Here is a 57,671-nt window from a genome sequence, read left to right on the forward strand (position 1 = left end):
CGGGCCGGGTCCGCGGGCGGCAGGTCGCCGGGCTCCGCCGCCCAGCCCGGTTCCCAGGTCGCCACGACCGGGACGGCCCGCAGCGCCTCATGGTCCACTGTGGACGAAGTGATGATCGAGGCCGGGGCCGCCTTCCGGACGATCTGCCCGACGTGGGCGGCGGGCAGGCCCAGGTCGACGCCGACGTAGGCGGCGCCGGCCGTCACGATCCCCAGTACGGCCACGACCTCGGCGACGGACCGCTCGACCCCGAGCAGGACCCGGTCGCCGGGTCCGACACCGGCCTCGCGCAGCAGCCGCGCCTGCGCCGCGGCGGCCGAGGCGAGCTGGGCGTAGGTCAGCTCGACCTCTCCTTCGCGCACGGCGACCGCGTCGGGGAAGCGGGCCGCCGTCTCGCGGAACAGGGCGTCCACCGAGGTCTGGGGGTGGTCCGACGGCACGTCGTTGAGCGCGGCGAGGCGGGCCCGCGCGGCCGGGGTGAGGCAGCGGACCTCCTCGAGCGCGGCGCTTCCGTCTTCGGCCAGTTCCGCCGCGGCGGCGGCGAAACCGGCGCCGAAGCCGTCGATCTCCCGTTCGTTCCAGACCGCGGTCGCGTACTCGAAGTGCCCGGCCAGTGCCGGTTTCGAGCGCCCGACCAGCAGCGTCAGGTCGAACTGCGCGCCACCGCCGTGCCCTTCCTCGATCCGGACTTCGAGCCCGCCCGCGGTCAGCCGCTGCGGGACGAGCTGGTCGTGCATGCCGAAGCAGGCCTGGACCAGCGGGTGGCAGCCGACGGTGCGCTCGATGCCGAGCCGCGCGACGAGCTCCTCGAACGGCAGCTGCCCGTGGTCCATGCTGAGCGTCAGCGACCGGTGGACCGAACGCAGGTAGTCCGCCGCGGTCGCCGAGTCGTCGACGTCGATCCGCACCGGCACCAGGTTGCCCGCGACGCCCACCAGCTCCCGCAGCTCGGCGGTCGCCCGGCCGACCAGCGGGACGCCGACGAGCAGCCGGCGGGCACCGGTGGTGCGGCTCAGCGTGAGCGCGAACGCGCCCAGCAGCAGGGAAAACGTCGTGATCCCCAGCGCGCGGGCGCGGGCGGCGACCGCGGCGCTGACGGCCGGGCCGAGGTCGAGCGGGGTGCGGCGGCCCGCCGCGTCCTGCACGGGTGGGCGCGGCCGGTCGGCGGGCAGTTCGAGCACGGACGGGCACCCGGCGAGGTGCTCGGCCCAGAACCGGGCCTGCTCGTCCCAGAGCCCGCTCGCGCGCAGCTGTTCCTCGTGGCGGAGCAACGCGCTCAGGGAGGTGCCCGGCCCGAAACCGGTTTCGCCATCGTAGCGCCGGAAGATCTCGGTGAGCACCAGGCCGACCGACAGGCCGTCCAGCACCATGTGGTGGGCGATCAGCACCACGGCCTGCCGCCCGCCCGGGTGCGCGAGGTGCAGGAACCGCACCGCGGGCGCGGCCTGCAGGTCGAACGGCTTGCGCGCTTCGGCGGCGGCGACTTCCCTTGCGTAGGCGTCGAAGCCGGCCGGTTCGCCGTCGTGGGTGAAGCGGGTGAACGCCGGCTCGTGCTCGTCGAGGACGACGCGGACGGTCCCGCTGTCGGTCTCGGCGAAGACGGTCCGCAGCCCTTCGTGGCGGGCGACCGTGGCGGCGACCGCGGCTTCGAGAGCGCCGGCGTCGAGGGTGCCCCGCTCGACGAACGCGGTGAAGACCAGGTTGTACGGCGAACCCCCGGTGACGCTCTCGATGAGGAACATCCCCCGCTGGCTGTGCGAAAGCCCGTCGAGGACCGGACCGGCGGCCTCGGGCGCGGCGGCGGGCTCGGGCACGGCTTCCGCCTGCGCGAGCACCTCGGCCAGCGGGTCGCCGCCGAGCAGCGTCTTCAGCGGGATCTTCACGCGAAGCTGCTCCTGGGCCAGCGCCGCGAACCGCATGGCGCCGAGCGAGTCGCCGCCGAGCTCGATGAAGCTCCGCGTCCCGAAGGCGGCGGCGTCCGTGCCCAGCACGGACACCGCGAGGTCGTCAAGCGTCATGGTGGTGCCCTCCCAACGAGGAACGGTCGGCCGCGATCAGTTCCGGGTGCCGCTCCGGCTGCGTGCGGCACCGAGCAGCCGGTCTCGGGAACTGGCGCCGGCCGGGCCGGGACCGGCGTCCCCGGCCGGCGCGACGAGCAGCTCGGCGTGGCCGCGCACGGTGCCGGCGCGGAAGAGGTCGGTCGTCCGGAGTGGACGGCCCGCCACCTGGCTCATCCGCTCGACCAGGACGATCAGCAGCAGTGAGTCGCCGCCGGCGTCGAAGAAGCTCACGTCGTCGTCGACCTCGTCGAGCTTGAGCACTTCCTGCCAGAGGGAGCGCACGAGGCCGATGCGGCTCTCGGGCGTCGAAAGGTCCGCGGCAGCGGCTGGTTCGGTCACGATGTCCTCCAATGAGTGGGCCAGATCGGTGGCGCTGCGCCGGAGATCGGTGAAGAGCCCGGCGATCGCGTCGTGGTCGTACAGGGCTTCGATGTAGTCCACGGACAGTTCGAGCTTGCGGCGGCCGTCGGCCCCGGCCACCCGCACGAACAACCCGAGGTCGTACTTCATGTGCAGCGAAGGCAGCGGCGCCAGCCGGCCCACGAGGCCGGGCGCCAGCACCATTTCGGCGGGCATTTCCGTCATGTTGACCAGGACCGCGGACAGCGGCGGCCAGATCACGTCGCGGTTCGGGCGCAGCCCGGCGGTGATCGCGTCCAGCGGGACGTCGCCGTCGATGAAGGCCTCCATCGCGGCCAGCCGGCTCGCCCGCAGCAGCTCCCGCCAGGTGGTCGTGTCGTCGAGGCGCACGCGGAGGACGACCGTGTTCATGAACATGCCGATCGCGTCGGCCACCGCCGGGTCGTCCCGGCCGGGCCAGCCGAAGGCGAAGAGGAAGTCCCGCTGGCTGCTGATCCGCGCCAGGGTGCCGGTGAGCAGCGCGACCGCGGTCATGAACGGCGTGCAGCCTTCCTCGGCCGCCGCCTTCAGGAGCGCTTCGGTGAGGTCTTCGCCGAACTCCGCCGCCTGCGACGCGCCGGCCAGCGTGGTGTCGTCCGTGGTGCGGCGGAACGGGATCGCGACTTCCATCGGCACGCCCCGCAGCCGGTCGAGGATTTCCGGCAGCCGCTCGGCGACCTCCTCCGGACCCGCCATCGTGACGACTTCACTGGGGTGCGGCGGGGCGCTGAGCTCGGGCTCGGTCCCCGCCGCGCCGGCGCGGTAGACCTCGGCGATCTCGGCCATCAGCAGCGTGCGCGACCAGCCGTCGCAGACGATGTGGTGGACGCTGAACACGAGCAGCGTGCGGGCGGCGTCGACTCGGATCACCTCGGCGCGGACCGGCGGCTCGGTGGCGAGGTCGAACGGCTCGTAGCACAGCACTTCCAGCAGCCTGCCGAGCTCCTCCGCCGACCAGTCTTCGGCTTCCGCGTCGAGGAAACCGGCCTCGGCGGGCTCGCCGTCGGTGCGGTACTCGACCCGCTTGTGGTCGACGTCGAGCCGGAACCGCGAGCGCAGCGACGGGTGCCTGCCGAGGACGCGCTGGACGGACGCGACGAGCAGCTCGTGGTCGAGGGGGCCGGTGAATTCCACGACCGCCGGGATCATGCTGGTGCGCCGGAGCTGCTCGAAGCGGTCGAGCACCCACAGCCCCTTCTGGGCCGGGTTGGCCGGGTACCAGACCGGCGGTGTCGGGTCGTGTGCAGCCAAAGATCTTCCCCTAGCCTGGTCTGTGCTCAGTTGCGGATCCGCGCGGTGATCGGCACGTGCTTGTAGCCGGAGGCGAAGTTCGAGACGAGCCGCTCCGCGGGCCCGGCGAGCGCGAAATCGGTGTAGCGGCCGAACAGTTCCTCGAACAGGACGTTGATGGTGACGCGCGCCACACTGTGCCCGACGCAGTAGTGCGGCCCGATCCCGAAGGCGAGGTGCTTGTTCGGCTTGCGGTACAGGTCGAAGGTCTCGCTGCGGGTGAACACCTCTTCGTCGCGGTTGGCCGCACCCAGCCACGCGACCACCGCGTCGCCCGCGGCGATTTCGGTGCCGCGCACCTGCACGTCCCTGGTCGCGTACCGCAGGACGTGGTTGACCGGGGAAGCCCAGCGCAACGCCTCTTCGCACGCCGTGCCGTTGGCTTCGGGGTGGGCCGCCCACTCTTCGACGACCTTCGTGCCCGCGAACTCGGCGAGGACGAAGGTCGGTGCGTGCGGAGTGGTGACGTTCGCGCCGAGCAGCAGGCTGTAGCAGTTGGCCACGATCTCGGACGGGGACATCAGCCGTCCCTCGAACTCCGTGGAAATCAGCACGCTGAGCAGGTCGTCGCCCAGTGCGGTGCGCCGGAACCGCATCAGGTCCTGGAAGTAGCCGAACAGCTCGCGGTGGGCCTCTTTCAGCGTGGCCTCTTTACCGCCCTCGTCCTGGAATTCCGGGTCGTCGGCGGCGATGCACACCGTGGTGAGCCTGCTCAGCCACGGCCAGTCCGCTTCCGGCAGGTCCATCATGCTCCCGGTGACCGACATCGGGAGCGCCAGCATGGCCGTGCCGAAGTCGAACACGCCGCCGTCGCCCAGCGGTGCGAGCAGGTCGAGGATCTTGCCGCGGATGGCTTCGCGCTGCCGGTCGACGGCCCGGACGGCGAGTGCCTTCTTCAGCCGCGCCTGGCGCGTGGTGTGCCGCGGCGGATCGGTCACGGCGAGCTGCTGACCGCCCGCCGGGTCGTCGGTGCCCAGCAGGTCGAGCAGGGTGCCGCGCTCGGAGGTGAAGGTCGCCGTGTCCCGCAGGACGTGATCGGTGTCGGCGTACTTCACGATGGACCAGAATCCGCGGCTTTCGTCGACCTGGTGCCAGTCGAGCCCGTCCAGCGCCCGGAGTTCGCGCCACAAACCGTAGGCGTCGCCGTTGCTGTAGAGCGCCGGATCGATGAGATTCGCCGAGCTCAGATCAACCGGACACCCGGATGTGGTCGAGTAATCGACAGAAATAGCCCTGCTCCTTTTCTTGCACGGATGACCTACCTCGATTTCACCGTGCACGGCTCCGGCGATGCAGGCACCCGGTTCCACCCGGCGGGAACGTCCCCTGCCGAGAACGGAGCCGTGCTCGCGTCAAGGGGACCGGTGGCGAACGTGACTCATCCCACTCCGCCACCGTGAAAAACCCACGGCGCGCCGGGCGCACGAACCCCACCACGTTGAGCCGCGCAGGACGGGGTCCTGCCGGCCGTGACTACCCTCGCCTCGGATGCCAGAGGCGGCCACATGACTCGCGTTTGACGGGCGCCGGCACGAGAACTGCCGCCGACGTAGACCGTCCCCTTTTCGATTGAACCCACCCAGTCAGCTCGTCACGCCATGGATGACACCAGTGCCCGCATCGGCCGGTCAAGAGAATTTCACTCACTTGGCGTCTTTCAGGGCGGTAAATTACCCGAACGGCGGAGCCCGCTCGACGCCCGACGCGGAAAATTACAGAGCGTAGGGCCGAGACCGCCGAAGACTTAACGAAGACTTTGCGCGCCGACATTGCGCCGGGAGTCCACCTCGAATGTCGCAAAAGGACACGGCCGCCGAATCGGCGAACGCTTTCGCACCGCGCTAGACTGGCCGCGGCCCACCTCGCCGCGCCGAACCGGAATCCGGACGAACCGAATCGCCACCGGTTCCGGCAAACCCTTCAGCACCAGCGATTTCGAGGAGATTCGCCATGATCAGGGGGGATGGCTTCCCGACGACCACCGGCACCTTCGTGGTCGACTCCTTCTCGCTCTACTCGATCGTCGTGGGGCACGGTTCGGACGGTCCCGCCCTGCGACAGTCGGTGCGGGACGGGGGGATTCGCCTTGTCACGTCGGCGATCGCGCTCGCCGTCGCCTCGAGCATGCGCACCTGCTGGGACAGCGCGTGCGACCAGGAACACCCCGCGGTCGCGGACGAGCCGGTCCGCGAGTTCCACGACGGCGGGGCGATCGAGGTCGCCGAGCTGACCTCGGACGACGCGCTCTCGGCCGCGGAGCTCTACCTCGGCTGCCAGGAACGCCGGATCGGCGGGGCGGAGGTGCTGGCGGCCTGCCACTCCGTGCTGCTCGCCGGATCCCTGGCGGCGCCGCTGGTTTCGACGGTCCGGGCATCCTACTGCTACACCGCCATCACCGAAGCCGCGGCGGGGCGGCGTATCGTGCTGAACTGAACAGTGAAGGAAGCTCTGTGAAACCCGAGACGGCCGATCCCGGCCGGGCAGCACCCCCGTCGGCGTGGCTGAAGCCGCTGGCCCCGTCCGAGCCCGGGCTGACCCGCGTGCTCTGCTTCCCGCACTCGGGTGGCGCGGCCGGGGCGTTCCGGCCGCTGGCCGCCGAACTGCGCGGTGCGCTGCAGGTGCTGGGCGTGCAGTACCCGGGCCGTCAGGACCGCCACCACGAGCCGGTCCTGACCGACCTGCACGAGCTGGCCGACCGCATCGCGGAGAACCTGCCGCGTTCCCCGGAACCTTGTGTCTTCTTCGGCCACAGCATGGGCGCGATCCTCGCGTACGAAGTCGCCCAGCGACTCGGCGACGCCGGCCCGGCGGCACTGGTCGCCTCCGCCCGGCCCGCCCCGTCCGTCGTCGAGGTGACGACGAGCCACCTGCTGGACGACGAAGGGCTGGCGGCGCACGTGGTCCGGCTCGGCGGCACCGCGGCGGCGGTGCTCGAGCACCCGGAAATGCGCGCCCTGCTCCTGCCCCTCATCCGCGGCGACTACCGGGCCAGCGAGACCTACCGCCCGCGCGGGGACGGGCCGCTGCGCTGCCCGATCATCGCCGTGGGCGGCACCGAAGACCCGGTCACCTCGGCCGCCGACCTGCAGGCGTGGTCGGTCCACACGACCGGTCCGTTCCACCTGGAACGCCTGCCGGGGAACCACTTCTACCTCTCGAACCACTGGCCCGCGATCGCCGGCCTGCTGCACCGCGCGGCATCGCCGGGGACGACCCGCTTCCGCGGCCGCAGCAGCTTCGCCGCGCTCACCGGCATCGAGACACCGCGGCTGATCCTGCGCCCGCTGCGCGAGCAGGACCGGCAGGCGATGGTCGCCCTCCACACCGATCCGCGCACCAACCGGTTCCAGCCGGACCCGCCGGACGAGGCGCAGGCGAGCGAACTGGTCGACACGTGGCTCGCCCACTGGGCCGAACACGGCTTCGGGTACTGTGCCGTGCTCGATCGCCGGACCCGGCAGGTCATCGGGCTCACCGGAGTCCGCGTCCGGGACTTCCACGGCGAAGAGGTGCTCAACCTCGGCTACCGGTTCCACCCGGACGTCTGGGGCCACGGGTACGCGGTCGAGGCGGCGCGGGCCATCCTGGACTGGCGTGCTCGCGAACTGCCTTCGGTACCGGTCGTGGCCAGCGTGAACGTGGCGAACGAGCCGTCGATCGCCGTCGCGGAACGAATCGGCTTCACCGAGTACACCGAGGAGTTCTACGACGGTGCCCCGTCGCGGCACTACCGCCTCTGACTCCGGCGGTCACCGGCCGAAGACGTCCAGGCAGTGCAAGGCCAGTTCCAGGTGCGTCCGGCGCTCGAGCACCGGGTGCCCCAGCAGCTGTTCCGCCTGCTGGACCCGGTAGCGGACCGTGTTGCGGTGCAGGTTGAGCGCCTTGCCCGCGAGCTCCGCGCTCGCACCGTTGGCGAGGTAGACGCGCACCGTCCGCCGCAGCCGGGACGTCGCGTCGTCCGCGGCCGCGAGGCCGGCGAGCTCCCGCGCCACCATCACGCGCATGGCCTCCATGCCGCCGATTCCCCCGGCGAGACAAGCGAGTTCGACGTCGGCGTACCTGGTCAGCGGGGCGCCGGCACCCCCGGTGAGGGCCGCCGTCTGCGCCGCCTGCGCCTCGCGGTGGCTCCGGCGGAAGCCGTCGACGCCGGGCGCCGCACCGCCCACCGCCGCCCGGACGCCGGGCCGCGGGGTGACCGCGGCCAGGGCTTCCGGGTCCGGTGGCCCCGCGGTCGCCACCCAGCACCACAGCCCGCGGGCACCGCCGGCCACGCTCAGCGGGTGGGCGGTGCCCAGCGCCGCGCCGAAGGCCGCCGCCGAACCCTCCAGTGCCCGCACGACGTCCGCGGCCGGCGTGCCGTCCTCGGCCCAGAGGACGAACGCCGTGTGGTGCCGGCGCAGCGGGTGACCCAACAGGACGGAGGTCGCGTCGAGGTCGACGTCGTCGCCGCGCAGGATCGCGTGCACCGCCTCGGCGCGCTGGGCCAGCGCACCCCGTTGCCACTGCTCGCGCTCTTCGCTGTACGTGCCCACCAGGACCTCGACCGAACTGTCGATCCACCGGCCGACGCGGTCCCAGAAGCGCACCAGGACCGCCGAGCGCAGGTCGCCGTCGGCGATCTCGTCCTGCACGATCCCGGTCACGTAGGACCACACCGCGCGCTGCGCGACCCGGTAGGTCTTGAGCAGCACCGTCAGGCCGAGGCCGCGGCGGGCGATCGTCCGGGCGAGGTCGAACGCCTCCGGCGGCAGGCGCACCTCGAACGGATCACGGGTCACCGCGACGAGGAATTCGCGCCAGTGCGCGCTGGTGCTCGCGTGCAGGTCGCGCCGCAGGTCCTCGCCGGCGGCGTAGTCGGCGACCTCGGTGGTGATCTCCCGGTCGGTCATTTCGATCAGCCGGCTCAGCTCGGCGGGCACCAGTGCCTGCTCCGCGTAGCCGGCGATCCACCGGGCCGCTTCCGATCGCATCGATCTCACCTCGCGTTTTGTACCGCTGCACAACGGAACGGGCAAGTTTTGGACCGGCTGCCCTGCCGGTGGCGCACTCCTGCGCCGAGGGTGGAGGGCACCCAGTCCGCGCTCGATCGGGAGGTCCGCGATGTCCGCGCGGAAGTCTTACGACTACGTGATCGTCGGAGCCGGCAGCGCCGGCTGCGTCCTCGCCGCGCGGTTGACCGACGACCCGTCGGTCAGCGTGCTGCTGCTCGAGGCCGGGCCGCCGGACCAGGCCGACGAGATCAAGATCCCGGCCGCCTTCGCCAACCTGTTCAAGACCCGGTGGGACTGGAACTACGAGACGGTGCCCCAGAAACACCTGGGCGACCGGCGGGCGTTCTGGCCGCGGATGAAGGCCTTCGGCGGCTGTTCGTCGATGAACGCGATGATCTACGTCCGCGGCAACCGTGCCGACTACGACAGCTGGCGGCGCGACTTCGGCGCGGTCGGCTGGGGCTACGACGACGTGCTCCCCTACTTCGTGCGCGCCGAAACCAACACCCACCACGGCGCGCCCTTCCACGGCACCGACGGGCCGCTGCACGTCGAGAACTGCCGCTACACCCACGAGCTCACCGAAGCCTGGATCGCCGCCGCGGTCGCCGCGGGCCTGCCGGCCAACGACGACGTCAACGGCGTCGAGCAGCACGGCGCCGGCCGCTACCAGGTCACCTGCCGGCGCGGCAAGCGCTGGTCCACCGCGGACGGTTACCTGCGGCCGGCCATGAAACGGCCGAACCTGACCGTCCTTCCGGGTGCGCTCGCCACCCGGGTTCTGCTGGCGGGCCACCGCGCCGTCGGGGTGGAGTACACCGCCGCGGGAGTCACCGAAAGCGCGTTCGCCGACGCCGAAGTCGTGCTCTCGGGCGGGGCGATCAACTCGCCGCAACTGCTGATGCTCTCCGGTATCGGCCCGGCCGCGCACCTGCGCGAAGTCGGCGTGCCGGTCGTGGCGGACCTGCCCGGCGTCGGCGAAAACCTGCACGACCACCCGGCGACGCCGATTCTCTGGCGGACCAAGGGAACCACCGACATCGCCGTCGACCACGTCAGTCCGGCCCGGCTGCTCCAGTGGCAGCTGCGCGGCTCCGGTCCGCTGACGTCCAACATCGGCGAGGCCGGCGGCTTCATCTCGACCCGCGGCGGGACCGGCGCCCCGGACATCCAGTTCCACGTGGCCCCCACCGGCTTCTACGACAACGGCCTGCGGGAACCGGCCGGCCGCATGTTCACCGCCGCCGCGACCCTGGTGGACGTGGCCAGCCGCGGCCGGCTGCGGCTGCGCTCGGCCGATCCGCGCTGGAAGCCCGCCATCGACCCGGCCTACTTCACCGAACCGGTGGACACCGACGCCATGATCGCCGGCCTGCGCAAGCTGGTCGAGATCTCGCGGGAGTCGCCGCTGGCGGGCTACCTCGACGGTGCGCACTTGCCCTCCACAGTGGACGGTCTCGGCGAAGAGGAGTGGCGCGAGCACATCGGGGCCTGGACCCAGACCCTGTACCACCCGGTCGGCACCTGCGCGATGGGCACCGGCGAAACCTCGGTGGTCGACCCGGAACTGCGCGTGCACGGCGTCGAAAACCTGCGGGTGGTGGACGCCTCGGTGATGCCGAGGGTGGTCCGCGGCAACACCAACGCCCCCACGGTGATGATCGGTGAGAAGGCCGCGGACCTCATCCGGAACCGCAAGCCGGTGTCCTTTCCCGCGGTCTCGGAGGCGACCCGATGACGACGACCGAATCGCCGGTGCCCACCCGGTTCGCGGTGCACGCCCCCCGCACCGGGGACCGGGTGGGCACCCACCCCGTCCGCAGCGAGGCGGAAGTCCGCGAAGCCGTCGCCCGTGCCCGCGTGGCGGCGTCGTGGTGGTCCGGTCTTTCCTTCGCCCAGCGCGCCGACCGGCTGGACCGCTTCCGCGGGATCCTCGCCCGGCGGGCCGCGCAGCTGGCCGGCGTCATCCACGACGAAACCGGCAAGCCGCATTCCGACGCGCAGCTCGAGGTCGCGCTGGTGCTCCCCCACCTGGCGTGGGCGGCGAAGCAGGCGCCGAAGGTGCTCGGCCCCCGCCGCGCGAAAACCGGCCTGCTGAACGCCAACCAGGCCGCCGCGGTGGAGTACCGGCCGCTCGGGGTGGTCGGTGTGATCGGCCCCTGGAACTACCCCGTGTTCACCCCGCTCGGCTCGATCGTCTACGCGCTGGCCGCGGGCAACGCCGTCGTCTTCAAGCCCAGCGAGCTGACGCCGGGTACGGGCGCCTGGCTGGCCGAGGCGTTCGGCCAGGTCGTCGGCGAGCACCCCGTGCTGCAGCTGGTCACCGGCGACGGGACCACCGGCGCCGCGCTGTGCGGGTCCGGGGTGGACAAGATCGCCTTCACCGGCTCGGCCGCCACGGCGAAGAAGGTGATGGCCGCCTGCGCGCCGACGCTGACCCCGCTGGTCGCCGAATGCGGCGGAAAGGACGCGCTGATCGTCGACGCCGACGCCGACCTCGACGCCGCAGCCGACGCCGCGGCGTGGGCGGGACTGGCGAACGCCGGGCAGTCCTGCATCGGCACCGAACGCGTGTACGTCCACGAGCGCGTCTACGAAGCCTTCCTCGCCAAGCTCACGGCCATCGCCGGGAAGGTCCGGGCCGGCCGCGACGACGCGGCCCAGCTCGGCCCGATCGCCTTGGCGGCCCAGGTGGACGTCATCCGCGAGCACATCGCGGGCGGCCTCGCCGCCGGCGGCCGGGCCGTTCTCGGCGGTACCGGCGCGATCGAGGGCAACGTCGTCCAGCCGACCATCCTGGTCGACGTGCCGGAGGACAACCCCGCGGTCACCGAAGAGACGTTCGGGCCCACCCTGACCGTGACCAAGGTCCGTGACATGGCCGAAGCCGTCACGCGCGCGAACGCGACCACCTACGGGCTCGGCGCCGCCGTTTTCGGCGCCCACGCCGGAAAGCTGGCCCGCCGCCTGCGCTGCGGGATGGTCGCGGTCAACGCGGTGTTCAGCCACCCGCAGATCCCGTCGCTGCCCTTCGGCGGTGTCGGCGGCTCGGGGTTCGGCCGCATCCACGGCCCGGACGGCCTGCGGGAGTTCACCTACGCCCAGGCGGTGACGCGGCAGCGGTTCCCCGCCCCGCTCGCGTTGACGACGTTCGGGCGCACGGCCAAGACCGACGCCCTGGTCGCGAAGGTCATGACGCTGCTGCACGGCCGCAAGTAGCGGCCCACCGGCGGGTGCCCCGCGCCGGTCTCCACCGGTGCGGGGCGTCCGGATCGGTGCGGGCACGCACGAAGCCGCGCCCTGCCGTCCGGACGGCAGGGCGCGGGCGGGCGGGCACCGCTCAGGCGCGCGAGTTCGCGTGGTGGGCGGCAATGCCCCGCACCAGGTTCTCCGCGGTCTTGCGCGCAGCGGCCCCGATCAGCGGCAGCAGGGTCCGTTCCATCGCCTTGCCGGCGATCCCGCCGGGCAGCTGGAACTCCACGCGGAAGGCCACCCGGCTGCGGTGCTCGTCGATCGGGGTGAGGTCGAACGTGGTGGCCGAGTCCATTCCGGACACCGACCGGTAGGCGAGGCGGGCGTTCTCCTCCCACTCCACGGTCTTGATCGTCGACTTGAGGGTCGACGGGCCGATCTTCATCGCCGAGGCGAAGACCGACCCGAGCCCGCGGTCGAGGGAGCCGACCGGTTCGAAGCTCGTCATGCCGTGCCAGTAGCCGAGCACGTTCCGGTAGTCGGCCAGGTAGGCGAACGCGACGTCCACCGGGGCGGCGCACTCCTCGGTGAAACTGACTTCGGTCATGCCGGGTTCCTTTTCTCCGGGGGGCATAAGCGGAAGGGGCAGGATTCGAACCTGCGTGGGCTTTCACCCGACCGAGCCGGAGCCCGGCCCCCGTAGGCCACTTCGGGTACCCTTCCCTGCCGCGGGATCAGACGATGTTCGTCACCCGCAGCACACTCCACATCGACGGCAGGGAAATTCCGCCGTCGAAGGCGAAGTACTCCGGCAGCACCGCCGCCGGGTTCCACTTCAGCTTGTACTCCAGCTGGGTCTTCGCCGGGTAGATCTTGTCCCCGTGCTCGGCCAGCAGCCGGATGATCCGCTCCGCGGTCCGGCTCGCGGTCGGCAGCCGGTAGCTGTCGTCCAGGCTGGTGAACGGCGTGAAGCCGAAGTGCAGCCAGGCCGCGTCCGTTTCGCGGAAGTGGTCGATGGCGTGGGAGTTCAGCGCTTCCATCACCCCCGGCGGGCACTCGGGCAGCCGCCGGCTCAGGTCGTGCAGCCAGCCCGGTCGCGACCCGAACACCGGCGCGTAGGAGATGTAGCCGATCGGCCGGCCGGCGATCCGGCCGACGAACAGCTTGCGCAACGGCTGCCACTCGCCGCCGATCTCGCCGATCAGGAAGGCCAGTTCCTTGGTGTGCTTGCCTTTCTCCTGCAGCCACTGGCGGTCGATGGACTCGATGTCACCGGCGACCGAGCCGGCGTCGGCCTCCTCGATCTCGAGCCCGGCCCGCAGCGCGCGGGAGATCTTGTTCCGCAGCCGGACGAACTTCTTGCCGCGCAGGCTGTAGCTCGCCAGCTCGACCGCGTAGGACGCACCGACCTGGTTGACCGTCAGCCCGAGCTCGGCCAGCAGCTCCGCGTCGGACCGCTGCAGCTGCACGCCGATGACCTTGCGGCCGTGGGCGTGCGCGCTGTCCAGGAACCGGGACTGGAGCTCCTTCCTGCTCCCGGCCCCGGTGAAGGGGCCGCCGAACTGGATCCAGCGCCGGCCGTGCGGCCGGTAGCAGACGAAACCTTCGATGCCGTCGGCGTGGAAGTACTCGTTGCCTTCGTTGAGAGCGAGGAACGCGCTCGGGTTGTCCGCGTACAGCTGGAGAGCTGCGAGTGTCCCACCCGGCGGCCGCAGAGTTTCCGGCACTTTCACGTTCCGCCTCCCTGCTCGGTGACTTGCCGGGAATGACGATAGAGGACGCCTCTGACGTGACGGCAATGTCGCGCAGCGGCAGACGTCAGTCACGTTTCAGGACCGTTATCAATACTTCGGGGAGAGCACGGGCGGGAACCCACCCGCCGCCACCGGAACGAGATCCTGGGGGTCCAGGTTGACGAACGCCGAAGCGCACCAGCTGCCCTCATTGGGCAGCTTCGTCCGCGGGAAGGACGTCGAAAGTGGCCAATGGGTGTACGCACTCTCCGCGCGCGCCGTTCTGGACGACTCTTTCGCCAGCCTGACGCTCAAGCGCAACCTCGAGGCCGGGCGTGCCTCGCCGGCCGACGTGGCGCCGGGCGTGGTCGTCGGGCGCGTCGCGGTCGCCGAGCGGGAAACCGTCCACGACGCGCTGGCCGCCGCGGCCGAGGCCACGAAGATCTGGCGCTCGGCCCCGCTTTCGGTCCGCGTCGACGACTGGACCGGGCTCCTGCGCGCGGCCATCCGGGACAACGAGCACGAGCTGCTCGACATGCTGACGCTGGAGGGGCACCCCCTCGCGCTCGCCCGGTGGGAACTGTCCGGGATGCTCGAGCTGACCCGTCCCGAGGCCGCGGAGTTCCTGAAGTCCCAGCTGTGGCAGGAATTCCCGATGGGCGAACGGCGCAACATCGTCCGGCGGCAGGCCGACGGCGTGGTCTGCGTCAACCCGCCGGCGAACGCCCCGCTGGTGAGCGCCCTGCTGGGGATGACGAGCATCGCCGGCGGCAACGCGGTCGTCGTGCGGGCGCCGCGGACCGCGCCCTTCGGGGTCACCTACGTGCTGCGCAAGGTGATCGCGCCGATCCTGGACGAGCTCGGCGCGCCACCGGGCCTGCTCAACGTCGTGTGCGGCCATCCCGGCCCGGTGCTCGACACCTGGATCGAAAGCCCGCTCGTCAACGACATCATGTACTTCGGTGACGTGCCGCCCGGGCTGAAGGTCGAGCGGCGCTGCGTCGAGGCGGGCAAGAAGCCGATCCTGGAACTGGCCGGCAACGACATCGTCCTGGTCTGGCGCGACGCGGACCTCGACGGCGCCGCCGACGCGCTGATCGAGGGTTTCTACGGTTCCGGCCAGCTGTGCATGGTGCCGAACCAGGCCGTCGTGCACCCGGCCGTCGCCGGCGCGCTGATCGCCAAGGTCGTCGAGAAGGCCGCCGCGCTGCGGCCCGGCTACCCGGACGAGGAAGGCGTGCTGCTGTCGCCGGTGCTGCGGCACGACCGGTTCAACCGCTACCTCGCCGACGCCGTCCGCAAGGGCGCCACGCTGGTCGCCGGCGGGCACGGCATGCAGATCGACGGCACCCGCGACGACAACGGGTTCTTCCTCGAGCCCACCGTCCTGCGCGTGGACGGGCTGGAGCAGGCGCGCGAGCTGGAAGCGGTGCGCAACGAGACGTTCTTCCCGCTGATGCCGATCATCGTGCCCCGCGTGGCGGACGACGAAACGCTGTTCGACGACTTCGTCGAATTCGTCAACACCAGCCCGTACGGCCTGCGCAACTCGCTGTGGGCGCACGACGAATCGGTGGTCGACCGGTTCGTTTCGCAGACCGTCAAGGGCGGCCTGCTCAAGGTCAACGACTCGCACATCGCCTTCACCGCGCCGCTGCCCTCGCACGGCGGCACCGGGCTGACCGGTGGCGCGTTCGGCGAAGCCAACTACCCCGTGCTCCGCACCACCCACGTGCAGGGCGTTTCCGTCATCGCGGGAAAGGTCCCGCACCCGGCCAAGGAAGAGCGGCACGATGCGAACTCTCGATGAAGCTCGTGAAGTCTGCGAGACCCACCTTCCCGGCCTCCTGGGCAAGCTGGCGGACATCCCGCCGGCGGATCTGGAGAAGCCGGGCAACCCGGGCCTGAAGCTGTTCAAGGCCGCCGGCGGCCCGGCACTGGTGATCCCGAAGAACTACGAAGGCCTCGGTGTCTCGCCGCTGGAAGCGATCCAGGTGACGCGGGCGATCGGCGCGGCCTCACCCTCGCTGGCCGTCGCCTCGACGATGCACCACTTCTCCGTCGCGACCATCTTCACCCTGGCCGACAGCCTGCGCTCCAGCGGTCTCGAATGGGCGCTGCTGGAGGGCATCGCCTCGCAGAACCTGCTGGTGTCCTCCGGTTTCGCCGAGGGCAACCCCGGCCAGGGCATCCTGTCGCCGACCGTCGGCGGCGTCCGCAAGGACGGCGGCATCGTGGTCAACGGCTCCAAGAAGCCGTGCAGCATGTCCGCCTCGATGGACCTGCTTTCCGCCAGCGTTTCGGTGCCCAAGGAGGGCGGTGGCACCGAAAACGTGGCCATGCTGATCCCGGCCGACACCCCGGGCGTGACCGTCCACCCGTTCTGGCGCAGCAACGTGCTCGGCGGCGCGGAGAGCGACGAGGTCCGGCTGACCGACGTGTTCGTCGACGAGCGGCTGCTCGTGCCGACCGAGTTCGGCGCCCGCGGCGAGGTCGACGAGCTGCAGACCGTCGGGTTCATGTGGTTCGAGATGCTGATCACCGCCTCCTACCTCGGCATGGCCTCCGCGCTGGTGGACCGGGCGTTCGACGGCAAGAAGGTCGCGCTCGAGGTGAAGGCCGACCTCGGCGTGCGGCTGGAGACGGCGACCCTGCTGCTGGAGGGCATCGCCCGCCAGCTGATCGCCAAGGAGAGCGACAACGCGGCGCTGACCAAGGCCATGGTCGCCCGGTACGGCGCGCAGGAAGCCATCACCGACGCCGCCGCCAAGGCCGTGGAAGCGCTGGGCGGCATGGCTTTCATCAGCTCGCCGGAGGTCGCCTACCTGATCGCCGCGTGCCAGTGCGTCAACTTCCACCCGCCGTCGCGCACCGCCACCCGCCGCGCGCTGGCGGAGAACTTCACCGGCGACGTGCTGAGGATCGCGTGACCCCGGCGACCGAGGCCGTCGACCGCGAGCACGTTTCGCAGGTCTACCGCCGGAACCTGAGCACGGGCCGCGCGCGGCTGGCCGAAGTCCTCGGCGGGCACGTCGAGGTCGAGTCGACCGGCGCGTGGCTCACCATCAGCGACGGCAGGAAGATCTTCAACGCCGGCGGCTACGGCGTGCTGATCCACGGCGCGCGGCACCCCATCGTCGTGGAGGAGGTCGAGCGGCAGCTGCGCACGCACCCCGTGGGCACCCGGATCTTCCTGGAGCCCGCCGCGGCGAGGGCGGCCGAGCAGCTGATGTCGACGACGCCGCCGGGGCTGCAGCGCGTGCACTTTTCCTGCTCCGGCGCGGAAGCGATCGAAGCGGCGATCAAGCTCGCCCGGCTCAACGGGAAGCGGCACCTGATCTCGATGACCGGCGGCTACCACGGGAAGACGTTCGGCGCGCTGTCGGTCACCGCGAAGCCCGCCTTCCAGGACCCCTTCCGGCCGCTGTTGCCGGACGTGACGCACGTGCCCTTCGGCGACGCCGCCGCGCTCGCCGCGGTGCTGGAGCAGCACCCCGGCGAGGCGTGCGTGATCGTCGAGCCGGTGCAGGGCGAAGGCGGGGTCAACATCCCGCAGCGCGGCTACCTGGGTGCGGTCCGCGCGGTGTGCTCGGAGTACGAGGCGCTGCTGGTGCTCGACGAGGTGCAGACCGGCCTCGGCAGGCTCGGCGCCTGGTGGGGCGCCGACGCGGAGGGCGTGCGGCCCGACATCCTGCTGTCGGGCAAGGCGCTCGGCGGCGGGGTCGTCCCGGTCGCCGCGACCATCGCGACTTCGGACGTCTTCGCCGTCCTGGACCGCGACCCGGTCCTGCACACGTCGACGTTCTCCGCCGCGCCGCTGGGGATGGCGGCCGTGTGCGGGTCGATCCGGGCCCTGCGGGAAGACGACCTGGTGGCGCGGGCGGCCCGGCTCGGCGCCCGGCTGGTACCCGAGTTCGCGCGGATCGTCACCGAGCGGCTCGCGCACCACGGGTGCGAGGTCCGCGGGGCCGGCCTGTTGATCGGGGTCGAGTTCGCGGACCCGGCGATGGCGGCGGACCTGTTGCTGGCGCTGGTCGCCAACGACGTCATCGCGAACCTCTCCCTCAACTCCGACCACGTCGTGCGGTTCACCCCCCCGGCGACGCTGACGGAGTCCGATGTGGAGTTCCTTGTCGATCGATTCGAGCGCGCGGTCCGAGAGGTCGCGGAGCGGAATCCGGAGCCCGAGGTAGGACATGCGTAGCCTGGAACTGAAACTGCGGTCGTTCACCGCCGACGCCGACGAGGCGTACCGGCGGATCAGCGAATTCGAGCGGTACGCCGACCTGGTGGAGGAGGTCCGCTCGGTCACCGTGCACGCCGACGAGCGGGCCGGTGCCCTGATGAGCGACTGGGAGATCTTCTTCCGCAACGGCCTCCTGCGCTGGACGGAGGTCGACTACTTCCAGCCCGACCAGCGCCGGATCGTCTTCGAGCAGACCACCGGCGACTTCGAGGTCTTCCGCGGTTCGTGGCAGGTCTCGCCGGTGCCCGGCGGCTGCGAGGTGAACTTCGAGGCGAACTTCGACTTCGGCATCCCCAGCCTGGCCGGGGTGCTCGAGCCGATCGCCACCAAGGTGCTCAAAGAGGGCATCGCGCTGATCGTGCACCAGCTGCTCGGCAACGCGTCCGTGGTCGGCGACCCACCGGTCGCCGCGGCCGTGGCCGCCCGCCTGGCCGGCCGCCGGGCCGGCACCGCACTGACCGCCTGAGCCCGGGAGAAACCGATGGACCACATCAACCGTTTCGAGAGCAGGACGACCCTGCTGCTCCTGCGCGCGGAGTACGGCGTCGCGCTCGTGCTGTGCGTGGTGCTGTTCCTCATGCACATCGGCGAAGTGCGCTGGCTGCCCGCGGTGCTGCTGTTCGTCTACATCGACGTCATCGGCTACCTGCCGGGTGCGTACGCGTTCCACCGCTCCAAGAGCAAGGACATCTCGAAGGTCTACTACGTGCTCTACAACACCATGCACAGCATGGTCACCCAGGCGGCGGTGCTCGGCGTGTGGATCGCGCTCTGGGGGTTCGAGTGGGCGCTGCTCGCGGTGCCGATCCACCTGTGCGGTGACCGCGCGATCTTCGGCAACTTCATGAAGTCCTTCCGGGTGCCCTTCGAGCCGGTGCCGATCCCCGCCTTCACCGAGTTCGACCGGAACGTGGTCGAGCGGGACCGTCCGAAGCAGCCCGCGCCGGAACGGATCTGACAAGGGGAGTCATGGAGAACGTCGTGTCACTGAGCAGCGCGCGCCCGATCATCGTCGGGGCGGGCCCCGGCGGTCTCGCGGTGGCCTGGACGCTGAAGGAGGCCGGGCTCGACCCGCTGCTCCTCGACCGCGAACAGGTTCCCTACGCCACCTGGCGGAGCTACTACCCCTCGTTGCGGATGAACTCGTGGCGCCGGCTGAGCGCGCTGCCGGGGATGCGGCTGTCCGCGGAGTTCGGGCCCTGGCCGATGCGCAACGACTTCCTGGCCTACCTGAAGAAGTACGTCGAGGAGCTCGACCCGGACATCCGGTTCGGCACCGAGGTCCACCGCCTCGACCGCGACGGCGGCCAGTGGGTGGTGCGGACCTCGATCGGCGATCTGCCCGCCCGGCACGTGGTGATCGCCACCGGCCTGCACCGCACGACGTTCATCCCGGACTGGCCCGGCCTTGAAGACTTCCAGGGCGAGTTCTGCCACGCCCGCACCTACACCGTGCCGGACCCGCTCGTCGGCAAGGACGTCCTGGTCGTCGGCTGCGGGCCGACCGGCATCGACATCGCGGTCGCGGCGGCCGCGGCCGGCGCGTCGCGCGTCCGGATGTCGATCCGGCACAACCCACTGCTGTTCAAGCTCAGCCCGGTCACCTCCCTGCTGAGCCAGGCGGTCAAGCACACGAAGATGCCGCCCTGGCTGGTCAACCGGGTCAGCCTGCTGATGCACCGGCTGCAGTGGGGCGACCTGACGCCCTACGGGCTGGCGCCGCCCGCCGAGGGCACGATGGCCGGTATCGCCCGGGTCGGGCACACCTACGGGTCGATCGACCGCGGCCTGGTCGCCGCGGTCCGCGACGGCTCGATCGAGATCGTGCCGGGCGTGACCGGCTTCGACCGCAAGGCCGTGCTGCTCGAAGGCGACACGAGCATCAAGCCGGACGTGGTCATTTCGGCCACCGGGCAGCGCCCGGGCCTGGAAGGCATGCTCGGGCACCTCGACGTGCTGGCCCGCCCCGGCGGACGACCGATCGTGCACGGCGGGGAGACCGCCCGGCACGCACCCGGCCTGTACTTCCAGGGCTTCCGGGTGCCGTCCGGGCAGATCCCGGACATGGCGGTGGACGCCCGCGCGATCGCCAGGGCGGTCACCGGACAGCCGCGGTTCGGCAGGCGAGCGCGGTGACCGGCACCGGCACCCCCTGGAGCGGCACCGGCGATCCCGGGACCCGTCCGCGGCTGCGCGGGTTCCGCCGGTGCGACGTGGCGATCGCCGGCGCCGGCCTGACCGGGCTGTCGGCGGCCGTCGAACTGGCCGGGCTCGCCCCCGACCTGCGGATCGTCGTGCTCGAAGCCGACCACGTCGGGGCCGGGGCGAGCGGCCGCGGCACCGGGCTGCTCGGCCCGCGGGTGGGGCCGGCGCTCGTGACCGCCCGGCGGAGGTTCGGCGACGACCTCGCCCGGGCCGTCCACCGGTGGTCGGTGGACGCCGTGCGGTCGGTGCTCGACCTGGTCGAACGGCACCGGATCTCGTGCGACCTCACGCCGGGCAGCCAGCTGATCGTCGCCGCGGACGAGGCGGCGGCGCAGGCCCAGCAGCGGGAAGCGGCCGCCGCCGACGCGCTCGGGCTGCCGGTCCGCTTCGTCGCGCAAGCGGACCTGCCCGGCTTCGCGCGCGAGCGGTACCTGAGCGGTTTGCGGTACGAGCCCGCCGCGACGCTCGACCCGGCCGCGCTCACCGCGCAGCTCGCCCGGATCGCCGAGCAGCGGGGGGTCACGATCTTCGAGCGCAGCGCGGTCCGCGACGTCCGGCCGGGCCTGCTGTCCACCGTGCGCACCGACGACGGCGAGGTGCTCGCCGACCACGTCGTGGTGGCGGTCAACGCCTTCGGCACCGTGCCTCGCGCCCTGCCCGGCGTCGTCGGCGTGCGGGTCCAGGCCGGCGTCACCGGCAAACTGGGCCAGGAGCAGCTGGACGCGCTCGACGGGCTGCGGACCGAGCCGGTGATCGAGTCCGGCGAGCTGGCACCGTACTTCCGGCTCACCTCCGACGCCCGGGTCGTGGTCGGCGGCGGCGCCGTGCGGCGCGGTGCCTTCGGCTCGCTCGCGCAGGAACCCGGTCGGCTGCGCGCCGCGGTGCGCGCGCTGTCGCCCGCGCTCGCCGACGTGGACCTGGAGACGACCTGGTCCGGGCCGATCGGGATGACCCGCGACGGGCTCCCCCTCCTCGGGCAGCACCCCGGCGACCCGCGGCTGTACTACGCCGGCGGCTGCAACGGCCACGGGCTCGCGGTGGCCGTCGCCAACGGCGGCCACCTGGCCCGCTGGATCGCCACGGGCGAGAAGGACCCGTGGTCGTTCGCGCTGCCGTGGGTGCGCCCGAAGGCACCGTGGATTCCCCGGGGGCGGCTTGCGGACCGGGTGCTCGACGGCTACCTGACCCGGCTCACCGCGGGCCTGCCCCAGCACGACCGACCTACGGAAAGGCTGTCATGACCGCCGTCGGAGAGACCGGAACTCAGCAGCGGCCCTCGCCCGCGCGGGACGGGCTGCCGCCGGGCCCGGAGATTTCGCCCCTGCGCCAGACGTTCCACTACTGGCGCGAACGCCAGCACTACCTGCCGCGGATGTTCGAGCGGTTCGGCGACGTGGTCACCCTGCAGCTCAAACCGCAGGGCGCCTTCGTCATCCTGCGCGACCCCGCCCACATCAAGGAGGTGTTCCGGGGTGCGCCCGAGGTCTTCCACGGCGGTGAGGGCAACTGGAACCTGCTGCCGATCGTCGGCCGGAACTCCCTGCTGACGCTGGACGCGCCGGACCACAAGCCCGAGCGCAAGCGGATGATGCCGCCGTTCCACCACGAGCGGATCAACGGCCTGGTCGCGACCATGCGGCAGATCGCCGAGGACGAGGCGCGCCGCTGGCCGGTCGGCAAGCCGTTCCGGTTCCTCGACCGGTCCTACGCGCTGACGCTGGAGATCATCGTCAAGGCGGTGCTCGGCGTGGACGACCCCCGGCGCGCCGCCGCGCTGAGCGACGCGCTGCACCGGGTGGCCGACATCAGCCTTTCCGGGATCCTCGTGCTGATCCGGCCGGCCCTCGGCCGGGTCTGGCCGTGGCGCGCCGTGGTGCGCAACCTCGAGCACGCCGACAAGCTCATCTACGAAGAGATCGCGATGCGCCGCCGCGACCCCGGGCGCGCCGAGCGCACGGACGTGCTCTCGATGCTGCTGGAAGACCCGGACGCCGACGACCGGGACGTGCGCGACGAGGTCATGACGCTGCTGATGGCCGGGCACGAGACCACCGCGGTCGGGCTGGCCTGGCTGTTCGAACGGCTGGTGCGCCACCCCGAGGTGCACGCCCGGCTCCGCCGCGGCCTGGACGAGCCCAAGGATCCCTACCGCACCGCCGTGTTCAAGGAGGCGCTGCGGGTCCGGCCGGTGATCCACAACGTCGCGCGACGGCTCAAGGAGCCGGTCGAGGTCGCCGGCTACCGGCTGCCCGCCGGGGCCACCGTCGTCCCCGCGATCGGCGCGGTGATGGCGGACCCGCGGTGGTGGGGCGAGGACGCGGCCGAATTCAAGCCGGAACGCTGGCTCGAGGGCACTCCCCCGGCGCAGGCGTGGCTGCCCTTCGGCGGCGGCGTGCGCCGGTGCATCGGCGCGGTGTTCGCCCAGGTCGAGATCGAGACCGTGGTGGCGGCGATCCTGCGCACCGTGGCCATCGAGGCGGTCGACCTCGCCGATGAAGGCAACCGGATGCACCACATCACGATGATCCCGAAGGAAGGCACGCGCATCCGCGTCGTGCGCCGGCTCGGGTGACCGACTCCGTCAAGAGAGGCCAGCACATGAACCCACTGCGTGTAGCCGCGATCGTCAACCCCACCGCGGGCGGCGACGGCCGGGCCGCGGTGGCCGCACTCGAAGCGGCCGGCACCGCGGCGGTGGAGATCGTCGAAACCACGGCCGCGGGCGACGCCGCGGACCTCGCGTTCAAGCTGGCCGCCGGCGAGGCGCCACCCGACATCATCACCGGGGTCGGCGGTGACGGCACGATCTGCGAGGTCGTCACCGGCCTGCACCGGGCCCGCGAATCGGGCGTCACCGCGGTCCCGCCGCTGCTGGTGGCGCCCGCGGGCACCGGGAACTCCACCTACCGCGGGCTGTGGGACGACGCGCCGTGGGAGAGCACCGCGCGGACCGCGCTGCGCGGCGAGGCCGTGGTGCGGCAGCTGGACCTGGCCAGGATCGAGCAGAACGACCAGCTCGTCGTGCTCGGCTCGGGCAGCGGCCTGTTCGGCGAAAGCCTGCTGGCCCGGATGGGCCGGCCGGAAACCGGCCGCGAACTGCTGATCGCCGCTTCGCTGGCCGCGATGGAACAGTACGTGCCTTACCCCGGCCGGGTATCCGTCGACGGCGAGGTCATCTACGAAGGCGGGATCGTCGAAACCATCGCCGGCGGCTTCCCCTTCCGCGGTGGCGTGCTGCACCTGGTGCCGGAGTCGATCGTGGACGACGGGCTGCTCGACATCACCGTCATCCCGGCCTCGGTGGACCTGATGGAATTCGGCCAGGCCGCGGTGGGCCGCACGCTCTACGCCCTGCCCGGGGTCTGCTGGGGCCGCGGCGCGCACGTCACCGTCGAGCGGCTCGACGGGCAGCCGGTGCTCTACGAGCACGACGGCGAGGTCATGCCGCGCACCGGGCCCGCCTACGACCTCACGGTGCTGCCCGCGGCGCTCGACGTGCTCACCCCGGCCGAAGCGCCGACGTGGTTCGGTGCGCGGTGATCTCGCTGTCCGGCATGGACACGATCCGGCCTGCCGGGCCGGAACTCACCGCCACGGCCTGCCGCGACTACTACCGCAAGCTGACCGCCGGGGTCGCCGTGATCACCGCGTGCGGCCCGTCGGGCTGGTCCGGCACCACGGTCAGCACCGTGACGAGCGTTTCGATGTCGCCGCCCATCCTGCTGTGCTGCGTCGCCCGCGGCTCGCGGACGCTGACCGCGATCCGGCACGCCCGCTGCTTCGCGGTGCACCTGCTGGCCGACGACCAGCCCGATCTCGCCGACCGGTTCGCCAGGCCGCCGAGTGACAGCTCGCGGTTCGTCGAACTGGACTACGAGGTGCGGCTGGTGCACGGCCGCCCGGTGATCGCGGGCGCGCTCGCGGTCGGCTGGTGCGACCTGCACTCCCTCACCGAGGTCGGCGACCACCACGTGGTCTACGGGCAGCTTTCGGCCGTCCGCGTCGGCCACGGCAGGCCGCTCGCCTGGCACGATCGCTCCTACCGCGCGCTGACCCCTCCGGGAGCGGCGCAGTGACGGCCACCGCCCGGCAGGTCACGAGCATGTCCGCGACGCTGGCCGCCTGGGCGAAGAACCTGACCTGGGCGGACATCCCGGAGACCACCCGTGCCGCCGCCCGCAGCCAGCTGATCTCGAACCTCGCGGCGGTGCGGGCCTCGCTGCGGCTCCCGGTCGGCCGCGCCGTCACCGCCGCGTTCGGCGCGCCCGTGCAGGACGACCCGAAGCAGTCGGCCTACGTCCTGGCGGCGCTGGCCACCGCGCTGGACTTCGACGAAGTGGCCTACTCCGGCCACGTCTCGGCCGGCGCGGCGAACGTCTCGATCGCGGAAGCGCTCGCGGCCGGGCTCGGCGGGGAGGCCTTGCTGACCGGGATGGTCGCGGCCAACGAATGCGCGGCCCGGATCACCGCGGCGACGATCCTCAGCCCGTTCTTCCGCGGCCAGACCAACACCCACACGCACCTCGCGAGCGCGGCGGTCGCGCGGCTGCACGCGCGCCGCGCGGGCCTTCCCGAATGGACCGCGGCGCTCGGCCTCGCGCTCGGCATCCTGGCGGTGCCCCTGCACCACGGCGTGGTGACGAGCGACCTCAAGGCCCTCACCGCCGCCGCGCCGGTCCGGCTGGCCCTCGACGCGTGCGACGCCGCCGCGCACGGGCTGCACGGATCCGAAACGATCATCGAGGCACCGGAAGGACTGCTCTCGCACCTGTCGGTGGTGCCGGTGCCGGAAACGGTCACCCTCGGTCTCGGCCGGCGCTGGCACACGGACACGTTGACCTACAAGCGGTTTCCGGGCAGCGCGTACCTGCACGCGGCCTTCGACTGCGCCGAACGGCTGCACCGGCGGCTCGGCGCGGACGGCGCCGCCCGCGTCGACCGGATCGTCGTCCGCGCCTCACTGCTCACCTTCCAGCTGGAGCGGAAGGTCGCGCCGTTCCTGAACGGGACCGGCACCTCGCCCGCGGCCGCGACGCTCTCCGTGGCCTACGGCGTGGCCACGCTGCTGCTGCGCGGCACGTTCGGCCCGGAAGACCTCACCCCGGCGGCGCTGGCCGACGAACGACGGTGGGCGCTGGCCGCCAAGGTGCGCGTCGAGCACGACTGGTCGATCTCGGTGCGGATGGCGCAGGCGACCTCGCCGCTCGGGGAAGCCTTGCGCCAAGCCGGCGACCGGGCGCTGAAGCTGCCCGAGCTGGTGGCCTGGGCCGGCGACGACGCGGCGGAAGTCCTGGCCTCGCTGGGAGCGCCGCAGGAGACGTTCGAAGAGGCCACGATGGCGATCGGCGCACAGCTCGACGTCGAGCTGGCCGGCGGGACGACGGTGACCGAGGAGTGCGCGGCGCCGATCGGTTCGGCGGGCGCCGGAACCCGCCGGGACCATCCGGCGATCGTGCGGCGGAAGTTCCTCGCCACCGGTGGCCCGGCCGGCGTTCTGGCCGAACTCGAGCAGGTGGACCTGCTCGACCCGGCCCGGACCGCCGCCGCACTTTCGCGAGCGGTCACCGACTCGCTCGGGGAATGAGCGGAGCGTCCTCGTCGAGCTGGGCGATGAGCTGCCCCAGCTTGACGCGGGTGGTGATGGCGAGCTTCTTGAAGATGCCGCGCAGGTGGAAGTTGACCGTGTGCGGGGAAATCCCGAGTTCCTTGGCGACCTGCCGGTTGGTCATGCCGCGGCCGACCAGCCGGGCGATCTCGTCCTCCCGTTCGCTGAGCGAGGACAACCCGATGTCGGGCTGCCGTTCGGACGGCGACCGCACCGGATGCCCTCTGGCGGTGCGCCTGCGGCGCCGCTGGGTGGTTCCCACGTCGAGCACGGACGGCAGGATCGGCGTCTCGCCCTGGAACGCCGTCCGCGCGTGCCCCGCCGCCTTGCCGAGCAGGGGGACGCCCGGGTTGTTCGCGGCCAGCCGCTCGATCGCCTCCAGCGACCGCGCGGCGAGTTCGAGGTCCCCGGCCCGCCGCGCCACCGAGACCAGCCACGCCGGCCTGGTCAGGTCTTCGATGAAGCACCCCGATCCGGTGGCCAGCAGATCCCACTTGGCCCGGATCTGCTCGGCGGCCGCGGCGGGGCCGGAGCCGGCCGCGACCAGCGCTATTTCGGTGACCGCGGCCCGGGCGATCGAGTCGGGCAGGACGTAGCCGGTGGTGCTGGCCTTGAACTCGTCCAGCGCCTGGACCGCCCGGTCGCATTCCCCGCGGCCCAGGTGTGCCATCGCCGACACCGACAGGGCCAGCTTCACCCCGACCGCGCTCGCCCTTTCCGCGGCCACGGCCAGCGATCGCCCGGCCACCTCGAGCGCCTGGTCGAATTGCCCGTCCTGCAGGTGCAGAAGCGACCGCAGCGACGGCACGACGGATTCGAAGGCGTGCAGGCCGAAATTGTCGACCAGGCTCTGGATGATCGCGATCACCTCGACGGCCTGGTGTGATACGTGCATGTCCGAGAGCTTTTTCGCGAGCAAGGTGCGCGCGAAGAGATTCCAGACAACGTTGTCCTGATCAGCGCACTGAACGGCATTTTGATTCATCAGCAATCCGTCGAACAGGCTACCGGAATGCCATTTCGTATTCGACTCGATACAGAGGGAAGCGATTTTCGGCGCGCCGGCACCGAGATCCACATCGCCGGCGGCGGATGTTTTCCACCGATCCGACCCCTGGTCGATCATGGCGACCAGGAACATCCGGAAGGCGATCAGGTCGCCGTACGCGGACAGCGAAGGATCCAGATCGTCCAGGGCCTTGTTGATCGAAACCAGTGCCGACTCCAGATCGCCCCGGATGAGGTAGAGGCCCGCATCCGTGAACTGCCGGATCGATTCAGGGTCGACCATGTCGGCCCGTACGGCCGCGATCAAGTACAGAACGTCACTGACCGAGGCCGGAACGAGGACGCGCGGAGCAGGCCGGGCGTTGGCGGACCAATCACCCTGGCCGTCTGCTGCCACAGTCACTAAACAACCCCCCCAGGTCATGGATAGTTAGTTGCAATCCAGTAAAGCACACCGAGCGGGGGCGAACACGACAACTGCGCGGCGGTCCGAGCGGCGCCGACACCGAAGTAACGCCGCTTCCGGTTTGCCGCACCACTTCCGGCCACCCGCGGGTCAGGCCCCCATCCTCCGGCCCGCCGTCGACAATCGGTCGACAGTCCGTCGACAGCCCGGCCGGGATCCGCGGTTCCCGGCCCGGGTGCACCACCGCGGCGCCGGCCCGCCGGGCCGCGATCCCCCGGAAACGCTTCCCCCGCAACGGAAAGCCACGACGTGAGGCGCGCCGCGGGCGATGCCGCCCCGAATCCCGGTTCGCCCGGCAAGGGCTCACTCCACGCGGTTCCCCGGTGCGGATCCGGACGCGCCGCGGCGATCGTCCCACAGCTCGGCGGGGCCGCCGCGCTCGCTCCACGCGGTCGCGATCGGGTCCGGACGCCCCGCGGCGGGCGTCCCACGGGTTGGACAGAACGACGCGCTCACTCCACGCGCGCGAGCCCGGCGGTGTCGAGGATCCCGCGCAGGAAGCCGCCGATGTCGGCCAGCGACGCGGCCGCCGCGCGGACCAGGCCGGCCTGCACCTGAGCCGCGTGCCACAGCTGGGGGCACTCCACGTACCGCAGCGCCACTCCGGCCCGCCGGAGCGCGACGGCGAGGTCGAGGCACTGGTCGTAGAGCATTTCGCGCAGCCCGGTGTGCAGGTAGGTCGGCGGCAGCCCGGCCAGCTCCCCCAGCTGCGGGGCGAACAGCGGGTCGGCCGGGTCGCCGTCGCCGCGGTAGGCGTCCGCGCACGCGAACCCCCACGGCCGGTTGACCACCAGGTCCCGCGGCAGCGAAGCCCGTTTGGCGGGGTTCGCCCACGGCGAAATCAGCACGAGCGCGGCCGGCTGCTCGCCGCCGCGCCGGGCCAAGGCCTGCGCGGCGGCCAAGGCGATCCCCCCGCCCGCCGAGTCGCCGGCCAGCGCGATCGACCCGGCCGGGTACCCGGCTTTCCGCAGCGCGTCGAACGCGACGACGGTGTCGTTCACCGGCGCCGGGAAGCGGTGTTCGGGGGCGAGCCGGTAGTCGAGCAGGTAGACCGGGCGGCCCGCCTCGCGCGCCAGGTGCGCGGCCAGCGAGCGGTGGGTCGCGATCGAGCCGACGGTGTAGCCGCCACCGTGCAGGTAGAGCACCGCCCCCGGCCCGGTGGCGGGCCCCACGCCGACCAGTTCGGCCCGCCGGGCGCCGAGCTCGAGCCGGCGCACGGACGTCCCGGCGGGCAGCGGCTGGGTGAAGGCCGCGGCGTTGAGCAGCACGCGCTGGAGCCGCCACGGCAGCCGGCGCCGGAAGGTCAGGCGGAAGTACGGGTGCAGCAGGACGCGGGCGAGCGGCACCGGGATCGACAGCGTCACGCCGCGCTCCCGCGGCGGGGCGAGACGGCCAGGAACCGCGAGTACCACACCCAGAACCGCTGCGAGCCGGTCGGCGTGATCCGGGCCAGCAGGTCGAACACCTTGGCCTCCACGCCGATCAGGATGCGGGCGCGTCGCCTGCGGACGCCCTCGACGATGGTCTCGGCGGCCATTTCCGGGCTGTGCAGGGCCATCCGGCGGTCGAAGACGCTCGCGACCGACGCCGGGTCCAGGTCGCCGACGACGATCGCGTTGCGCGCGACCGACGTCTTGATGCCGCCGGGGTGCACGCAGCTGACCTGCACCGGGTGCCGGGCGGCGAGCATTTCCTGGCGCAGCGACTCGGTGAACCCGCGCACGGCGAACTTCGAAGCGGAGTAGGCGCTTTGCGCCGGCAGGGTGATCAAGCCGAACAGGCTGGACACGGTGATCACGTGCCCGTCGCCCGATTCGATCAGGTACGGCAGAAAGGCCTTGGTGGCGTTGACCGCGCCCCAGAAGTTGACGTCGAGCACGCGCTCGACGTCCTTGAACGCCTCTCGCTCGACCTCGCCGTAGCAGGCGATCCCGGCGTTGTTGTAGAGCTGGTGGACGACGCCGAAGTGCGCCCGGACCGCCGCCGCGTAGGCCAGCACCGCCTCCCGTTCCGTCACGTCGAGGTGGTCGGTGCGGACCTCGGCGCCGCGCGCCTCGCAGCGGACCGCGGTGGCCGCCAGGCCGTCCGGGTCGACGTCGGACAGCGCGAGCCGGGCACCGCGGGCGGCGAGGTTCACCGCGAGCGCACGCCCGATGCCCGACCCGGCGCCGGTGATGACCGCGACCTTGTCTCCGAATCCGGTGGTCATGCCGCTTCCTCCCGCGAGACGACGTAGGCGTCGAGGTCGAACTTCCGGGTCAGCCGGGCGAACTCGAACGTGAACCCCGGCCACAGCGTGCTGTTGCGGCCGTGCTTGTCCAGGTACCAGCTGGCGCACCCGCCGCTGGTCCAGACGCTGCGGGACATCCGGTCCTGCAGCATCCGCGCGTACGCCTCCTGCACCGGCTTGCGGACCTCCAGCGAGCGGATCCGGCGCCGCTGCATGGTCGCCAGCGCGTCGGCCAGGTAGTTCACCTGGGCCTCGATCATGAAGATCATCGATCCGTGCCCCACGCCGGTGCTGGGCCCGACCATGAAGAACATGTTGGGGAAGTTCGCGATCGTGGTGCCCTTGTAGCACTCGCGGCCGATCCGGTCGAACACGTCGCCGAGGCTGCGGCCGTCGCGCCCGAAGATCCGCCGGTGCGCGGGTGAGTCGGCGATCTGGAAACCGGTCGCCAGCACGATCACGTCCACCTCGTGCACCTCGCCGTCCGCGGTGACCAGCGCGTTGGCCTTGACCTCCTGGATGCCTTCGGTCACCAGCGTCACGTGGTCCCGCGACAGCGCCCGGTAGTAGTCGTTGGAGATCAGGATCCGCTTGCAGCCCAGGCGGTACCGCGGGGTCAGCCGGCGGCGCAGCTTCCGGTCGCGGACCTCCAGCCACAGCTTGGCCCGCGCGGCCAGCTCCAGCGGCCGCATCAGCAGCGGGTTCTTCACCAGCCCCAGCACCTGCGCCTCGCGGGCCCAGTAGATGGCCGTGCGCATCAGGCGCTGGTAGAACGGCACGTACCGGCAGGCGAAGCGCTCGAACGCGGTGTAGCGGCGGTCCATCCGCGGCAGGATCCACGGCGGGGTGCGCTGGTAGACCTCGAGCTCGCCGACCCGGTCGGCGATGCCGGGCACGATCTGGATGGCCGACGCGCCGGACCCGATCACCGCGACCCGCTTGCCGCTCAGGTCGGTTTCGTGGTCCCAGCGGGCCGAGTGGAAGATCGTGCCGTCGAACTGGCCGATGCCGGGGATGTCGGGCAGCGCCGGCTCGCAGAGCGCACCGAAGGCGGCGATCACGACGTCGGCGGTGAAGGCCCCCTTCGTGGTTTCCAGCTCCCAGCGCGCGGCCTCTTCGTTCCAGCGCGAGCTCAGCACTTCGCAGCCGAAGACGTGGTTGTCCGCCAGGCGGAACTTGCGCACGACACCGGCGATGTAGTCCTGGATCTCCGACTGCCGGGAGAAGGACCGGGTCCACTGCGGGTTCGGCGCGAACGAGTAGGAGTAGAGGTGCGAGGGCACGTCGCAGGCGGCGCCGGGGTAGGTGTTGTCCCGCCACGTCCCGCCGACCCGGTCGCCCCGCTCCAGGACCAGGAAGTCGTACCCCTCGCGGCGCAGGCGGACCGCCGCGGCGACCCCGGCGAGGCCGCCGCCGATCACGATCACGTGCCGGTTCTCGTGTGTAGCAGTCAAGGGATCAGATCTCCCATCGCACCCGTCCCGGACGTTCGTCGAGGTGATCGTCGCAAAGGGGTCTGACGGGCCCCTGACCTGAGCCCGCGGCGAGGGCAGGAGGGGTTTCAGGAACGTCGCGGATGATGAGGCCACGCAGCCCGCCCCGTGCGAACAGATTGGGAGACACCCGTGGGATCCACAGTGACCGAAGCGCCGGACGTCCTCATCATCGGCAGCGGGATGGCCGGCCTCGGCATGGCGGTCAAGCTGCTCCAGGCGGGCCAGCGCGACTTCGTCGTGCTCGAGAAGGCCGACGGCGTCGGCGGCACCTGGCGGGACAACAGCTACCCCGGCTGCGCCTGCGACGTCGCCAGCGTGATGTATTCCTACTCCTTCGCGCCCAACCGCCGCTGGAGCCGGATGTACGCCGGGCAGCCGGAGATCCTCGACTACATCCGGCGCGTGGTGAAGGACCACGACCTCGAGCCCTACATCCGGTTCAACACCGAAGCGGTTTCCTACGAGTTCGACGAGGCAGCCGACCGCTGGACCGTGCGCACCCGCGCGGGCGAGGAGTTCCGGCCCCGGATCGTGGTCATGGCGCACGGCGCGCTGCACCTGCCGAACATCCCCGACTTCCCCGGTGCGGAGAAGTTCTCCGGGCCGGTGTTCCACTCCGCGCGCTGGGACCACTCGGTGGACCTCAAGGGCAAGCGGGTCGCCGTGATCGGCACCGGGGCCAGCGCCGCGCAGTTCATCCCGGAGATCACCGGCACCGCCGCGCACGTCACCGTCTTCCAGCGCAACGCGCACTGGGTGCTGCCCAAGGCCGACCGGCCGTTCAGCGACTCCGAGCACCGGCTGTTCAAGGTGGCGCCGTTCGTGCAGCGGCTCTACCGGCTGCTCGCCTACTGGACCCACGAGCTGCCGGTGCTGGCTTTCCTGCACCCCCGCTTCGTCAAGATCCTCGAAGTGGCCGCGCGGCGCATGCTGGAGAAGCAGGTGGCCGACCCCGAGCTGCGCGCGAAGCTGACGCCGTCCTACCAGATCGGCTGCAAGCGGATCCTGCTGTCGAACGACTACTACCCGGCCATGCAGAAGCCCAACGTCGACCTGGTCACCAGCGGCGTCGCCGAGTTCACCGCCACCGGGATCCGGTCGGCCGACGGCGAGCTGCACGAGGCGGACGTGGTCATCCTCGGCACCGGTTTCTCGACCGACAACCGCTGCGCCAAGGAGCACATCGTCGGCCGCGACGGCGGCACCATCCAGGAGGCCTGGCGCGAGGGCATGACCGCCTACCTCGGCATGAGCGTCAGCGGCTTCCCCAACATGTTCATGATCATGGGCCCGAACTCCGGCGGTGGCGCGCAGTCGATCCTGTTCGTCATCGAGGCGCAGCTGCACTACATCGTCGAGTGCCTGCGGATGATGAAGGCGCACCGGGCGACCCGGCTCGAAGTCCGCGCCGACGTCCAGCGCCGCTTCAACACGTGGCTGCACTCCAAGCTGGGCAAGTCGGTGTGGAACACCGGCGGCTGCCACAGCTGGTTCCTCGACCACACCGGCCAGAACCGGCAGTCGTGGCCGGGCACCGGGACGAGCTACTGGCGGGCCACCCGCCGCCCGGACCCGGAGGCCTACACACTCGGCCGCACGAGCACGCCGGTGGCCTCCTGACGCCGACGCCCACGCCGCCCGCCTCCGGTCCGCTGCACCGGAGGCGGCTTTGTGCTGCCGCTTTCCCGGCTGCCGGGCAAGGGTTCGTGGTCGCCGGGTTCGGCATGACCCGCGCCCCCGGTCGCCGTTCCGGGCACCGCCGCCGGCGGGCCGCCTGAAAACCGTTGTCCTGCAACGGAAACAGAGTTACCGATCAGGTCGAGGCCCCCTGGCCGTCCACGCCGACACCGCTCCGGCCACCCACAGCGGCACCCACCGCCACCGCGACTCGACGAACCCACCGGGCCCCGAGTTGCAGTAAACATACGGTCGAATGTACTCTCTTCGGTACGCGGGCTCACCCGCACCGGAACCTTCTCCCGCGGATGAGCACGTTTCCGGCCGGGCCCGCGGGCCCGGCACCGACGAGAAGGGAATTGGCCTTCGTGACGAACGCCAGGGAACAGTCAGTCGCGATACCGCCGGAGGCCGCGCCGCCCGCGATCCCGTGGCCCGCCGTGTCGACCGTGATGGTCGGCATGTTCATGGCGATCCTCGACTCCTACATCGCGATCGTGGCCGGGCCCGCGATCCAGAGCGACCTCCACACCACGGCAGGCGAACTGCAGTGGGTGCTGGCCGGCTACCAGCTCAGCTACGCCGTGTTCATGATCACGGCGGGGCGCATCGCGGACCTCTACGGGCGCAAGCGCATCTTCATGCTCGGCGTCGTGATCTTCACCCTGTCCTCGATCGCCTGCGCGATCGCGACCAGCGCGGGCATGCTCGTCGTCGCCCGCATCGTGCAGGGTTTCGGTGCCGCCATGGTGGTCCCGCAGGTCTTCGGGATGATCACGCTGCTGGTTCCGCCGGAGGGCAGGCACCGCGCCTTCGGCATCCTCGGCGCCGTGATCGGTCTCGGCACCATCGGCGGCCAGCTCATCGGCGGCCTGCTGATCGGGGCGAACCTCTTCGGCTCCGACTGGCGCGCGGTGTTCTGGGTCAACGTGCCGATCGGGATCGTGACGTTGCTGCTGGCGGCCAAGTTCGTGCCCGAATCGCGCGCCGAGGGGGCGCGCCGGCTGGACATCCCGGGCGTCGCGGCGCTGAGCGCCGCGCTGTTCCTGCTCACCTTCCCGCTCATCCAGGGGCGCGAGAAGGGCTGGCCGTGGTGGACGTGGGCCTGTTTCGCGGCCAGCCTGGTGATGTTCGCCGTGTTCGTCTCGATCGAACGCCGCGTGGACCGGGCAGGCGGCGACCCGCTGATGAAGCTGGCGCTGTTCCGGCAGCGCTCGTTCTCGCTGGGCCTGGTGCTGGTCATCTGCGTGTACGCGCTGCTGACCTCGTACTACCTCGCATTGTCGGTGTCGATGCAGGACGGCCTCGGCCTGTCGGCCCTCGGTTCCGGCCTGGTGTACGCCCCGGCCGCGGCGATGTTCTTCGTGTTCGGCCTGGTCGCGGGCAAGCTCGTGCCCAAGTACGGCAGGCGCGTGCTCGAGGTCGGCGCGATCATCCTGGCCATCGGGTACCTCTCGACCGCGGTCGTGCTGCTGAGCGGCGCGACGATGACCCCGGGGCTGGTGATCCCGACCCTGATGCTGCAGAGCGTCGGTGGCGGCCTGCTCATCACGCCGCTGCTCAACTCGGTGCTCGCCCGGATCGAACCCGAGGCGGTCGGCATGGCCTCCGGCGCGCTTTCCACCGCGCAGCAGGTCGGCGCCGCGCTCGGTGTCGCCGTGATCGGTGTGGTGTTCTTCACCTCGTTCCGGCCGGACGTCGACGGCCCGGTGCCGGCCGCGAGCCACGGCTTCGCCATGGCTTCGATCGCGGTGTGCGCGGTTGCGGCCGTGGTGGCGATGCTGGTGTTCCTGCTGCCGAAGACGGCCAAGGCGCGCTGATTCACCCGTTCGGGACGATGAGCTGTTCGACGATGCGGCGGGCCCGGCCCGCCGCATCGTCGTCGCCCAGGCGCAGCGCGGTGTTGGTCGCGCAGAGCACGGCGTCGATCTGGAACGCGACGAGCTCGACGTCCAGCTCGCGGATCTCCTTGGCGGCCACCGCGTGCCGCAGCTCGCCGGCGATGACGCCCACCCACTCCTGCTTCTGGTACTTCAGCGCGTCGCGGATCGGGCCGGTCCTGCTGTCGTAGTCGGCGAGGTTCGCCACCCAGAAGCAGCCGCCGGCGAAGAGCGGCTTCTCGGCGTAGCCGATCCAGTTCTCGATCAGCGCGCGCAGCCGAGCGACGCCGTGGGTGACCGGCTTCGCCGGGGCCAGGACGGCGCCGGCGAACAGCTCCCGCGCGTAGTCGACCACGCTCAGCTGCAGGGCCTCCTTGGTCCGGAACAGGGTCTGGACGCCGGCCTTGCTGATCCCGGTCGCGGTCGCGAGGCGGCCGAAACTGGCTCCCTCCAGCCCTTCGAGCGAGGCGATGTCGACAGCCTCGCGAAGCACGATCTGGCGGGTCCTGGCCCCGCGGAGGAGCCGCTTGTCGGTGACCTCGCCCCGGCCCGGCGGCGGGAGCACGGTGGCGCCGACGTGCCTCGTCCGGGCGCGCTCGGGTCCGGTTTCCATACGGCCGATCATACTCCGGTATCCGGACATTTTCGCCCCCCTACCGGACCGTCGAGCAGAGCTACCTGCACCGGAGCACCCCGGTCACCACCCCGCCCAGTCGGCGCGGCGACCACGCAGAGCACGCGGGGCATTGCTTTTTGAAATTAACCAGATCAAACTTGTCACCGTCAGCAACACACTTCATCGATTGCCGTCATCCGATTGCCTGAATAATCAGGTAGCCTTCCGGCAAATCAATCACGCGCCGCCACCCCACTCAGTGGTTGCCACCTACTTGAATGTGCGGTTGCGATCACTGAAACCCATTGATTAGCCTACAGCCACAGATGTCACAAGTTGCCTTTCCGGGGGTCTGAGCAGCCGGACTGAAGATCGGTAGCCTCATTGCTCCTGATCGCACCACATCAGTCACCGCATCAGAAGGAAACGAGGACGATGAATCTAGCAGACGTAGGCATCCTCGGCCCACTGCGGCCCAGGTTCGGGAATGTGGAGGTACCGCTGAGCGGAGTAAAGCTCCGCAGCATTCTGGCCATCCTCGCCGTCCGGGCCAACGACGAAGTGCGCCGGGACGAACTGATCGAGGAACTGGATCTGGCCAGGACAACGGGCGACACGATCAACGCCCTGCACGCCCACGTGGCCCGGCTCCGCCGGTGGCTGCTGAGCCACGGAAGCGCACCGGACATGCTGGAAACGGTCAATTCCGGCTATCGCCTCAATTTACCGCGCAGCGCCGTCGACGCACATCGGTTCGTCGACCTGGTCGAACGCGCACTGAATCTGGCTCCCGGCACTCCGACGGTGGTCGCGGCCATTTTGCAGGACGCCCTTTCCCTCTGGCGAGGAGAGGCATTGCTCGACACCCTCGACGGGCCACTCGTCGCGACCGCGGCCGACCAGCTCCATCAATGGCGGTCCGCCGCACGGGAAACATTGATCGACGCCTGGATCGCGCTGGACCAAAACCAGAAGGTGATATTGAACGCACTGAAGTTCATCGCCGACGATCCGCTGAACGAATCGATCAGAGCCCGGCACATCATCGCGCTCCGCAGAATGGGGCGCTACGCCGAAGCGGCCGAGGCCTACCAGCGAGCCGAACGCGTGCTCCACGACGAACTGGGCGTCCGGCCCGGACATGAGCTCCGCTTCGCGATCACCGGGTCCGACGAACGGACCCCCGAACCCGCGTCCGACCGGTACCAGCTCGTCCGCCCGCGGTGAACACGCCGCCCGGGGTCACCCCCGGGCGGCACGTCTCACGCGTGCGTCAAGCTGCCGAGCAGGTAGGCCAGCTGTTTCACGATCTCCGTCGCCATCACCGCCTGGCCCGACGTGGAGAAGTGGATCCGGTCCTCGCTGAGCAGGTTGGCCCGGGCGTTGACGGGGTGGTCCCACATGTCGACCAGTGCGGCGCCGTATTCGGCGGCCAGCTTGCGGGTGATGGCGTTCATCGCGCGGACGCGTTCGTCCCAGTCCGGGAAGACCGGGACCACGTAGGCCTTGCCGAGCGTGAAGGACAGCAGCTGGGCGCCGGTCTGCTCGGCGATGCCGTAGAGCCGCCGCAGGTTCCGCTCGATGTCGGCGAAGTCGGGACTCCGCCGCACGATGTCGTTGGCCCCGCAGGGCAGGTGCAGCAGATCGGGCCCGAACGCGAGCATCGGCTCGATCTGCTTGTCGAGCACCTCGGTGGTCTTGGCCCCGATCACCGCGACGTTGAGGTATCTCAGGTCGGGCCGCACCGAGCGCAGGATGTTCGCGACCCGGTCGGCCCAGCCGAGGTCGACGTAGCCGGGACTGGCATCCCCGGTCCCCGCCGACAGGCTGTCCCCGATCACCGCGAACCGCGACCACGGCGCGTCGAAGAGCAGCGCCGCCGCCCCGCCGTCGGACAGGCAGAAGGGATCCGACTCTTCGGTCATGGGGTCCGGTGTACTCACAGTGAAAGAATACGTGCGGACGTATGCAGAGCGCAAGTGCGCACTCCCCCGGCCACCCCTCAAGGGGAGGCGAAGTCCGCGCAGTCACCAGCCCCGAGCACGCCTGCGCTGACGGTCAGCGACACGATCCGGTACACCGTCTTGCCCGTCCCGTCCCGGTGCGCGACGGCGGTGATCCGCTTGACCGGGACGGCCACCGAGACCGGCCGCGCGGCTCGCGCCACGAGCGTCGCCGGTTCCGCCGCCGTGCCGAGGAGCACCGCGGCCACCACGGTCGTGATGAACCCTTTCCCGCCGTTCATGCCGCCCCTGCATCAGCTCACCTCCACCGCCGGACCGGCGGCCGCCACACTGCACCACGGGGCGCGCGGCCGAGGGGCGGATCCTGGACAAAGCTGGACGCCGTGGTCGGGCTACCGGCGCCGGGAGCCCAACGACTCGAGGACGGCGTCGACGCGCTCGACACCGAGCCGGCAAGCCGCTTGCTCGTGCATGGACCGCGCTCGTCCGGCCGAGCTGCGTGCGGCCGCGAGGTCGCCGCGTTCGAGGTCGACGACCGCCGCGGCGAGCAGGCTGTCGGCCAGGATCAGGCGGTGCCCGGTCTCTTCGCTGACGGCTCGCGCGCGGCCGGCGGCGTCGGAGGCCTCGTCGAGCGCCCTCCGGTGCCGGTGGACCGCGGACAGGGCGACCAGCGCGTCACCGCAGCCACGCGGGTGGTTCGCTTCGGTGGACAGCCCGAGCGCCGATTCGAGCTCGGTGCGGGCCGCTTCGACCCGGCCGAGTTCGAGCAGGACCGTGCCGATGACGTGGTGCGCGCCGGCCTGCGTCCGGAGCATGGCCAGCCGGGTCGCCTTGGCCAAGGCCTCCCGGGCGACCGCCAGGGCACGATCGGGTTCGCCCGAATCGCGCAGCGCTCCCGCCAGGTTGGCGAGCACGCTCGCCTCGTCCGCGTGCTCGCCGGTCGACCGGCACAGCTCGAGACCGGCGCGGTAGTGCTCGATGGCGCGCTGCAGGTCGCCGAGCGCTTGACTGGACCGGCCCGCGTGGCTTTCCGCGAGCTGCAGGCCGGCGCGGTAGCCCTGCCTGGTGGCCGTCTCGATCGCCTGCGTGTGCAGGGCGTAGGCACCGCGGAGGTCGCCCAGTTCCCAGCACACGTCGCCCAGCACGACGAGGTTCGGAACGGAGGCGGTCCGCCCGGCCTGCACCTCGAGCTCGAGGGCCTGCCGGTAGTACCCCGCCGCGTCCCGGAGCCGGCCCATCGAGATCGACGTGCGTCCCAGGTCGCTGAGCACGCGCCTCCGCAGATCCGGCGCGTTCAGCTCGTCGGCGAGCTTCGCCGCCTCGTCGAGGTGGCGGAGCGCCTGCGCGTGCTCCGCTCTGCTCCAATACGCGCCGCTGAGCACCCGCAGGCACAGCACCTGGCCGGCCGCGTTCCCGCCGGCCCGCGCCGCGACGAGGCAAGCCTCGCCGACCGGGATCCACTCCGCGGAGCGGCGGCGCTCGAACTCCAGGTGCAGGGCGAGGCACAGCTGGGTCGCCAGCGCGTCGTGGCCCGCCTCCGCCGCCTGCCGGGTCAGCGCCGTCAAGGTGGTGAATTCACCGTCGAACCAGGTGCGGGCCTCTTCCGCGGTCGAGAACGGTGATTCGCCGGGGCGCACGCTCGCGTACTCGTCCCGGTACGGCCGCGGGTGCCGCAGCTGCGCCGCTTCGGTGGCGAATCCGGCGTAGTGCCCGATCAGCCGCTCAAGGACCTGGTGCCGCGTGCTTTCGTCGTCGTCTTCCAGGCAGCGGGCCCGGGCCCAGGAGCGCAGGAGCGCGTGCTGGTCGTAGCGCGCCGACGGCCGTTCGACGACGAGGTGCATGTCGAGCAAGGTGTGCACGACCGGCACCAGGGATTCCGGCTTCAGCCCCGTCGCGCAGGCGAGTGCGGAAAACGCGATCCCGCCGGCCGGGAACAGGCCGAAGAGCCGGAACACCCGCTGCGCCACGGGGTCCAGCGCCCGGTACGAGAGCGAGATGGCCGTCCGCACCGCGGTCCCCCGGTCGACGGTCGCGTCGAGAACCGCCAGCGGGCCGCTCGCACGAAGCTCGCCGACCATCGTGGCGAGCGGCGTGCCGGGCCGGACCCGGACGATCGCCGCAGCGATCCGCAGCGCGAGCGGCAGCCGCCCGCAGACTTCGGCCAGCTCGACGGCCGCCGCTCGATCGGCATCGATCCGATCCGGGCCGGCGGTGCGCCGGACCAGCGCAACGGCGTCGTCCGCCTCGAGCGGCCCGAGCTCGCGCGACTCGGCACCTTCGCGGGCGACCAGCCCGACCAGCCGGGTGCGGCTGGTGATCAGGACGGCACAGCCCGGGGTACCGGGCAGCAACGGACGGACCTGACCGGCGCTGCCGGCGTCGTCGAGCACGATCAGCAGCCGCCGCCCGGCGACCGTGGACCGGAAGCACGCCGCGAGCTCGCCGGCTTCCCTCGGCAGCTCGCGTTCGCGCGTTCCCAAGGCGCGCAGGAACGACGTGAGGACGTCCACCGGATCGGCCGGGCGGACATCGGCGAACCCGCGCAGGTCGGCGAACAACTGGCCGTCGGGGAAGGCCGGCGCGGCCCGGTGCGCCCAGTGGACCGCCACCGCCGTCTTGCCGGCCCCCGGCATCCCGGTGAGCAACGCGACCCGGCTTTCCGGCGAGCCGGTCAGCAGCCGATCGAGCGCGGCGAGGTCCGGCTCACGTCCCACGAAGCCGCCGATGTCGAGGGGCAGTTGGCGGGGAACCGGCGGGCCTGCGGCCGCCTGTTTCCCCGCGTGCAGGTGGGCGGCCACCCGGAACCAGGCGTCGTTCCAGCCGCCCCACTGCGCCCGCGGAACGCCCAGCGCGATCACCATCCGGTCGAACACGTCGGACGGGGGGTGGATCTTGCCCGAGACGTACGCGTGCACCGTCGAGCGGGGCACGTCGACCAGGCGAGCGAGGTCGCTCAGGCTGACCCGGGCCTTCCCCGTGCCCCGCGCCGCCAGCCGGCGCAACAGGTCCAGCTCGCGCACGAACCCGGCCACGTCGGTGATCCGGCCGGGATCCGGCCCGGCCACTACGATCCGCGGGTCACGGCCGGCGGGGGCGCCGGATGCGGCCCATAGCCGTCGGCGAGGTAGGTGTCCAGCCGCCGTCGGCGCTCGGCGATCTGGTGTTCCTGCCGCAGCAGTTCGTCGCGGACCTCGCGGACCCGCGCGACCAGCCCGGCGCAGTCTCCGCCCGGGTGCTCGCCCCGCGCGCAGGGCAGGATTTCCCGGACGACGTCGGACGACAGACCGGCGTGGAACATGTCCTGGACGAACGCGACGACCTCGACCGAACCGGGGTCGTACTCGCGGTACCCGTTGGGCCGCCGCTCGCTGCGCAGCAGGCCCTGCTGCTCGTAGTAGCGCAGTGCCCGGTTGCTGACGCCGGTCGCCTTGCTCAGTTCTCCGATGCGCACCGCTCAAGTTCACCTTGACCTTGACATCGACGTCAAGGTTTAGCGTCGGGACCATGACCACAGCAGCGCAAATGCGCGACAAGTTCGCCGTCGTCACCGGCGCCTCCACCGGCATCGGCGCGGCCATCGCGGAGCGGCTGGCCGCCTCCGGCGCCCACCTCGTCCTGGTCGCCCGCAGCGCGGCCAAGCTCGACGAGGCGGCCGCGGACCTGCGCCGCCGCCACGGAGTGACCGTGCGTAGCCTTCCCGCCGATCTCGCCACCGCCGACGCGCCGGCCCGGCTGGCCAAGACGCTGGCCGACGAGGGCATCGAGGTGGAGATGCTGGTCAACAACGCCGGCGTCAGCGCACGAGGCCCGGTGCTCGACGGCGACCCGGCCGGCTTCCGGTCCATGATCGACCTCAACGTCTCCGCCCTGACCGAGCTCACCACGCTGCTCATGCCCGCGATGACCGCCCGTGGCCACGGGGCCGTCGTCAACATCGCCAGCACCGGGGGCTACATACCCGCTCCCTATCTGGCGGTGTACGCCGCGACGAAGGCGTACGTCGTCTCGTTCACGCGGGCGCTGTGGGCGGAAACCCGAGGCACCGGGGTCCGGGTGATGGCGGTCAGCCCCGGTCCCACGAAGACGCCGATGAACCCCCGCGGGGCGCGGAGCGCCGAGGCTGTCGCCACCACGGTGCTGCGCGCCCTGTCCGGCAGCGGACCCGCGGTCGTCGACGGCAGGACCAATGCGCTGACCGCGCTCCTGTTCGGCAAGCTGCTGCCCACGCGGCTTTCCCTCGCCGTCGCGCGCCGGCTGATGGAAAACGGTGCCGGCTGAGCCGCCGCGGGCTCACGCCGGGGTCAGCTGCCACTGCTGGTTGGGTCCGTTGTTGGCCGTCCACTGCACGACCTGGGCGCCGTCGCTCGTCGACCGGCCGGACACGTCCGCGGCCAGCCCGCTGTCGTGGGCGGTGATGGTGTAGTACCCGTCGCCGGTGGGCCGCAGGTACCACTGCTGGTTGGTGCCGCCGTTGGCGGTCCACTGCTGCAGCTGCAGCCCGACGGTGCCGGCGGAGCCGTTGACGTCGAGCACTTTGCCGCTCGGGGTGTAGCGCAGCGTGTAGGACCCGTCCTGGGCGGTGCCGACGGTCCACGAAGCGGTGCCGGTCTGCTGGACCGTCTTGGCGCCGTCGGCGGTGGAGTTGCCGGCGATGGCGAGCGGCTTGCCGCTGTTGCGGTTGACGATGCGGTAGGTGCCCGGGGCCGGGCCGCCGTTCGAGCCGCCCAGCGTGAAGTACTCGGCCACGTCGCTGAAGATCGGGGTGCCGGCCTTGCCGGTCGTCAGGACGAGGTACACCCGCGATCCGGCGGCCGGGGTGGTGAACGACACCGGCTGGGTCACCCGTGACCCCAGCGGGATCGAGAGGGCCGCGCCGCCCGAGGCGATCACCGCGCCGGCCGGGCTGTCGAGCCGGGCGCTCCAGGCGAAGTCCACAGTGGTCCCGGCGAGGTCGTCGTTGAAGACGGTCACCGCGCGGGTCACCGCGGTGCCGGCGGCGTAACCCGGCACGGCCTGCAGCAGGGGGAAAGTCCCGTTGGCGTCCGAGACGCCGGAGGCCGACCAGTACGGCAGGTCGATCGCGGCGACCGGGTCGAACGCGGCCTGCACCCGCTGGAACTGCGGGTTGCTCCACGGGTCGGTCAGGTTGTCCGCGCCGTAGACCGGGTGGCCGCCCTCCTCGGGGGTGAAGTCCGTGGACCGGACGCCCGGGACGACGCCGGCCCAGGCGGACAGCAGCGTGTAGGGCCGCAGGTCGTTGGCGCCCTTGCCGCGTTTGGCGGCGGTCGCCGTGGCGAACCACTCGAAGCCCTGCTTGGTGTTGCACTTCGGCCAGATGTACTCGCCCTCGCCGTCCGGACGGCCGGCCACGGACGGCACCCGCTCGCCGTACTGGCCGGTGCCGTCGAGGTAGTGGGCGAAGACGGCGAAGTTCGGGTGGTTCATGTTCGGGTACCGGCTCGGCGAGTCCGCACCCGGCGCGGCGTCCACGCTGATCGGGCGGGTGCCGTCCGCGCCGTTCACCGCCGCGTAGAGGTCCTGCTCGAACTGCTCCGAGTCGTTGCCGAAGCTCGGTTCGTTCGCCTGGCTCCAGCGGACGACCGCCGGGTGGTTGCGGTCCCGCAGCGTCAACGCCCGGACGTGGTCGACCATGTTGTCGTGCCCGCCGGCGAAGTCCTCCGCGCCGCCGCGGACCCCGCTCTCGTCGATGACCATCAGGCCCAGCTCGTCGGCGACGTCCAGCATGTACGGGCTGGCCGGTTCCTGGTGGACGCGCACGACGTCGAAGTTCAGGCGCTGGTAGTTGTCGACCGCTTGGGGCCAGCCGGGATTGCCCGGTGACGGCGGGAGGAACCCGGGCAGCGTGTCGTAGGCGTCGCCCTTCCCGCCGTGGTCGATGCGGTCGTAGTCGGCGCCCTGGAGGTTGTCACCGCGGTAGTTCACGCGCACGCCGTTGAGCTCGAAGTACTCGCCGTTCTGCGTGCTCTCGCGGAACCCGAACCGGTAGGCGGCGTCGCTGGTGCGCCCGTCGTCGGTGGCCGCGTGCACCGACAGCCGGTGCAGCTGCGCCCGGTACCCCTGGCGATAGGGGACGTTCGGCCACCAGTACGAAGCAGCGCCGAGGTTCCACGCGACCGGGCCGACGGTCACCTTCGCCGTCGAGCGGGCCGGCACGCTGACCGTGCGGCTCGGCAGGGCCGGGTAGGCGAACGAGCCGCCGCCGTCCGAGGCGAGTTCGCCGGTGAGGGTCACCGACCGGGCCGCGGCGGAGGTGTTGGTCACGGACACGTCGTAGGTGAGGGACTGGTTCGCCACCGACGTGCGGACGAACGCGTCGCTGACGTACACCGCCGGGTACGTCCGCAGGAACGCGGAACGGAAAATGCCCTGCGGCACGGCTTCCGACCAGTCGGCGGCCACCGGGACCAGGTACTTGCCGGCGCTGTTGCGCAACGCGCCGCGGCCCTTCACCGCCACGCTGATCGTGTGCGTGGTGCCGGGGGCGGCGTACGCGGTGATGTCGAAGTTCGACGGGGTGAAGGCCGTGGTCCGGGTGGCGACCACCCGCCCGTCCACCGACAGCGTCGCCTGGTGGTTGACCGCGCCGAACTCGATCCACGCCGACTGCGGCTGACCGGAGTCCGGCACGGTCACGCTGCGGGAGTACACCGCCTCGTTGACGTCGGTGAAACCCTGCTTGTACCACCCGCCACCGGGCACGGTGATCGACGTCGTGGCCCGGCCCGCCGGGGTGAAGCTCCACGTCCCGGCGAGGTCGACCGACCCGATCGCGGTGCTGCCGGAGACTTGCGGCGCCGCGGTGGCGGGGATCGGCTCCACCGGGTTCGCCGCGGCGGCCGGGTGCGTTCCCCCGGCGGAGGTGAGCAGCGCCGCCGTGACGAGCACCGGCGTGAAGCGTCGACGGCGCGGCGGCCGAAGGTGTCGTGGCACGGCACGAGCCCTTTCGTTCAGGGAAAAGCCGCACGGCTCGAGGGAAGCCGGGTCATGACAGCACCGCGCCGTGCGCGAGGTCAAGAAACGGCTTTCCCCTGCACGAAAACCCTAAATCAGCGGCTTTTCCCCGGGGAAAATTTCAGCGACCCGCGGGTACCGGCTCGGGGATCGGCTTCGCGGGTGCCACCACGACGACCGGCCGCGACCATGGCTTGGGGCGCCCCGGCCGAGGAGCACGCCGGAAGCCCGAGCCGCAGGGTCACCTCACCTGATCGGCGGCTTCGGCTGCCAGCACTCCCCAGCCCTCGGGAAGGTCGCCGGGCACGCGGATCGCCGTTCCGGGCGGCCAGGTGCTGTCCACCGTCACCTTCCGCTTGTGCCCGGTCAGGCGGACCCACACCCGTTCGATCCCGGGCGGCTGCGCGAAGTGCGCGCCGGCGAATCCGGCCGGGCCGTCGAAGCGCACGTCGTCGAAGACGGCTTCACCGCCGAAGCGCGCGCGGACGAAGCCGACGACGTCGGCGAAGCGCGTGTGGAGGAACCGGGCCGCCGCGCCGAACTGCGCCTCCCTGAACCCCGCCAGGTCGGCGAACTCCGTGCACTCGAACCACACGTCCGCGGTGAACCGTGCGCGATCGAACTCGGCGCTGCCGCCGAAGTGGCAGTCGTAGAACCTCGTCACGCCGCCGAACGTCGTCTCCTCGAACACCGCGTGCCGCGCGAACCGCGTGCCACCGAAGTTGACGCCGCCGAACTCCGTCCGGACGAACTCCGCGCCCTCCGGGAACTTCGCCATGTTGAAGGAGGCGTCGCCGGTGAACCTGGTCTCGGTGAAGTCGGTGTTCGGGCCGAATTCGGCGGTGAAGAAGTCCGGCGAGGCGAGCGTGGCGTTGCCGAACCGGGTGGTCGCGCCGCCGAACCGGACCTCCTTGAAACCGGCGTACGCACTGAACTCCGCGTGGGTGAAGTAGGCGTTGCCGTCGAACCGGGCGCCGCCGAACCAGCCTCGGTCGAAGCGGGCCTTGTCGAACTCGGCGCGGTCCCGGAACCGCGCGTCCACGAACGACCCCTCTCGCGAGAACTTCGCTCCGGTGAACACCGCGGACGCGCGGAAGTCCGCCTGGTCGAACTTCGCGTCGTCGCCGAAGTCGGCGCCGGTGAAGTGGGCGTGGCCGTCGAAGGTCGCCCGCCCGAACCGGGCGTCGTGGTCGAACCTCGCGTGGCCGAAGCCGGCCTGGCCCAGGAACCGCGCCCCGGTGAACACCGCGCTCAGCCCGAAGCGGGCCCGGTCGAACCACACGTCGCCGGTGAAGGTGACGCCGGTGAAGTCGGCGGCGACGACGCGGCAGCCGATCAGGTTGGCCGGCCCGAGCACCGCGCCGGTGAGGTCGAGGCTGATGCCCGCCCAGAACGTGCCGACCGGCTCGTCCTCGGGGCCGTGCACGAGGTGGCGGAACAGGACGGCCTGGGCGGTCCGCCGGACGTGGTACTCCTGCTCCGCCTCCCTCGCCGGGGCGGACCGGGTGCCGGCGCGGGGCGTGGGCGGGGCGAGCCGCACCGACGCGCGCTGCCGGGCCGCACCGCCCAGCAGCGGCCGCGGCACTCCCGAAGGCCGGCCCGCCGGCCGCGGCGGCGGGTCGTACGGCATCCGCAGGTAGGCGCACAGCAGGTCGACGATGGTCTGCCGCTGGGCGGGGTTGTCCTGCGCGAGCCGCTCCAGCGCGTACAGCCCGGCCAGCCGGGCCGGGGCCTGTGGCGAGCCGAGCTGGTCGGCGGCCTTGCCGTACAGGTCGGTGATCCTGCGGGCCTCGGCGTCGGCGACGGTGGCCGCGTGGGCGGCGCGGACCTGGTTCAGGCTCAGTTCCGACGTCCGCTGCCGGCGCGCGGTCAGCCACAGGGCCGCCGCGCCCCCGGCACCGACCACGATCGTGCCCGCTGTCTTGATGGCGTCCAGCTGGTCGGCGTGCCCGCCGCCACCGAACGCGACGAGCAGCCCGACGGCCAGCCCGGCACCGAGCACGACCAGCGCCACGGCCGCCCAGGCCATCGCCCGGTGGGACAGCACCGGCAGCTCTTCCGGCGGCGGCCCGGGCGGCCGGTACACCAGGATCGACGGCGGCGGAGACTCCGGGACGGGGCCGAGCGGATCCGGGTGGGGCGGCTGCGCGTTCACCCGTCCATCCTGACGGTCCCGGCGACCCGCGCCCAGCGGCGGTTCCGTACGTTGTCACCAAGCCGTCGACGCCGTGGGAAACCCTCCGGCCGCGGGGGCCAGGAGGCAGTGTGCTGGAAGCGCTGGGCATGTCCCCCGAGGAAGAACGGGTCTACCGCGTGGTCGTCGGCGGGTACCGGACCACGCCCGACGAGATCGCGGGCCGGATCGGCGTGAGCCGCGGCCAGGTGGAGCCGATCCTGGAGATCCTGCTGGCGAAGGGGCTCGTCAACCGGGCCGACGGGCACTACGTGTCCGCGCCGCCGGACGTCTCACTGGGCCCGCTGCTGGTGCACGGCCAGGAGCAGCTGGAGGCCGCCAGGGCCGCGGTGTCCCAGCTCGCCGAGGAGTACCGCGGCAGTGCGCGGCGGCGGGACTCCGCGCAGCTCGTCGAGGTCGTCACCGGGGCGGACGCGATCCGCCGGCAGGCCCTCGCCATCCAGCGCAGCGCCCGCGAAGAGTCGCTGTGGTTCTGCCTGGAGGGCAACGTCGCGATGGCGGCGTCGGAGAACGTCGAGGAGGCGCTGGCGCAGGCCCGCGGCGTGCAGTACCGGGTGATCTACGAGACCGGCCTGCTCGAAGAGCCCGGCCGGATCGTCAACGTCCTGGAGGGGATCGAGGGCGGCGAGATCGCCCGGTCGATCTCGAAGCTGCCGGTGCGCCTGGCCATCTCCGACCGCCGGGTGGCGCTGTGCCCGCTGGTCAGCCACGACAGCACGGGCGAGCCCACCGCCGCGCTCGTCCGCGAGAGCAGCCTGCTGTCCGCGCTGGTCGCGTTGTTCGAGGTCTACTGGGAACGCGCGTCGCCGCTGCGGATCGGCGACACCGCGCCGACCGGCCCCCTCGACCCCGACGACCGGCGGCTGTTGTCCCTGCTCATCGGCGGGGTCAGCGACAAGTCGATCGCGACCCAGCTCAACGTCAGCTACCGGACCGTCCAGCGGCGCCTGCAGGACCTGATGCGCCGGGTCGACGCCCGCACGCGGATGCAGCTGGCCTGGCAGGCCAGCAAGCTCGGCTGGCTGGACGAGCCGAGCCCCGGGCACCTCCTGCCGCCAAGCGGCGGAAGGCGCCCGGAGCCCGCGAGCGGCGCGGTTCCTAACTGAGCCCGTACGCCCGCAGCACCGTCTGGTCGACGGCGTTGCCCGCGCTGTCGGTGGCCTGCACCCGCAACGCGACGTAGGAGTTCGTGGCCCCGAGCGACGGGTGGTCGATCTTGGCCTCGTAGGACTTCCCGGTGCGCCTGACGTCGACGGCGCGCCAGGTCTTGCCGTCGTCGTAGGACGCCCAGGCCTTCATCGACCGCACGTCCGGCGCGGCCATCCCGTCCTGGAACCGGGCGGTCAGGCCGATCCTGGCCGTGCGGCCGGCCGGGAGCCGGTTGCCGGAGTCGGCGTCCACCGCGTAGTCCAGCTGCAGCAGCGGCAGCAGCGCCGGTGCGGCCGACCGGGCCGAGCGGAACGTCCACGACGTCTGTGTGCCGGTGCCGAACAGCCACTCCGGCGAATCACGCCGGATCGACAGGTCGAGCCGGTAGGTCGCCGGGTCCGCGCCGGCCGGGAAGGTGCCGAACGCGTACGGCTGTTCCGACACGAGGTTGCCGTCGCGGAACAGCTTCGCCGAGGTGACGGCCGGCCCGGCCTGGTCGTCGCCTTCGTTGAAGCCGTAGTGCCCGGCTTGGCTGTCGACGAACTCCGGGATCCGGATCCGCAGCTTGTCGCCTTCGCGGGTGGAGTCCAGGCCCGGCACGCCCCGCGGGATGGCGGGCCGCACGACCGGCGCGAACCAGTCCTCGGTGACGTTCTCCTCGCCCGTGTAGGTGCGCGGTGCCGCGGTCATGCCGCCGGTGAGCGGGGACATCTCGTCCCAGATCAGGCCGTGCCTGACCCGGTGCTGCCACAGGGTGTCCCCGGAGCTGACGTACTCCTGGCGGGTCGACGGCGTCGTCACGCGCCGCTGGTACTCGTTGACGGCGAAGTCCTGCCACGGCTGCCAGGCGAACCGCTGTTCCTTGGCCTCCCCGCCGCTGCCGGTCTGGCGGTAGTGGGTGGTGACGGTCGCGGTGTTCGCCGCGGTGACCCGGTGGACGGGCTTCTCCGGGATCCGGCCGCGCTCGGTCTGCACCACGTCGTAGAGGTACGGGCTGACCGCGACCCCGTGCAGGCTCAGGAAGGCCGGGAACCACTTGAGCCGGTCCAGCAGCGCGAGCCCCTCGTCCCGGTCGAGCTGGACGGTCGGGATGGCCAGGTTCGGCGCCACGCTGATCGACGGCACCGAGGCGGTGCCCCAGCCGTCCGGCACGACGATGAAGACGATCGCCGCCCCGGCGGCCGCGGCCGCCCGGGAGACCTCGTCGCGGTTGTAGTCCGCGGGGTCCGGGTCGACGATCGCGGCCTTCCCGCGCACGTTCTTGAAGTCCGCCGGCTTGCCCTGTCCCGCGGAGACCGCCTGCAGCAGCCGCCGGCCGTCCAGTTTGGGCGAGCCGGGCAGGTAGCGGTTCGTGAGCGGGTCACGGCCACCCAGGACGTTCACCGTCAACGGCGGCGCGATCCTCGACCAGCGGGAGCCGAACTCGAACGCCCCGGTGGTCACCTTCGGCGTCGGGGTGACGCGGAGTTCGCGCGTGTAGTCGAACTGCATGGCGTAGTTCGCGATGCGGCGCGGGCCGAGTTCCCGGTAGGTGTAGTAGCTCCAGATCCCGGCCTGCTCGGACGGTTGCGGGGTCTGGATGTCCACCTTCACCGCCTTGCGGGCGTCCAGCACGACGGTCGTGTCGCCGGTGATCCGGAGCTCCGGCAGGACGACCTGGGACACGGTGAGGCCGTCCCCGCCCCCGTCGACCTCGGCGGTCAGGTAGTACACGCCCGCGCCGACCTCGACCGTCAGGCTGCCACCGCCCAGCCAGGTGTTGACGTCGAAGCGGTAGTCCTCGCCGTACATCAGCAGCCATGGCGCGACGGCCGGCTTGCCCTGCAGGTCGAGCGCGGTGAGGGTGACCTTGTGCTTGGGTGCGGTCTTGTCCGCGCCGAGCGCGGTGTGCACCACCACCCCGTCGGCGGTCGCGGTGAGCCGTCCGCTGTAGGTGCCCGCCGCCAGCTTCGCCGGGTCACCGGTGATCGTGACGGTCGCCCGGCCACCGGCCGGAACATCCACTGTGGACTTACTCAGCCGGATCCCGTCCCCGGCGGGGACACCGGCGAGGGACTTGGCGTCGAGCGCGAGCTTCAGCGAGACCGGCGTGGTGCCGACGTTGGTGTAGGCGACCTCTTTGGACACCGGCGCCGTGCCGTTCTCGACCGCGCCGAGGTCGAGCGTGCCGGTGGCGAAGACCTTCTGCTTCACCGCGCGCGCCACGTCGACGCGGCCGCCGCCCTGCTCGAACACCGACAGCCCGGTGGCGGTCAGGGAGGTGCTGGCCAGCGCGTCCTTGAGCTGACCGCCTTTCCAGTCGGGGTGCTGCTGGGCGAGGATCGCCGCCGCGCCGGCGACGTGCGGCGTGGCCATCGAGGTGCCGGAGGCGGCGGTGTAGTGGTCGTCGACGACGTCGCCCATGGCGGTCCCCGCGGCGCGGGCGGCGACGATGCCGACGCCGGGCGCGGTGATGTCGGGCTTGACGGCGTTGTCGCCCAGGCGCGGGCCGCGGCTGGAGAACGACGCCAGCTTCTCGTCGCGGCCGACCGCGCCGACGGTCAGCGCGGCGTCGGCGGTGCCCGGCGAGCCGACCGTGTAGGCGCCCTGGTCGCCGTCGTTGCCGGCGGCCACCACGAAGAGCGTGCCGGTCTCTTCGCTGAGTGCGTCGAGGCCGAGGCTGAGCGCGTCGGTGCCGTCGGTCGGGCCGCCGCCGAGGCTCATGTTGACCGCCTTGGCGCCGGAGTGCGCCGCCCATTCCATCCCGGCGAGGACCCAGGACTCGTAGCCGGAGCCGTCGTCGTCGAGCACCTTGCCGACGAGCAGTTTCGCGCCCGGCGCGGCGCCCTTGAGCTTGCCGCCCGAGGCGGCGCCGGAGCCCGCGATCGTCGAAGCGACGTGCGTGCCGTGGCCGAAGTGGTCGGTCGTGTCGGGGCTGGTCGTGAAGTTGACCGCCTCGCTCACCCGCCCGGCCAGATCGGGGTGGGTGGGGTCGTAGCCGGTGTCGAGCACGGCGACCGTGGTGCCGGTGCCGTCGTAGCCCGCGGCCCACGCCTCGGGGGCGCCGATCTGCGGGACGCTGCGGTCGAGGGAGGCGCGGACCTTGCGGTCCAGGGAGATGCGTTCGAAGTTGCCCGACGAGGCCCAGAACGCGGCGGCGCCGGCCTTGCTCGCCCGCGCGGAACGGCCGTTGACGCTGCTCAGCGTCACCCCGAGCTCGGCCGCCGCCGGGGCCGCGGCCCGCAGGTCCGCGCCCTTGCGGTAGGTGAGGATCAGCGGGAGGGTCGCCGACTGCTCGTCGGCGTACCCCTCGGCGATCAGCTCGGTGACGTCGAAGAGGGCCCGGTCGACCTGCTTGGCGCCCAGCCGCGGGGTGACGTCCTCGGGGAAGACGCTGCGGTGACCGTCGACTTCCTGCTGGTGGAACCGGATCTTCTCCCGGCCCGGCGCGGGCTGGACGGTGGCGGCCTGCTTGCCGCCGGGCTGCCGTTCGACCTGGACGACGTCCCCGGTGAGCAGGGTGACCGAATGACGTTCGACCGCCGCGGGTGCGGCTTTCGGGCCCGGGGCCGCGTTCGCGACGCCGGCGGTGCCCGCGGCGAGGGTGCCGGCGCAGGCCACGACCAGAACAGATGATCTCCAGTGCATCGCACCAGGCTCGCGCCGGCGCCGTGATCCGTCACTAGGGCGGCCGCGTCCGAATCACGACACGTCGCATCTTCGTCAGCGGCGGGACGCCGCCACGAGCAGGCGCCGGAGCGCGCGCCGATCGTCGTCGTCGAGCCCGGCCAGTACCCGGTCCTCGGCCTCGGCCACCGCGGGGTCGAGGCGCGCGAGTACGGTCACGCCCTCGCGCGTCAGCTCGGCGGGCAGCGACCGGCCGGACGGCACCGTGGCGGGTCGCGCCACCAGGCCGCGCTCCTGCAGCTCCCGGACCACCTTGTTCATCGCCTGCGGCGAAACCTGGGCCTCCCGGGCCAGCTCGGCGTTGGACTTCGGCGACCGCACCAGCATCCGCAGGCAGAGGTACTCGGAGTGGGCCAGGCCGGCCGGGCCGAGCACGGTGGCGGCCACCTCGGCGCGCAGGGCCGCGGTGACCCGGTGCAGCAGGTAGCCGAGCGGCTCGTCGCGAAGCGGTTCCATGTCAACCATGTTGACATATATCAACCTGGTTGAGACTCTGGGGGCATGACGAACCCATCACTGTTGGATTCCGCCTACCGCGGTGAGGCTCCCGAGATGGGGCCGGGCCTGCGGCCGCCGTGGAGCCTCGGCGAACCGCAACCCGAGATCGCCGCACTCATCGACACGGGCGCGTTCCACGGCGAGGTCCTCGACGCCGGCTGCGGCGAGGGCGCGACTTCACTCGACCTGGCCGAGCGGGGATTCACGACGGTCGGCCTGGACCTGTCGCCGACGGCGATCGAGCTCGCGCGCGCGGAAGCCGCCCGGCGCGGCTTGACCGGCGCCACCTTCGAGGTCGCCGACATCAGCGCGTTCACCGGCTACGACGGCCGGTTCGGCACGGTCGTCGACAGCACGTTGTTCCACTCGATGCCGGTCGAGCTGCGCCAGGGGTACCAGGAATCGATCGTGCGCGCCGCGGCGCCCGGCGCGTCCTACTTCGTGCTGGTCTTCGACAGCTGGACCGTGCCATCGGGCCGGGTCCACCCGGTTTCCCCGCGGGAGCTGCGGGAAGTGGTGGGCGCGTACTGGACGATCGACGAGATCCGGCCGGCCCGCATCCACGCCAACGTCCCGGAGAACTTCCCGGACTTCACGGACTTCGCCGGCAGCGACGTCTGGGACGAAGGCAACGGCCGCAAGTCGGCACCGGCCTGGCTGCTGTCGGCGCACCTGTCCTGACTTCGCGGCCGTGCGGGCCGGCGTTCCGGCGTCAAGCCGTCCCGCCCGCCGGGCGCGTTTCCGCTTCGGACCGCCCGCGCTCCAGAATCACCGCCATGACGAGCCAGCCGAACCGGCGCCCGGCCGCCGAAGCACTCCAGGTGCGCATCCGGATCGACCTCACCAGCCGAGCCGGCGACGCGGCCCTCGTCGCCGCCCGGCTGGCCACCGCCCTGAACGGCGTGGCGAGCGTCGATGTCGTCGCCGCCCGTCCTTGCGACACCGCCGCGGAGCCGGGCCCTCGCCTGAGACTGGTCCCGGATCCGCTCCTGCGCATCGAGACGCACTCCCGGCGCGTGCTCCTGCGGGGCACGCCGCTGTCCCTGACCCGGCTGGAGTTCGACCTGCTGCACTTCCTCGGGGAGCACCCCGACCGCGTCTTCAGCCGCGCCGCGTTGAAAGCCGCGCTGTGGCCGCGGCAGGACGGCAACGACCGGACCGTCGACGTCCACGTCCGGAAGCTCCGGGCCAAGCTCGAGCCGCACCTGGATCCGATCACCACCATCCGCGGAGTCGGCTACCGGTTCGAGGGCTCGGCCCCGGTGGTCCTGACCTGAGGCGTGAAGTTTCGCGAGCCGCCCGGCCATTCAGGCGATGACGCCGGACCGGCCCGTCACCCGCCCGACCGTCGAGGACATCCCCACCCCGGGCTCGAAGGGCGGCACCAGCACCCAGCCCGCGCCGGTCAACGCCGGGCGAGCGCGCACACCAGCCGCTTGATCATCCGGCCGCCACCGTGACCGGGTGCCGGACGACCGCGCCGAACAGGTACCCCTGCGTGTTGTGGGGCGCGACGTCCGGCTGGCTTGCGCCGGTGATGTCGGTGGCGCGCGCCCGCAGCGTGTACGGCCCCGCCGCACGGGGGCGCCACGGGAGTTCCCAGCGCAGCCAGCCGCGGTCGAGTCCCGGCCCGATCGGCTTCGCGCGCTGCCAGCTCACGCCGTCCGTGCTGACCTCGACCCGGCGGATCCGGCCGTGACCCGACCAGGACCGGCCGCGCAGCACCTGCCGCCCGGCCGGCAGCGTCGCTCCCCACGGCAGCTCGAACGCGCTCTTCACCACCTGTTCGGTGACCGGCGTGCCCTCGGCCGGGTAGTCCGGCCCCAGCAGCCGGTAGAACTGCGTGCTCCACGGCGACACCAGCGGTTCCGCCGACACCTCGATCCGGCCCAGCCACTTGATCGACGAAATCCCCGCCCACGACGGCACCACCAGCCGCACCGGGAACCCGTGGTCGGGCGGGAGCGGCTGCCCGTTCATCTCATACGCCAGCAGGACGTCCTGCAGTGCCTTGCCCACCGGCAGCGGCCGCCGCACCTTGCCCAGGTTCACCCCACCCGTGACGTAGTCGGGATCGAGGCCCTCCGGCAGCACGTCCACAGCGTCGCGGGACAGCCCGGCCCGGGCCAGCACGGTCGCCAGCCGGACGCCACGCCAGCGCGCGACCCCGACCGCACCGAGCTTCCACGCCGTCCCGCTGACGGTCTGCCCCTGCTGGCTGGTGAAGAAGCTCCGGCCGTTGCCCGCGCATTCGATGAACGCGGTGACCGTCTCCGACGGCAGGGCACGCAGGTCCCGGTAGGTGAACTCGACCGGCCCGCCGCGCAGCCCGGAACCGAACACCTTCAGCCGCCACGCGGCCGCGTCCAGCACCGGCGTCGACGTGTGATCACGCACGAAGAACCGGTCGACCGGCGTCAGATAACCCTGGCCGCGCATGGCCTCCCACCGCGTCTCCGCGTTGGTGCCGTAGACGTCGAACAGTTCCGGCGGCAGCGGCTTGACGATCGGGCTCGCGGCCGACGCCGGGCCGGTCGTCGTCCCGGCCGCGGCCAGCGCGAGACCACCGGCCGCGGTCAACCGCAGCAGGCCGCGCCGGCTCACCCCCGGCATGCGCGCCTGCCCCGCCCGCCACTGCGCGACGCGCGCCCGGTCGTAGGCGGTCTCGCCGTTCACCACGATCATGCAGGCATTCTCGGGATCCCGTCCCCGGACGGCCAGCACGTCCACACAGCGGAACAAGGCCGGCCACAGGCGCTCACGCCGAAGGCGCCAGCAGCCGCGCTGCCTCGTGGAAAGGCGCCACCAGCGGGTTCGGATCCCTTGTCCGGGACGCCACCACGACCCGGCAGGGCGCGAAGCCCTCGATCGGAATCGCCGTCACGTCCTCGCGCAACCGGGGCCGGTGGTCGCCGGCAGGCAGGATGGCCAGCGAACTTCCCGAAGCCACCAGTTCGAGCTTGTCCTCGAAGCTGTCGTCCGGCGCCGGCGGTGGCGCGCCGTCCCTCGGCACGCTCCACAGCGCCGGCGTCACCGCGCACGCCACCAGTTCCTCGTCACCCAGGTCGTCCACCGAGACGATTTCCTTGCCCGCCAGGCGGTGTGTGGTGGGCACCAGCAGCACCCGCGGCTCCTCGTACAACGGCGTCACCGTCGCGGGAAAAGGCAGCGGTTCGCGCGCGACGAGCGCGTCGACCCGGCCTTCGGACAGGGCCTGCAGGTCGTGCCAGCGCAGCAGCCGCGTCCGGATGCGCGCGTCCGGGTGGCGGTGGCGCAGGGCCCGCACCGCGGGGGTGATGACCAGGCCTTCGACGTAGCCGATGGTGATCTCGCGCGGCGGGTCGGCGGCGCGGGCGACAGCCACGGCGTCGCCCGCGGCTTCGAGGACGGCGCGGGCGCGCGGCAGGAACGCCGCACCGGCCGAGGTGAGGCTGGTGCCCTGCGGCGTGCGCGCGAACAGCCGCACGCCGAGCTGGTGCTCCAGCCGCTGGATCTGGCGGCTCAGCGACGGCTGGGCGAGGTGCAGGGCCGTGGCGGCGCGGCCGATGTTGCCGTGCTCCGCCACGACCGTGAAGTACCGGACCAGCCGCAGGTCGAGATCCACGCTCCCGAGCGTACGCCGCCATGCGCCGGCGGTATGGCGGCATGCGGAACAGGACTTGGACGGTGCGCCGTGACCGGCGGTTGACTCGGGGTATGAACGCTTACGAGGGAAAGAACGTCGTGATCACCGGCGGCAGCAGCGGGCTCGGCTTCGCGACCGCCGAACTGCTGGTGGCCCGCGGCGCGCGGGTGCTGATCACCGGACGGGACAAGGAAAAGCTCGAGTCCGCACGCCGTCGGCTCGGCGCCGGGGTGACGGCCGTGCGCAGCGACTCCGCGTCGATGGCGGACGTCGAGGAGCTGGCACGGGTGGTTCGCGCGGAGTTCGACGCGGTGGACGCGGTGTTCGTCAACGCGGGCGTGACCGCGTTCGCGCCGTTCGCGTCGATGCCGGAAGCGCAGTACGACGAGCTGTTCGCCGTGAACACCAAGGGCCCGTACTTCACCGTGCAGAAACTGGCCCCGCTGCTGCGCGAGGGCGCGGGAGTCGTGCTGACCACGTCGGTGGCCAACGTCAAGGGCATCGAGCTGATCAGCGCCTACGCCGCGACCAAGGCCGCGCTGCGGTCGATGACCCGGTCACTGGCGCGGGAACTGCTGCCCCGCCGGGTCCGCGTCAACGCCGTCAGCCCGGGGCCGATCGCCACCGGCATCCTCGACGCGACCCTGCCACCGGAGGTCGCCGAACGGACCAAGGCCGAAATGGCCGCGCAGAACCCGATGCAGCGGTTCGGCGAGCCGGCCGAAGTCGCGGCCACGGTGGCCTACCTCGCGTTCGAAGCGACGTTCACCACCGGCGCCGAGATCCCCGTGGACGGCGGCGCCGCCCAGCTGTAGCTCCGATGTCACAGCCGGGCCGGTCGCCGGCGCCTCGATCACTCGGCAGGATCGCGTGTCCCCGGCGCCCCGCCGGCGATCCCGAGCAGGGACATCCCGATCGCGACGCCGATCATCGTGAGCACCCCGCGCGGCCAGAAGATGTGACTGTCGAGAAAGGACACACTGGCGGCCAGCAGCACCGCCGCGCCGGGGACCACCCGCAGGCCCGCACGCGCCATCGCCACCACGATCAGCACGTTCGAAGCCAGGAAGCACCCGGCGCCGAGGTGACCCAGCAGGTCGCCGACCTCGAACAGCGCACCGACCGCCGGGGTGACGCCGTGCTGGGCGTCGGTCACCGTGCCCGCCGCGATCCCGGCGACCGCGTCCAGCCCTCCGTAGAAGGCCGCGAAACCGAAGGCGGCCAGGCGACCCGGCAGGCGGAGCCAAGGCGGTGCAGTGGCCAGCAGGAGCCACTGCGCCGCCGCCGGCAGCGGGAAGACGAGCAGCAGAATGACGTGCAGCTCGGTCCACCACGGGGCGGTGGCCGCGTCCAGCACCGCGGGGTGGACGGCGCCGAACCCGGCGAGCAGCAGCCCCGGCACCGCGAGCAGCACGGGTCGGAACCATCGTGAACCGGGCATCGGCCGACAGTAGCGCCGGCCGACCGGTCACCGGCCACGTCGGTGCTTAGGAATTCCTTACGGCGCCGAGGTGAGCGGGCGGTCCAGCCAGACCCGGTCGCGCAACTCGATGCCGTCGAGCCGGATGCCCGGTGGGTAGCCGGTGGCCGGGGTGAAGGCGTCCCGTTCGATCGATCGCATCCGAAACCCCTGCCGCTGGTAGAACCTCAGGTTGCCGACGTCGGCCGCGGCGGTGGCCACCACCAGCATCGACCCCGATTCGGCAGCGACCAGTTCGGCGGCCGTCCGGACGAGCCGGGCGCCCACGCCGCGGCCTTGCCGGTCTTCCCGTACGGCCATGTTCTTGATCTCGGCCTCACCCGGCCGGCCGGTTTCGACCAGCTGCAGGTGACCGACCACGGTCGTCCCCTGAAGTGCGACGAGGACCCGGCCGGCGGCGAGGTAGGAGTCGAGTTGCTCCGGGGAGTCCTCGGCCAGCTCGAACAACGGCCGCAGCTCCTCCCGCGGACCGGAGTGGACTTCCACGCGCACGTCGGCATCCATGCTCAGCGGTCCGCGGCGAGGTCGCGGCCCGTGCGGAAGAACCGGACGACGGCGGCCGCGTCGCCGAGTTCGGCCATCGTGCGGGCCGCGCCGAAAGCGGCGTTCCAGAATTCGCCCTGCCGGGGTTCGAACGGCCCGACGTAGGCGTAGGGCTCGGCGATGTGCCCATCACCGGGCGAGACGCCGTAGTTGACCTCGTCGATGCTGATCGCGACGTCGAAGTGCTCCGGCCACAGGATCGGCTCCACGTCGGGGGCGAACGCACGCAGGGCGCGATCCCCTTCGGCGAACGCCCGCACCAGCGTCTTCACCGCTCCCGCGTCGAGGATGATCACCTCGTCGGTCCGGACACCGGGTCCGCCGCCGTACACCCCGGCGGGTTCTCCGGCTTCGAGCCCCGCGGCCGCGGCCACCTCCCGATACGACCGGCCGGCCAGCGGGAACCGGCCGGTCTCCGTGACGAGGTCCTGCCCGTCGACGCGCAGGCCGGGCTCGGTCGCGGTGCCGAACCCGCCGTCGGTCACG

At 71.9% G+C, this 57,671-nt stretch carries 47 protein-coding genes and 1 tRNA gene (2 of these 48 only partly in view); 23 read left to right on the forward strand and 25 right to left on the reverse strand.

Annotation, left to right across the window (positions count from 1 at the left end; all coding sequences use genetic code 11):
• The 3 genes in view from ACWEGE_RS13490 to ACWEGE_RS13500 are tightly spaced (at most 36 nt apart) and all read right to left on the reverse strand, a layout consistent with a single transcriptional unit that may run on beyond the window.
• Positions 1-2,018, reverse strand: the 5' portion of a protein-coding gene (locus tag ACWEGE_RS13490) for a non-ribosomal peptide synthetase (RefSeq protein ID WP_449660719.1). Its footprint begins 1,339 nt before the window's first position; 2,018 of the gene's 3,357 nt are visible here — the first part of the coding sequence; it begins with the start codon at positions 2,016-2,018; its stop codon lies beyond the left edge, outside the window.
• A gap of 36 nt (positions 2,019-2,054) precedes the next feature.
• Positions 2,055-3,710, reverse strand: a complete 1,656-nt coding sequence (locus ACWEGE_RS13495) for a condensation domain-containing protein (RefSeq protein WP_449660720.1) — start codon at positions 3,708-3,710, stop codon at positions 2,055-2,057.
• Positions 3,711-3,736: 26 nt separating this feature from the next.
• The gene (locus tag ACWEGE_RS13500; RefSeq protein ID WP_449660721.1) at positions 3,737-4,879 is read right to left on the reverse strand and encodes a cytochrome P450; all 1,143 of its coding nucleotides are present in this window, start codon (positions 4,877-4,879) and stop codon (positions 3,737-3,739) included.
• Positions 4,880-5,699: 820 nt separating this feature from the next.
• On the opposite strand from ACWEGE_RS13500, the gene ACWEGE_RS13505 reads away from it, so the two are divergent.
• Positions 5,700-6,182 (forward strand): hypothetical protein, encoded by a 483-nt coding sequence (locus tag ACWEGE_RS13505; protein WP_449660722.1) that lies wholly within the window; start codon positions 5,700-5,702, stop codon positions 6,180-6,182.
• Between the two features lie 17 nt (positions 6,183-6,199).
• Positions 6,200-7,489, forward strand: coding sequence for a GNAT family N-acetyltransferase (locus tag ACWEGE_RS13510; RefSeq protein WP_449660723.1), 1,290 nt, complete (start codon positions 6,200-6,202; stop codon positions 7,487-7,489).
• Between the two features lie 9 nt (positions 7,490-7,498).
• Here ACWEGE_RS13510 and ACWEGE_RS13515 read toward each other — a convergent pair whose 3' ends face one another.
• Positions 7,499-8,719 (reverse strand): PucR family transcriptional regulator, encoded by a 1,221-nt coding sequence (locus ACWEGE_RS13515; RefSeq protein WP_449660724.1) that lies wholly within the window; start codon positions 8,717-8,719, stop codon positions 7,499-7,501.
• A 130-nt stretch (positions 8,720-8,849) separates the two neighbouring features.
• Here ACWEGE_RS13515 and ACWEGE_RS13520 point away from each other — a divergent pair, with 130 nt between their 5' ends.
• Together ACWEGE_RS13520 and ACWEGE_RS13525 are read left to right on the forward strand one after the other, a co-directional pair.
• Positions 8,850-10,478 (forward strand): GMC family oxidoreductase, encoded by a 1,629-nt coding sequence (locus tag ACWEGE_RS13520; protein ID WP_449660725.1) that lies wholly within the window; start codon positions 8,850-8,852, stop codon positions 10,476-10,478.
• The gene (locus ACWEGE_RS13525) at positions 10,475-11,959 is read left to right on the forward strand and encodes an aldehyde dehydrogenase family protein (RefSeq protein ID WP_449660726.1); all 1,485 of its coding nucleotides are present in this window, start codon (positions 10,475-10,477) and stop codon (positions 11,957-11,959) included. The genes ACWEGE_RS13520 and ACWEGE_RS13525 overlap by 4 nt, the downstream gene beginning before the upstream one ends.
• A gap of 121 nt (positions 11,960-12,080) precedes the next feature.
• Here ACWEGE_RS13525 and ACWEGE_RS13530 read toward each other — a convergent pair whose 3' ends face one another.
• The 3 genes from ACWEGE_RS13530 to ACWEGE_RS13540 all read right to left on the reverse strand — a co-directional run bounded on the left by ACWEGE_RS13530 (position 12,081) and on the right by ACWEGE_RS13540 (position 13,665).
• On the reverse strand, positions 12,081-12,539 hold the full coding sequence (locus ACWEGE_RS13530; RefSeq protein WP_449660727.1) for an SRPBCC family protein: 459 nt from the start codon (positions 12,537-12,539) through the stop codon (positions 12,081-12,083).
• A gap of 30 nt (positions 12,540-12,569) precedes the next feature.
• Positions 12,570-12,655 (reverse strand) — tRNA-Arg (locus tag ACWEGE_RS13535).
• A gap of 11 nt (positions 12,656-12,666) precedes the next feature.
• Complete coding sequence (locus ACWEGE_RS13540; RefSeq protein WP_449660728.1) at positions 12,667-13,665, reverse strand: bifunctional lysylphosphatidylglycerol flippase/synthetase MprF; 999 nt, start codon at positions 13,663-13,665, stop codon at positions 12,667-12,669.
• 178 nt (positions 13,666-13,843) lie between these two features.
• Here ACWEGE_RS13540 and ACWEGE_RS13545 point away from each other — a divergent pair, with 178 nt between their 5' ends.
• The 11 genes from ACWEGE_RS13545 to ACWEGE_RS13595 are packed head-to-tail and all read left to right on the forward strand — an operon-like array spanning position 13,844 to position 25,700.
• Entirely contained in the window at positions 13,844-15,475 is a 1,632-nt protein-coding gene (locus tag ACWEGE_RS13545; protein WP_449660729.1) for an aldehyde dehydrogenase family protein, read from the forward strand.
• The gene (locus ACWEGE_RS13550; RefSeq protein ID WP_449660730.1) at positions 15,459-16,595 is read left to right on the forward strand and encodes an acyl-CoA dehydrogenase family protein; all 1,137 of its coding nucleotides are present in this window, start codon (positions 15,459-15,461) and stop codon (positions 16,593-16,595) included. Before ACWEGE_RS13545 ends, ACWEGE_RS13550 begins: the two co-directional genes overlap by 17 nt.
• Positions 16,592-17,869 carry an aspartate aminotransferase family protein gene (locus ACWEGE_RS13555; protein WP_449660731.1) on the forward strand — a complete coding sequence of 426 codons (1,278 nt, stop codon included), beginning with the start codon at positions 16,592-16,594 and terminating at the stop codon, positions 17,867-17,869. The genes ACWEGE_RS13550 and ACWEGE_RS13555 overlap by 4 nt, the downstream gene beginning before the upstream one ends.
• Positions 17,862-18,377 (forward strand): SRPBCC family protein, encoded by a 516-nt coding sequence (locus ACWEGE_RS13560; RefSeq protein ID WP_449660732.1) that lies wholly within the window; start codon positions 17,862-17,864, stop codon positions 18,375-18,377. The genes ACWEGE_RS13555 and ACWEGE_RS13560 overlap by 8 nt, the downstream gene beginning before the upstream one ends.
• A 15-nt stretch (positions 18,378-18,392) precedes the next feature.
• Complete coding sequence (locus tag ACWEGE_RS13565) at positions 18,393-18,869, forward strand: hypothetical protein (protein ID WP_449660733.1); 477 nt, start codon at positions 18,393-18,395, stop codon at positions 18,867-18,869.
• Positions 18,870-18,892: 23 nt separating this feature from the next.
• Entirely contained in the window at positions 18,893-20,047 is a 1,155-nt protein-coding gene (locus ACWEGE_RS13570; protein ID WP_449660734.1) for a flavin-containing monooxygenase, read from the forward strand.
• A complete protein-coding gene (locus ACWEGE_RS13575) occupies positions 20,044-21,357 on the forward strand; it encodes an NAD(P)/FAD-dependent oxidoreductase (RefSeq protein ID WP_449660735.1) in 1,314 nt (437 codons plus the stop codon). Before ACWEGE_RS13570 ends, ACWEGE_RS13575 begins: the two co-directional genes overlap by 4 nt.
• Entirely contained in the window at positions 21,354-22,688 is a 1,335-nt protein-coding gene (locus ACWEGE_RS13580; RefSeq protein ID WP_449660736.1) for a cytochrome P450, read from the forward strand. Before ACWEGE_RS13575 ends, ACWEGE_RS13580 begins: the two co-directional genes overlap by 4 nt.
• Before the next feature lie 26 nt (positions 22,689-22,714).
• Positions 22,715-23,656 carry a diacylglycerol/lipid kinase family protein gene (locus ACWEGE_RS13585; protein ID WP_449660737.1) on the forward strand — a complete coding sequence of 314 codons (942 nt, stop codon included), beginning with the start codon at positions 22,715-22,717 and terminating at the stop codon, positions 23,654-23,656.
• Between the two features lie 14 nt (positions 23,657-23,670).
• Positions 23,671-24,192 carry a flavin reductase family protein gene (locus ACWEGE_RS13590; protein ID WP_449660738.1) on the forward strand — a complete coding sequence of 174 codons (522 nt, stop codon included), beginning with the start codon at positions 23,671-23,673 and terminating at the stop codon, positions 24,190-24,192.
• Entirely contained in the window at positions 24,189-25,700 is a 1,512-nt protein-coding gene (locus tag ACWEGE_RS13595) for an MmgE/PrpD family protein (RefSeq protein ID WP_449660739.1), read from the forward strand. The genes ACWEGE_RS13590 and ACWEGE_RS13595 overlap by 4 nt, the downstream gene beginning before the upstream one ends.
• On the opposite strand, the gene ACWEGE_RS13600 is transcribed toward ACWEGE_RS13595, so the two are convergent.
• From ACWEGE_RS13600 to ACWEGE_RS13615, 4 genes are all read right to left on the reverse strand, one after another.
• Positions 25,678-27,036, reverse strand: a complete 1,359-nt coding sequence (locus ACWEGE_RS13600) for a helix-turn-helix transcriptional regulator (RefSeq protein ID WP_449660740.1) — start codon at positions 27,034-27,036, stop codon at positions 25,678-25,680. The genes ACWEGE_RS13595 and ACWEGE_RS13600 overlap by 23 nt on opposite strands.
• 611 nt (positions 27,037-27,647) lie before the next feature.
• A complete protein-coding gene (locus tag ACWEGE_RS13605; RefSeq protein ID WP_449660741.1) occupies positions 27,648-28,559 on the reverse strand; it encodes an alpha/beta hydrolase fold domain-containing protein in 912 nt (303 codons plus the stop codon).
• Complete coding sequence (locus ACWEGE_RS13610; protein ID WP_449660742.1) at positions 28,556-29,404, reverse strand: SDR family NAD(P)-dependent oxidoreductase; 849 nt, start codon at positions 29,402-29,404, stop codon at positions 28,556-28,558. The genes ACWEGE_RS13605 and ACWEGE_RS13610 overlap by 4 nt, the downstream gene beginning before the upstream one ends.
• Positions 29,401-30,879: a flavin-containing monooxygenase gene (locus ACWEGE_RS13615; RefSeq protein ID WP_449660743.1), complete on the reverse strand. Its 1,479-nt coding sequence runs from the start codon at positions 30,877-30,879 to the stop codon at positions 29,401-29,403. Before ACWEGE_RS13615 ends, ACWEGE_RS13610 begins: the two co-directional genes overlap by 4 nt.
• Before the next feature lie 171 nt (positions 30,880-31,050).
• Here ACWEGE_RS13615 and ACWEGE_RS13620 point away from each other — a divergent pair, with 171 nt between their 5' ends.
• Positions 31,051-32,541, forward strand: a complete 1,491-nt coding sequence (locus ACWEGE_RS13620) for a flavin-containing monooxygenase (RefSeq protein WP_449660744.1) — start codon at positions 31,051-31,053, stop codon at positions 32,539-32,541.
• A gap of 497 nt (positions 32,542-33,038) precedes the next feature.
• On the forward strand, positions 33,039-34,418 hold the full coding sequence (locus ACWEGE_RS13625; RefSeq protein ID WP_449660745.1) for an MFS transporter: 1,380 nt from the start codon (positions 33,039-33,041) through the stop codon (positions 34,416-34,418).
• 1 nt (position 34,419) lies between these two features.
• Here ACWEGE_RS13625 and ACWEGE_RS13630 read toward each other — a convergent pair whose 3' ends face one another.
• A complete protein-coding gene (locus ACWEGE_RS13630) occupies positions 34,420-35,091 on the reverse strand; it encodes a TetR/AcrR family transcriptional regulator (protein ID WP_449660746.1) in 672 nt (223 codons plus the stop codon).
• Positions 35,092-35,583: 492 nt separating this feature from the next.
• Between ACWEGE_RS13630 and ACWEGE_RS13635 the strand changes: the two genes are divergently transcribed.
• Positions 35,584-36,321 carry an AfsR/SARP family transcriptional regulator gene (locus ACWEGE_RS13635; RefSeq protein ID WP_449660747.1) on the forward strand — a complete coding sequence of 246 codons (738 nt, stop codon included), beginning with the start codon at positions 35,584-35,586 and terminating at the stop codon, positions 36,319-36,321.
• A gap of 35 nt (positions 36,322-36,356) precedes the next feature.
• On the opposite strand, the gene ACWEGE_RS13640 is transcribed toward ACWEGE_RS13635, so the two are convergent.
• From ACWEGE_RS13640 to ACWEGE_RS13655, 4 genes are all read right to left on the reverse strand, one after another.
• Positions 36,357-37,019 (reverse strand): SGNH/GDSL hydrolase family protein, encoded by a 663-nt coding sequence (locus ACWEGE_RS13640; RefSeq protein ID WP_449660748.1) that lies wholly within the window; start codon positions 37,017-37,019, stop codon positions 36,357-36,359.
• A gap of 77 nt (positions 37,020-37,096) precedes the next feature.
• Entirely contained in the window at positions 37,097-37,339 is a 243-nt protein-coding gene (locus ACWEGE_RS13645; RefSeq protein ID WP_449660749.1) for a hypothetical protein, read from the reverse strand.
• Positions 37,340-37,450: 111 nt separating this feature from the next.
• The gene (locus ACWEGE_RS13650; protein WP_449660750.1) at positions 37,451-40,123 is read right to left on the reverse strand and encodes an ATP-binding protein; all 2,673 of its coding nucleotides are present in this window, start codon (positions 40,121-40,123) and stop codon (positions 37,451-37,453) included.
• Complete coding sequence (locus ACWEGE_RS13655; RefSeq protein WP_449660751.1) at positions 40,123-40,509, reverse strand: MerR family transcriptional regulator; 387 nt, start codon at positions 40,507-40,509, stop codon at positions 40,123-40,125. The genes ACWEGE_RS13650 and ACWEGE_RS13655 overlap by 1 nt, the downstream gene beginning before the upstream one ends.
• Positions 40,510-40,562: 53 nt before the next feature.
• On the opposite strand from ACWEGE_RS13655, the gene ACWEGE_RS13660 reads away from it, so the two are divergent.
• Positions 40,563-41,336 carry an SDR family NAD(P)-dependent oxidoreductase gene (locus tag ACWEGE_RS13660; protein ID WP_449660752.1) on the forward strand — a complete coding sequence of 258 codons (774 nt, stop codon included), beginning with the start codon at positions 40,563-40,565 and terminating at the stop codon, positions 41,334-41,336.
• A gap of 12 nt (positions 41,337-41,348) precedes the next feature.
• On the opposite strand, the gene ACWEGE_RS13665 is transcribed toward ACWEGE_RS13660, so the two are convergent.
• Positions 41,349-44,009: an RICIN domain-containing protein gene (locus tag ACWEGE_RS13665; protein WP_449660753.1), complete on the reverse strand. Its 2,661-nt coding sequence runs from the start codon at positions 44,007-44,009 to the stop codon at positions 41,349-41,351.
• 262 nt (positions 44,010-44,271) lie between these two features.
• Positions 44,272-46,185 carry a pentapeptide repeat-containing protein gene (locus ACWEGE_RS13670; protein WP_449660754.1) on the reverse strand — a complete coding sequence of 638 codons (1,914 nt, stop codon included), beginning with the start codon at positions 46,183-46,185 and terminating at the stop codon, positions 44,272-44,274.
• Positions 46,186-46,295: 110 nt separating this feature from the next.
• On the opposite strand from ACWEGE_RS13670, the gene ACWEGE_RS13675 reads away from it, so the two are divergent.
• Positions 46,296-47,330: a helix-turn-helix domain-containing protein gene (locus ACWEGE_RS13675; RefSeq protein ID WP_449660755.1), complete on the forward strand. Its 1,035-nt coding sequence runs from the start codon at positions 46,296-46,298 to the stop codon at positions 47,328-47,330.
• Here ACWEGE_RS13675 and ACWEGE_RS13680 read toward each other — a convergent pair.
• Both ACWEGE_RS13680 and ACWEGE_RS13685 read right to left on the reverse strand, forming a co-directional pair.
• Positions 47,323-51,000 carry a S8 family serine peptidase gene (locus ACWEGE_RS13680; protein ID WP_449660756.1) on the reverse strand — a complete coding sequence of 1,226 codons (3,678 nt, stop codon included), beginning with the start codon at positions 50,998-51,000 and terminating at the stop codon, positions 47,323-47,325. The genes ACWEGE_RS13675 and ACWEGE_RS13680 overlap by 8 nt on opposite strands.
• A 75-nt stretch (positions 51,001-51,075) precedes the next feature.
• The gene (locus tag ACWEGE_RS13685) at positions 51,076-51,495 is read right to left on the reverse strand and encodes a MarR family transcriptional regulator (protein ID WP_449660757.1); all 420 of its coding nucleotides are present in this window, start codon (positions 51,493-51,495) and stop codon (positions 51,076-51,078) included.
• Positions 51,496-51,540: 45 nt separating this feature from the next.
• On the opposite strand from ACWEGE_RS13685, the gene ACWEGE_RS13690 reads away from it, so the two are divergent.
• Complete coding sequence (locus ACWEGE_RS13690) at positions 51,541-52,218, forward strand: class I SAM-dependent methyltransferase (RefSeq protein ID WP_449660758.1); 678 nt, start codon at positions 51,541-51,543, stop codon at positions 52,216-52,218.
• Between the two features lie 95 nt (positions 52,219-52,313).
• On the forward strand, positions 52,314-52,814 hold the full coding sequence (locus ACWEGE_RS13695; protein ID WP_449660759.1) for a winged helix-turn-helix domain-containing protein: 501 nt from the start codon (positions 52,314-52,316) through the stop codon (positions 52,812-52,814).
• A gap of 163 nt (positions 52,815-52,977) precedes the next feature.
• Here ACWEGE_RS13695 and ACWEGE_RS13700 read toward each other — a convergent pair whose 3' ends face one another.
• Both ACWEGE_RS13700 and ACWEGE_RS13705 read right to left on the reverse strand, forming a co-directional pair.
• The gene (locus tag ACWEGE_RS13700) at positions 52,978-54,222 is read right to left on the reverse strand and encodes a sulfite oxidase (protein ID WP_449660760.1); all 1,245 of its coding nucleotides are present in this window, start codon (positions 54,220-54,222) and stop codon (positions 52,978-52,980) included.
• 73 nt (positions 54,223-54,295) lie between these two features.
• Entirely contained in the window at positions 54,296-55,141 is an 846-nt protein-coding gene (locus ACWEGE_RS13705; protein WP_449660761.1) for a LysR family transcriptional regulator, read from the reverse strand.
• Positions 55,142-55,233: 92 nt separating this feature from the next.
• On the opposite strand from ACWEGE_RS13705, the gene ACWEGE_RS13710 reads away from it, so the two are divergent.
• Complete coding sequence (locus ACWEGE_RS13710; RefSeq protein WP_449660762.1) at positions 55,234-55,977, forward strand: SDR family oxidoreductase; 744 nt, start codon at positions 55,234-55,236, stop codon at positions 55,975-55,977.
• Positions 55,978-56,015: 38 nt separating this feature from the next.
• On the opposite strand, the gene ACWEGE_RS13715 is transcribed toward ACWEGE_RS13710, so the two are convergent.
• The 3 genes in view from ACWEGE_RS13715 to ACWEGE_RS13725 are tightly spaced (at most 57 nt apart) and all read right to left on the reverse strand, a layout consistent with a single transcriptional unit that may run on beyond the window.
• Positions 56,016-56,603 carry a hypothetical protein gene (locus ACWEGE_RS13715; protein WP_449660763.1) on the reverse strand — a complete coding sequence of 196 codons (588 nt, stop codon included), beginning with the start codon at positions 56,601-56,603 and terminating at the stop codon, positions 56,016-56,018.
• Positions 56,604-56,660: 57 nt separating this feature from the next.
• Positions 56,661-57,134, reverse strand: a complete 474-nt coding sequence (locus ACWEGE_RS13720; RefSeq protein ID WP_449660764.1) for a GNAT family N-acetyltransferase — start codon at positions 57,132-57,134, stop codon at positions 56,661-56,663.
• A 14-nt stretch (positions 57,135-57,148) separates the two neighbouring features.
• A protein-coding gene (locus ACWEGE_RS13725; RefSeq protein WP_449660765.1) for a hypothetical protein crosses the window boundary here: on the reverse strand, positions 57,149-57,671 show its 3' portion. The gene runs 104 nt beyond the window's last position; only the last 523 of its 627 coding nucleotides appear in the window; its start codon lies beyond the right edge, outside the window; it ends in the stop codon at positions 57,149-57,151.

The sequence above is a fragment of the Amycolatopsis sp. NPDC004747 genome, from assembly GCF_053601335.1.

Coding starts and splice junctions, on each gene's coding strand:
- ACWEGE_RS13700 (WP_449660760.1), bottom strand. CDS start 54,222: ATGATCGTGGTGAACGGCGAGACCGCCTACGACCGGGCGCGCGTCGCG.
- ACWEGE_RS13695 (WP_449660759.1), top strand. CDS start 52,314: ATGACGAGCCAGCCGAACCGGCGCCCGGCCGCCGAAGCACTCCAGGTG.
- ACWEGE_RS13690 (WP_449660758.1), top strand. CDS start 51,541: ATGACGAACCCATCACTGTTGGATTCCGCCTACCGCGGTGAGGCTCCC.
- ACWEGE_RS13565 (WP_449660733.1), top strand. CDS start 18,393: ATGGACCACATCAACCGTTTCGAGAGCAGGACGACCCTGCTGCTCCTG.
- ACWEGE_RS13645 (WP_449660749.1), bottom strand. CDS start 37,339: ATGAACGGCGGGAAAGGGTTCATCACGACCGTGGTGGCCGCGGTGCTC.
- ACWEGE_RS13525 (WP_449660726.1), top strand. CDS start 10,475: ATGACGACGACCGAATCGCCGGTGCCCACCCGGTTCGCGGTGCACGCC.
- ACWEGE_RS13715 (WP_449660763.1), bottom strand. CDS start 56,603: ATGCCCGGTTCACGATGGTTCCGACCCGTGCTGCTCGCGGTGCCGGGG.
- ACWEGE_RS13590 (WP_449660738.1), top strand. CDS start 23,671: ATGGACACGATCCGGCCTGCCGGGCCGGAACTCACCGCCACGGCCTGC.
- ACWEGE_RS13660 (WP_449660752.1), top strand. CDS start 40,563: ATGACCACAGCAGCGCAAATGCGCGACAAGTTCGCCGTCGTCACCGGC.
- ACWEGE_RS13610 (WP_449660742.1), bottom strand. CDS start 29,404: ATGACCACCGGATTCGGAGACAAGGTCGCGGTCATCACCGGCGCCGGG.
- ACWEGE_RS13640 (WP_449660748.1), bottom strand. CDS start 37,019: ATGACCGAAGAGTCGGATCCCTTCTGCCTGTCCGACGGCGGGGCGGCG.
- ACWEGE_RS13685 (WP_449660757.1), bottom strand. CDS start 51,495: ATGGAACCGCTTCGCGACGAGCCGCTCGGCTACCTGCTGCACCGGGTC.
- ACWEGE_RS13530 (WP_449660727.1), bottom strand. CDS start 12,539: ATGACCGAAGTCAGTTTCACCGAGGAGTGCGCCGCCCCGGTGGACGTC.
- ACWEGE_RS13515 (WP_449660724.1), bottom strand. CDS start 8,719: ATGCGATCGGAAGCGGCCCGGTGGATCGCCGGCTACGCGGAGCAGGCA.
- ACWEGE_RS13520 (WP_449660725.1), top strand. CDS start 8,850: ATGTCCGCGCGGAAGTCTTACGACTACGTGATCGTCGGAGCCGGCAGC.
- ACWEGE_RS13680 (WP_449660756.1), bottom strand. CDS start 51,000: ATGCACTGGAGATCATCTGTTCTGGTCGTGGCCTGCGCCGGCACCCTC.
- ACWEGE_RS13710 (WP_449660762.1), top strand. CDS start 55,234: ATGAACGCTTACGAGGGAAAGAACGTCGTGATCACCGGCGGCAGCAGC.
- ACWEGE_RS13580 (WP_449660736.1), top strand. CDS start 21,354: ATGACCGCCGTCGGAGAGACCGGAACTCAGCAGCGGCCCTCGCCCGCG.
- ACWEGE_RS13630 (WP_449660746.1), bottom strand. CDS start 35,091: ATGGAAACCGGACCCGAGCGCGCCCGGACGAGGCACGTCGGCGCCACC.
- ACWEGE_RS13585 (WP_449660737.1), top strand. CDS start 22,715: ATGAACCCACTGCGTGTAGCCGCGATCGTCAACCCCACCGCGGGCGGC.
- ACWEGE_RS13560 (WP_449660732.1), top strand. CDS start 17,862: ATGCGTAGCCTGGAACTGAAACTGCGGTCGTTCACCGCCGACGCCGAC.
- ACWEGE_RS13550 (WP_449660730.1), top strand. CDS start 15,459: ATGCGAACTCTCGATGAAGCTCGTGAAGTCTGCGAGACCCACCTTCCC.
- ACWEGE_RS13505 (WP_449660722.1), top strand. CDS start 5,700: ATGATCAGGGGGGATGGCTTCCCGACGACCACCGGCACCTTCGTGGTC.